A 42,580-nucleotide genomic window follows, 5' to 3' on the forward strand; every position below is an offset into this window, starting at 1 on the left:
TTTCCTAGTCTTGAAAACTATGACGCTTTTTCATGTCTCATTTGAAAACGCTATAGTCATCATTTTTGAGAGTAAACTTTCCCTGAATGTCCCGCTTCACGACTCTCGACTCCCATGTGATACATGGTCTAAGCTTAGCTCGGCTTACCACGTAATACATGGAAAAGCTATGCTGAGAATAGCTTCCATTCCTCTTCCCCCAAGTTTTGTCCCTGGAGGGCAGCTATGTCTCTACATCCGTGCCGCATCAAGCCAGTTCCCCTCACAACTAGCCAAGTTGCTCAAGCCGCTTTTCCCAAAGGCAACTTATATCTAACGATGCGGGACGAAATCGGGACACTCTACAGCGACTGGGACTTTGATACTCTGTTTGCTAAAGATGGTCAACCTGCCGTCTATCCTTGGCGATTGGCATTAATTTGTGTAATGCAATTTATAGAAGGCTTATCAGATCGACAAGCCTTTCCGTTGCGGTTCGCAGCCGTATCGACTGGAAATATGCTTTATCGTTAGAGTTGACTGACCCTGGCTTTGACTTCACTGTGCTGTGTGAATTTAGAAGCCGACTGATCAAAGGTGGGGTGGAACAACAACTTTTAGACCTTCTCCTAGAACTATTCAAAGAGCGTGGGTGGTTAAAGGCGAGAGGTAAGCAGCGAACTGATTCAACCCATGTAGAGGCTGCAATTCGTACTCTTAATCGACTCGAAGGCAATGGGGAAATGCTTCGGGCAGCGCTCAATGCCATTGCTACGGTTGCCCCAGAATGGTTACGCTCTTGGGTTCCCCCAGAGTGGTTTGAGCGATATAGTCGGGCTGTCGATGAGTATCGCTTGCCTAAAGGGATTCCTGCCCGAACCAAATATGCTGAAACCATCGGGGAGGATGGGATACAGTTACTGAAAGCTCTGTGGGAGACTCCTACTGTTAGCTACCTGCGCCAAATTCCAGCAGTGGAAATCCTACGACTGACCTGGATTCATCAATATTATGTCGAGAATGACCAGATACGCTTGCGGGCTGCTACAGATTTACCGCCCGCTGGCACGAGGATAGATTCTCCTTATGACGGAGATGCTCGCTACGGCAACAAGCGTTCTGTCACCTGGATTGGATACAAAGTCCATATTACTGAAACTTGTGATCAAGATGAAGTTCATCTGATTACGAATGTGGAGACTACTCAAGCACACATCAGCGATGTAGACCAGACTGAATCAATTCATAAGTCCCTAGCTTCCATTGCCTTGCTCCCGAACGAGCATATTGTTGATGCTGGCTATGTTGATGCCACTCTACTCGTGACCAGTCGTAAGCAGTATGGGGTGGCAGTGGTTGGTCCAGTACGCCCTAATGTCAGTTGGCAATCTCAGATTCCAGGAGGATATGACATTAGCCAGTTCAAGGTGAATTGGAACACTAAGCGAGTCACCTGTCCAATGGGCAAAAAAAGTACCAAAAAATGAACTCCTTATCAGGATAAGTGGGGCAATCAGGTAATTCGCGTGGGGTTTCCTAGACGGACGTGCCAGCTTTGTCCGAGCCGCTCTCTGTGTACTCGCTCGGATTCTGAACCCAGACGACTAACTCTACGCCCAAAAAAAGAGCATGAACTGCTTCAGTCTCTGAGAGTTCAACAAGAAACGGACGAGTGGAAAAAAATCTATGACACAAGGGCGGGAGTTGAGGGCACAATTTCCCAAGGTGTAAGGGCGTTTGGTTTACGGAAAGCTCGATATACTGGTCTAGCCAAAGTCCAGTTACAGCACATTCTCTCGGCAGCAGCTATTAATGTGGTAAGGATGGTCGCCTGGCTGCAAGGTATGCCTCATGCTAAAACACGAATATCAAGATTTGCTGCACTCGCAATCACCTGAATACTCCCTTGATTGTTAACTCGAATAACTTCTAAATCTCTACTTGTTCCTTCCGAGTAATACATGGATAACTCCCCTTTGCCGTGTATTACTTGGATAAGGATTTTTTGTGAGCGAAGTTAATGCTTGTTTCATTCCCTGCGCTGCTCACTGGAGGCAGTCAATTGTGAAGTTCGCCAACAGTATCAGTCACTACACAGACATCAGGTAGACGCGATGAATCCAACTCGGTTTGGACTCCCGCCTCTCTCAAAGCTACCCACGGATGGGCAAGAGCAGCCCTCTAGTGTCCCCATCAAATAAATAGGCAGAACCGGGACCAGCAACGGTTTTTCCAATATCAAAATCGGGAATGTGATCGGGCGCGCCAATGAGTATGTTGTTCCCGACCCCAGCCATCGACCAGCCAAATAACTCAGCCGCTTTGAGGATGGGGCTAGTGAAGGTAAAGAGCAGCGTTCCCGTGTCTCCATCGAATAAATAGGCAGAACCAGCATCTACTAACCCCCCTGGATCATCAAGAGGCGCTCCAACAAGTAGGTTCGCCCCTGCCTCAGCTACCGACCAGCCAAATCTATCAAATCCTTCAGGCTCAGGATTATTAAGGGTTAGGCGAAGTTCTCCAGTGTTCCCATCAAACAAATAGGCAGAACCAGCAGCCTCCGCCCCTGTACTGTCACCCTGCGCCCCAATTAGTACGTTCGCTCCCACAACAGCCACCGAAAAGCCGAATTCATCTAGTGGTTCGGGGGTAGGATTATCAAAGGTCAAGACCAATTCTCCAGTACTGCCATCAAACAAGTAGGCAGAACCAGCTCTTGCTAACCCCCCTGGATCATCAAGAAAGTCACCAATGAGCAAGTTCGTCCCGTAGGCAGCTAATGAGTAGCTAAATAGGTTATCTGTTGCTGGGGTGGGGCTGAGGAAAGTCGCTAGAGGATTTGTGGCATCTGTGATTGTGATATTTTTTGGGTCGAGCAACAATCTCCCCGGTTCACCTCTTGCCGCGCCTGCATCCACCAACCCCGTAAAAATCAGTAACTCCTTGCCAGAAACCTCAACCGTTCCGCCATCCCCTGACTTTGCCCCACCACGGGCACTGATGTTGCCATAGAAGCGACTCATCTCGTCAGCCCATACAATCACTTGACCACCATCACCATTTCTAAGGGCATCAGCCGCAATTACCGAGTCTTCGCTGATCAGGGTTTGGGAGGCATTGGGTACTGTTCCCTGTCCTTGGTAGCCGCCGCCAAGAAGGACTGCGCCACCACCCCTAGCACCAGAGGCATTAATATTGGCATTGAATATCCCAACCTTGTCACCCAAAACATTCACTGTGCCACCTCTATGTCCAGGGGCTGGATTTGAGGCATCAAGGGTGCCAGAAGCAATTGTGGTTCCCGTTGTAGTTAAGAGCGTAGTACCGGAATCGTTAAGCTGCACCGTTCCAGTTTGGGTAATACTCAGTCCTGTCTCTACACTGCCAACGGCTCCCGTTAATAAAGCTGGTAAATCAGGGGGGGTAATCTGGAGCCACTGCCCTGTTGCTGTGCGTGGGGGTTCAATCTCTAAACTCAGCAGGTGTCCGGTTTGACTAATCTTCACCAGATTCTCACCGGGTAATGCTGCAACTGTGATATTTCCTGATGGTGCAATCAGTTGTCCTGTATTGATTACACTGCCGCCAAGTAGATTTAAATTCTGCCCTTCTAGTACTGCCAGATTCCCGGCATTAATAACAGTTCCAGGTTGGAATAGGTCAAAAGCCAAGTGAGTTGGGGTGCCAATGAGCTTTTGGTAGTCATTTTTCCCAAAGGCGTTGAACCAATTATCGCCAGCAAAGCCAATGCTTGTTGCTGTGGTAGCTGTAAAGTCGGCTGGAACATTCAACCTTGCATTCTCACCAAAGATAATTCCAGCAGGGTTCATCAAGAATAAGTTAGAGTTCCCACCACTGACCTGAATTAGACCGTTAATCAGTGAAGGGTCATTACCTTTAACCCGCGCTAAGATATTTTGAATTTGTGGATTTGACAAAAAATCAGCAATCTGACCTTCGGAGAGTCCAAATTGCTGAAAGCTATGGAAGAGATTTGCTCCATCTCCAGAAAGGGTTCCCCCATCTATTTGGAAGTTGTTGCCATCTGCCGTGACAACCGTACCTGTACCATCAGCGGTAGAGGTAATCGGTTGCGCGATCGCAACAGAAGGAGAAAAAGCATCAAGCGTTAGGCTTAGCAAAGTCGCTCCGAAGGAGCTAGTGAGGCTAAGGGGAAGGATGAAAAATAACCACAATTGGTACACCCAAGCAGATTTCATTAGCAGATAACCCCTAGACCCTCAACTAGACAATCCCTCACCCAATGATTGTGTCTCTACCCATGCCAACCGAGTGATAAATTCTATGAACGTTCGCTCAGAATTGAAATAATAGAAAAGTTTGTTGTTATAGGCGATTGAGGGACTTCCCAAGAAAAGCCACTTTTAGGATTAGGACTTACGCACTACCAAGGATTCCCAATGAGCGTAAATGCTCCCCAGTAAAAGGGATGAGTAAGGCTTTGATCTCCGACTCTGGCTAACTCTGGTGGTAAAGACAACCTTCCCTCACTTGTGACTAACTCGCCAGCTTCAATCCGTACCTCACCCTTGAGCATCGCCAACTGCGCTTGACGTAAGGCTTCTGCTTTAACAGGTGCTGCTTTCAACTGCTGGTAAAACTCACTCATTAACCCCAACGTGCCCTCATCATTGACACCCCATAAACTGGCTAATACTGACTTCACCCCAGCTTGCACTGCTAATCCTGCAAAGCCTAACTCGACTTGTTCATCCCCTACTGCTGTGCGACAGGCAGACAGCACTAATAAATCGACAGGAGGTTTCGTCCACCCTAAAGAGGGCAATTGAATGGGCGGTAATTTCCGATCACTCAACTGAATGTAAGAATTCGTGGGTTTTCCTGGGAGAAATTCGGCATGGGTTGCCAGGTGGATAATGTTATATGAGGAAAGTGCCCGTTGCTGCTTGAGGTTGTCCAAGGTAAAGCCAGAATTGAGGAAGGACTTCCCTTGCCAGGTTTGGGTAATTGTTGCCAACTCCACAGGTACGGCAGGTAAGGGTCGATTATCGCTAAACTCACTCGCTCCCATCGCTAGTACTTGGGCATTACGAAGATCTGAGTAGCGGGGGTCGGTTAGAGATAAGCTAGGCATCAAACTGATACTATACCGCTCGATCGCAAACCCTTTGCCATCATGCAAGGCAGCTAAAGGAGTAGTGCGTAAGCCAGTATCGGTAATGTAAACCAGATTGTTAATGCCTAAGTTTTGTAACTCGGCTTCTAGGGGAGCTAAAAGCCAGTCATACATTTGCTTAGCTGGGGTAAGATAATCGCGAGAATCTCGCCGATTGGTTACGGTTAGGCGGAATTGCTTTGTCACGGCAATCACTTCAGCACGAGTAACGTCTAGAGATTTGCGAATCGGTTTACCTTGTGCTGTAATCAGCATCAGTTCTAGACGATCGCGATCGCTTCGAGTTTGGGAACGCCATACTGATGATTGTCCATTATCTGGCGCTGAGCCTTGAGCTGTTGCCGGGGTCGGTGTCAGGCTTTCGGAAACAAACACGGCGTAAACAACAGCCGACTTAATCCCTGTCTCACTTTCAACACGGCGCAGGAGATTTTGCGCTTCTGCCAAGGTAACGCTTTTGCTTTCACCCAGCCCAAAATAGTTTTCATAATCACGGCTTAATGACTTGTCAGTCTCCAGCGTCTCAGACTCCTCACTTTGAATGGGCAGGAAATTAGTATTTTCTTGAGGACTGGTCAAGTCAACAAAGTTGATCACAGGGTTATCAGGAGGGACTGGAGGGTTGGGATCATCAACACTAATAATCTGAATGTTGCCGTCCTCGCTGATTTCAGTAAAGCGAAACGACTGTAGAGGCGCGATCACAGATTCCCCTCTCGTGATTGCGCCTGCTGTGCCGTTCGTTGTTGCATCACCGACAGCAAAAGGAATTACACCCCCACCCCCATGCCGAATCGTGATATTTCCCCCACCGTTCCCGCCAATTGTGGAAATACTAGCGGTTGAGCCATTAGAAGTGATGAAGGTATCAGTTGCCCGGAAAAACTGATTGGTTGTGATATCCACATCACCCCCTACACCAAGATTCCCTCCTTGGGCGTTGATAGAACTCACTTGAATATCACCACTTGGGTCAAGTGTGACATCCCCCCCATCCCCAGAACTACCGCTAGAGTCAATCACACCTGTGGTAATTGATTCTTTTGCATTGAGGTTAATCTCACCGCCAGTGATTCCAGAACTGGTGATATTACCTGTAGAAATTATTCCGTCGCTACTGCTGAGGTTAATCTCACCGCCAGTAGTTCCAGAACTGGTGATATTACCTGTAGAAATTGCTCCGTCGCTACTGCTGAGGTTAATCTCACCGCCAGTAGTTCCAGAACTGGTGATATTACCTGTAGAAATTATTCCGTCACGACTGGTGAGGTTAATTGCTCCTCCTGCTTGCCCACTAAGCGAGGATGAATCGAGCAATGATGCCTCAATGTTACCAGTCGTCGTTAAGGTAATGCCGCCCCTAGCAGTAATGTCTTGTGCGGTAATGTTCCCAGTGGTAGCGCTGGCAGTGAGATTGCCTTCAATAGTCGTCGGTGTCAGTGTTAAACCTGTAGCGTTGATAATTGTGGCGTTACCTGTTGCCCCGACTGTAGCTACACCAATTGCTCCTGCTACATTCAACTGATCAAGGTTGATATCAGCATTGCTTTGAGTGGTACTAAAGTTACTGTTACCACCAACCGTAATAATACCGCTGTCGTTGAGGTCGCCTGTCGTTGTTTGAATCCCCAAGTCACCCGTGACAGTGGATGTACCCAAGTCAAGCGTTTGGTTATTGGTAAGGAAGAGGTTAGCAGCAACACTGGGTGCAGTGACTTGAGCAATAGCCGTACTCAAGGGGTTAGCAGTGGTTCCGACTGACCCAGTTGTATTGAATACAACTTTCCCACTCGTACCGCCAATGCTAATATCTATGCCACTAGGGGCACTTGCGATCGCACCCGTGTTGAAGGTTAAAGTCTTGTTGTCCGGTAGAGTAAAACCGTTACTGAAGGTAACGTCTCCTCCATATAGGATCAGGTTGAAGGTTTCGTTACTCAGGTCAATTGCCCCTAAAGAGCCGATGTTGACGCTACCTGTATCGCCTGGGTGCCCGATTATAACTGTGCCAGTCGTTTGAAAGGTTGCCAGTTCCTCAGTAGTTAGGCTCAGAATCCCATTAATATCATTGAGAGCAATTGTAATTGCGTCTGTTTTTAAGGTAATGTCGCTACTACCAGCATCAACTACGCTAGTGGGGTCAAGATTGAAGCTATCTGCGTTAAGTGCAATCGCACCTGTTGTGGTCTTGATGCTATTGCCTGCATTCGTTGTGATCTGATCAGCATTCAGCGTAATCGCACCACTGGTTGTTGTAATGGTGCTATCTCCTGCCGTGACAATAGCATCTGCCTGAAGCGTAATGGCACCATTGATCGATTCGATCTCGCCAGCCGTTCTCACATTTTGAGCTTTTATGGCAATCGGACTATTATCCGTAGCGATCGTACCCTGTGCTGTATTGGTGAAAGACTCAGTAGCCTCAAGAGTTACTGCACCACTACCTGAACTGATAGTACCGTTGTTGATCGCCGTCGAATCAGAACCAAGAAAGATCGAACCACTCGTTGAGCGAATAGTGGCATCTGCATCATTGATAATTTGTTCCAACACCTCGACACGAATTATGCCATTGGTTGATTCAATGTTGCCTTGATTGATGAAGTTATTCCCCTCAATCGAAATCTCTCCCGTACTAGAGCTAACGTTGCCTTCATTGATGAAGTTAATCCCATCAATCCTAATTGCTCCCGTACCGGAGGTAACGTTGCCTTCATTGCTGAAGTTCTCCCCCGTAACCGTAATTGCTCCCGTACTAGAGCTAACGTTGCCTTCATTGATGAAGTTGATGAAGTTATCGTTCTCCCCCGTAACCGTAATTGCTCCCGTACTAGAGCTAACGTTGCCTTCATTGCTGAAGTTCTCCCCCCCAATTGAAATCGCTCCCGTACCTGAAGTAATACTGCCCTCAGTGGAAATATTTGTGTCATGAGTAAAGAAAGAGACATTTCCACCACCTGTTTCAATTGAGGCATTGACATTTACTGCCCCCGTATCATTCAGATCAATGTCCGTGAAGAATTCTAGATTGAGTAAATCTCCCCCAGGAACGCTATCAAATATCGGTGCATTGATATTGATATCGTTATAAGCCTCAAGCCTTAGCGTATTGTCCCCCGTTCCTTCAAAGTCAAGCGGAGTGCTTAGAGTAATATCTCCAGCTTCAGTGCCCAGATCTCCCGTCGTGATTTCGACATTAGCACCACCTGTCAACGCTTGAAGAATTAAACCTACACCGAGGATTGCGCCATCGCCATTTGAAGAAAAAGGATTGGGGGTGTTCATATTGGAACTGCCAAAACCCTCAACAATCTCAATATTTTTGGGGTCGATTAGCCAAGTTCCCCCTAACCCTACAGCTGCCGTGACATCAGGTGTGGTAGCAATATCCAAAAATTGACGACTACTGGTTTCGACAAAACCACCATTACCTGAGTTCAAACCACCACGAGCAGTAATATTGCCATGAACACGAGTCGCTTCATCTGCCCAAACGATTACCCTCCCGCCTTCACCATTGCGCCGTGCATTGGCATTAATCCTGGAGTCACTACTTACATAGGTACTCGAAGCATTAGGTAGAGTGCCTTGTCCTTGGTAGTCACCACCCAGCAGTACCGTTCCCCCACCTCTAGCCCCAGATGCATTGATGTTTGCATCAAATAAACCCACTTGGTTACCCAAGACATTCACTGTCCCACCAACCTGTCTCGCTGCTGGATTAGATGCATCAAGAGTACCGGAAATAATCGCTGTCCCGGCTTGAGTCGGAAGGATTGTGCCATTAGTTTGGATTGTGCGATCGCTATTGACAGTTAATCCCGTCTCAACCTCGCTACCTGTTAACAATTCTGGTAGCATCAGCGGTGTAAATGGCAACGATTCTCCCTGTCCATCAGCAGGTAGGGCAAGATCTAAGCTCAAGATTTGCCCGTTCCCTTTGAGACGCACTAAGCCAGTTCCAGGCAACGCCATCACCGTTATGTTGCCACCTGGGCTTCGGAGAGTACCTGTATTAACTACTGTTCCTGCAACGAGGGAGAGATTTTCCCCTTGTTCGACTGTCAAGTCCCCAGCATTAACAATTGCTCCAGCTTGAGCAGAATCAAAGCGAAACGCATCTGGGTTTGCAGCTAAGGCACTATAGTCGTTCGTTCCATACGCCTTAAACCACTCGCCACCAAAGCCAATACCTGTAGCGGTTGTTGCAGTAAATGCGGCTGGAACATTTAAGCTAGCTCCAGAACCAAAAACTATCCCGGCTGGGTTCATCAAGAATAAGTTAGAGTTTCCTCCACTGACTTGAATCAAACCGTTAATCATAGATGGGTCACCACCAACCACCCGTCCTAAGATATTTTGAATCTCAGGATTGGTGAGAAAATTAGCCACCTGACCTTCAGAGAGTCCAAATTGCTCAAAACTGTGGAAGAGATTTGTCTTGTCTCCAGAAAGAGTACCACCGCCTATATCAATGCGATTTCCTTCCGGTGTGACAAGAGTTTGAGTACCGTCAGCCGCTGGTGTAATTGGCTGAGCGATCGCAGGGGAAACTGTAGAAAGCCAAGCTATCCCGTTCCCCATCAAGCAAGCCATGAAACATAACCACGACTTGCGTTGCTGGACAAATTTCATTAGTGCATATCTCCTAAGCCTATGACTTGAAGGCTGTCTCCACAGCTAAATTTATGCACCCTATTCAATATTGCCTTAAGTTCAGGGCGGTTCGGCAGGTACAACGGTTGCACGATAAGCTCTGGGTAAAAGCTAATCCATTGCCAGTCAAGGATGATAGAGATTTTAAGATCTACACATCCTTAACAGAAGTTCAGGTATTTCAGCCTCTTTAGATTTTTCTCTCATCCGATGCTGCAAGGTTATGGAATAGACCTCAGACTGTGCGATCGCTTCTATCGGCGAGAGATACCTGCCTCGACTTCAAACCAATATAAGGCGATCGCTACACCGATAACTTTGCCTGTGGCAGCTCTAAATCCCTCAGTTTTATTCAACTTCAGCTACGGAGAGGGGGGGATTCGAACCCCCGATGATTGTGACACCATAACAGATTTCGAGTCTGCCGCATTCAACCGCTCTGCCACCTCTCCCAACGGGCTTTCGCCTTTTTTAATTTTGCTGTGAGCTTGCCCTAGCATCCATTTCAAACATTCTTTGCCAGTTCACTGTCATATTTGTGGATGGACTAGGCACAGCCTTACAGACTTAGTTTATAGCATAAGAAGCTATTGGACTGCGTTATCTCATATCTAGCACCAGCATCTTATTGAGAAAATACAAGCTTTCTTTGCTTCTGCCTTCTGCCTTCTGCCTTAAGAATGGCTAGATAATGCTTCTTCAACAGTTTTGACACTCAAGGGGAAAATCGCAGTAAAGGTAGAGCCAATTCCTACCTCTGAAACTAACTGAATCTCGCCTTGCAGTAGTTTTACAAGTCTAGAGACAATTGCCAGCCCTAACCCAGTGCTATCGGGTAAGTAGCTGCTACTGTCACCTGCTCGAAAGAAGGGGTCAAAGATATGAGCTTGGTCTTCTGGAGCAATTCCAATCCCCGTATCGCGGACTGAGATAGACCATTGATTATCAGCTAATAGACAGCAGGTAACTGTGACTCCTCCAGACTGGGTGTAGCGAATCGCATTACTAATAAGATTCATCACAATCTGCTGTAAGCGTAACGAGTCTGTCAAAACTTGATCGGGAGCGAGTGAAACGCAACTGCTGGCGCTAGCTGAATCGCAATCAACCACTAACTGTAACTCTTTGGCACAAGCAGAAGGTTCCAGGACTTTTATCACTTCATTGATTAATGAGCGCACGTCTGTTGGCTCTAGACGTAGTTTCATCGTCCCATCCTCATACCGGGAGACTTCTAGTGCGTCGTTAATCAGACGAAGCAATTGTTGTCCATTCCGTAGCACTCGCTCAATGTGATCCAGATTGGCAGAGGAATCTTTTACTTCGTGGTTCTTTCGTTGTTGTTGGCGCAAAAACAAGTTTGAGTAGCCAATAATTGAATTTAGAGGATTTTTCAGTTCGTGAGCAAGATGAGAAAGATTGTCTTGATGAGCGCGAACCATGCGACTCAGTTCTTGATTCGTAAGTGTTAGCTGATTGGACAGATCATGGAGTTCGTGCAAGCGATGCAATGTATAGCTTTTGAAGCACCTAGCAATCATTTCATCGATCGCAAGATCAATCAGACGAACAGCTCGAAGCATTTCTTGCGGTGAACCCAGAAGCAAATCTGGCTCTAAACTCGAAAAGATCACCTGGCGCAATAAGCGGTACTCTCGCGCAATTTCTTCAGCATCATATCCTTGTTCAGCCCTAAGGTCGCCATGTTCTAAACTCTTCTCTACAAGCGTCCGCAGATCGCTTTCTTCAGATTGAGAGAGCATCGTTACGAGCGCCCGAAGGACGAAGGGAAGACCATCACGCACAGCCTTATACGTTAGGTGCTTGGTGCTTTCTATTTCTACATCCTGGCGAACAGCTTCCACCCAGTTTGTGACAATCGTATCAATTTTATTGTTTAGCGCTTGACTAAAATCCATCTGGACTGAGGCTTAACTAAGAAGTGGTCATCTTTTAGGTTAGATTGATCGACTATCTCACTATGCCAAGGCTTGTTCAACCCTCATAGGTAGAGTTCGAGTATCTACATGAAAATAGGTGTTAGGTGGTAGGTGGTAGGTGTTAGGGGAAAGGGATTTTCATCCTTTGAAGCGCCATCCGAGAAGAGCTAAAAATAACTCGTTTGTGCGATCGCATCCACCCCAAGCAACAAGAGAGCGACTGGGATGAGCGCTAAACTAGACAATGCTGCGAATCATCCTCTGTTTATGCAATCTTCCAGTCAAGCCTTTGTCTACCCCTCCAGCCGCCAAGTTGACCAAGTTGATGACTACCATGGCATCCAAGTACAAGACCCTTATCGTTGGTTGGAAGACCCAGATTCAGAGGAAACAAAAGCTTGGGTAGAGGCGCAAAATCAAGTCACGTTTGGGTATCTCAATGAAATACCCGTGCGAGAGCAAATCCGTGAACGATTGACGCAGTTGTGGAATTACGAGAGATATGGGATTCCTTTTAAGCAGGAAAATCGCTATTTCTACTTCAAAAATGACGGTCTTCAGAACCAAAGCGTTCTCTACACTTTAACTTCCCTAGATGATGAGCCAAAGGTGTTGCTTGACCCCAACACCCTCTCAGAGGACGGCACTGTTGCGCTGTCTGGTTTAGCCCTTAGCGAAGATGCCAAATTTATGGCATATGGTCTTTCTACATCAGGTTCAGACTGGAAAGAGTGGAAAGTTCTTGATGTCGAAACGGGTGAGAATCTTTCTGATCATCTTCAGTGGGTAAAATTTTCTGGTGCGTCTTGGACTCATGATGGTCAAGGCTTCTTCTACTGTCGCTACGATGAGCCGAATGAGGCGACTAAATTAGAAGACATTAACTATTACCAAAAGCTTTACTATCACAAGCTGGGTACATCACAGTCAGACGATATTCTCATTTATCATCGCCCTGACCAGAAAGAATGGATGTTCGGGGCTGGTGTTACAGAAGATGGTCGCTATCTGATTATTTCTGTTGACCAAGGAACTGACCCAAAGAACCTAGTTTTCTACAAAGACTTGGCAAATCCAGATTCTCCAGTAGTGGAACTGATTAGTGAGTTTGAGGCTAACTATAGCTTGATTGATAATGATGGTTCAGTCTTCTGGTTCCGCACAGATTTAGATGCTCCTCGTGGTCGAGTTATTGCTATTGATATCAACAATCCAGCACGGGAGAATTGGCAAGAAATCATTCCTCAAACGGCTGAAACTCTTGAAGGGGTTGGCGTACTTAATAATCAGTTTGTTGCTGACTACCTGCAAGACGCTCGTTCTTCGATTAAGATTTTTAACCTAGATGGTTCTTTTGTTCGAGAGGTAGAGTTACCAGGAATTGGTTCTGCTGGTGGTTTCGGTGGCAAGCGCTACGATACTGAAACGTTCTATACCTTCACTAGTTTCACAACACCACCAACCATTTATCGGTACGACATGGTGAGTGGTGAAAGTACAGTTTTTCGTGAGCCAACTGTAGACTTTAACCCGGATAATTACGAGACGAGACAGGTTTTCTACAGCAGTAAAGATGGTACACGAGTACCAATGTTTATCACTTACAAAAAGGGATTGCTGCTAAATGGAAATAACCCAACTCTTCTGTATGGCTACGGTGGTTTCAATGTCTCCCTAACACCTAGTTTCTCAGTCGGCAGAGTGGTGTGGATGGAGATGGGTGGTGTCTATGCAATCCCTAATCTGCGTGGTGGTGGCGAGTATGGCGAGGAATGGCATCAAGCTGGAACCAAGCTGAATAAGCAGAATGTTTTTGATGATTTCATTGCGGCGGCTGAGTGGTTAATTAAAAACGGGTACACTGCTCCTGAGAAACTTGCGATCGCAGGTGGGAGTAATGGCGGTTTGTTAGTGGGTGCTTGTATGACTCAGCGTCCAGATTTATTTGCTGCCGCTTTACCTTCTGTGGGTGTACTCGATATGCTGCGCTTCCACAAGTTTACAATCGGCTGGGCGTGGTGTTCAGATTACGGTTCCCCAGAAAATCCAGATGAGTTTGAGGCGTTATATGCTTATTCGCCGTTGCATAATCTCAAAAGCGGAACGGCTTACCCAGCAACGATGATTATTACGGCTGATCATGATGACCGTGTAGTTCCTGCTCATAGTTTCAAATTTGCGGCGGCTTTGCAAGCAGCTCATGCTGGGGAGAAGCCTGTGTTAATCAGAATTGAAACGAAGGCAGGACATGGTGCAGGCAAGCCAACGTCTAAGATTATTGAGGAAATTGCGGATGAGTGGGCTTTCTTGGTGCGATCGCTAAATATAGAAGTTAGCTAAACGCATTGATACACTTTAGGTAATATCTTCGCTTGAGGGTCAAGCCAATGGTTCTCGAAGTTCCAGCCATCAAAACAGAACCAACCGTCACTTGGGAAGCCCTGCCAGCCGACTTCTTTTTACCCGATGACCCCGTGGAAAATATTCAACAGCCCCCTCTTGCCGCCGCCCTCACTGATGCGCTGGGAGCAGACGGACGCATCCATCCAGAGAGGCTGATTGGCTCAAACTTTGGCCTAGTTGCAAACGTGAATAAAAAAATTGTGGTCAAAGCACCAGACTGGTTCTATGTGCCCCAAGTATATTCCGTAGCAGAGGGTACCATTCGCCGCAGCTACACCCCAAACTTAGAGGGGGCACCCGTTGCTGTTGTCATGGAGTTCCTCTCCCAAGAAGAAGGCGGTGAACTGTCGGTGCGATCGACTCCACCCTATGGCAAACTCTATTTCTACGAACGGATTCTACAAATACCCACTTATGTCACCTACGATCCCTACGAACCCAGCTTGGAAGTACGGTGTTTGCAAAATGGACGATATGCTTTACAAGCAGCCGATGCCCAAGGGCGAGTGTGGATTCCGGAGATAGAACTGTTTCTAGGGATATGGTTAGGGGAGCGTCTCCAGCAAACCATGAACTGGCTGCGTTGGTGGGATGGGGCAGGCAATTTATTACTGTGGAGTGCAGAACAGGCAGAACAGGAACGTCAACGGGCAGAACAAGAACGCCAACGGGCAGAACAAGAACGCCAACGGGCAGAGATATTAGCAGCGAAGTTGCGTGAGCTTGGAGTTGATCCAGATCAGCTCACCTAAAGCAAGCAACTTAAATGCTCCTGCCACTTGCTTTACACCATAAATTCAAGTCGGCGCTCTTTTGATTAAGTTCACTCTTATAGAATCCATGAGATGAGGCAGATGATGTTTTGTGGCAAACAAGGCTTGACCTCTATAGAAGAACTCGCTACATTCAAATTAACGTTAACGTCAAGGTTAAAACAAGCCAACAAAACGTGACTGACAAAATGCGGATCGGGGAGCTTGCTGAAAAAGCTGGTGTAACGCCTCGAACAATTCGTTACTACGAAAATTTGGGGCTGCTTGGTCCGAGTGAACGTGAAGGCAAAGGCTTTCGCTACTACACAGAGGTTGAACTCGCTCGACTCCGCAAGATTGATGCGCTCAAATCCCTTGGCCTCACCTTAGAGGAAATTGGTAGCATTCTTGACTTGTTCTTTGAGGAGCCAACAGTGTTGCAGGGTAAGCAGAAATTGATGGAAATGCTAGTTGCTCACCTCAAGGAGACTGATGTCAAGCTCGAAGCCCTAGCGCAGTTTCGTTCTGAATTACAGGCTAATATTGCCAAAATCCAGAACTGGATCGACGAGCAAACTAAAAGCCAGTAATTTTTTTAGACTTAATTTAACGTTAACGTCAACGTCTATACTCAATAAAAAGTATGAGTTGAGATTGGTACTGCGAGAATTACCGATTCAGAAGGATTTCGTTAATTGAGAAAACAAGGAGAAAAAACATGAAAAACCGCAAACTCGGAAACCAAGGCTTAACTGTTTCGGAACTGGGACTAGGATGTATGGGAATGTCTGAGTTTTATGGAACAGGTGATGAGGCGGAGTCGATTGCAACAATTCACCGTGCCCTCGAACTCGGATTGACGCTGCTGGATACCGCTGATATGTATGGAACTGGCGCGAATGAACAGCTTCTCGCTAAGGCAATTGCTGATCGGCGCGATCGCGTTGTACTCGCCACAAAGTTTGGTATCCTTCGTAGCGAAGACAAGGGATTTCGTGGTGTCAATGGTAGCCCTGAGTATGTGCATCAAGCCTGTGATGCTTCACTACAAAGGCTTGGAGTAGATTACATTGACCTCTACTACCAGCACCGAGTCGATCCGAATGTACCAATTGAGGAGACAGTTGGCGCAATGGCGGAGTTGGTACAGCAAGGCAAAGTACGCTACTTAGGTCTGTCTGAAGCCTCTGCTAACACTATTCGTAGGGCGCAAAGCGTCCACCCGATTAGCGCTTTGCAGTCAGAATACTCTCTGTGGAGTCGCGATCCAGAAGATGAAATTCTTGCCACTGTCCGTGAGCTAGGGATTGGCTTTGTCGCTTATAGCCCGCTTGGTCGAGGCTTTCTCTCAGGAAGCATCACTAGTCCGGATGATTTGGCGGCTGATGACTTCCGCCGGAATTCACCGAGGTTTCAAGGTGAGAATTTTTACAAAAATCTCCAACTAGTCGAGCGAGTCAAGGAAATCGCGGTTGAAAAGGATGTTACCCCCGGACAACTAGCACTTGCCTGGTTGCTTGCCCAAGGAGATGATATTGTGCCAATTCCCGGAACAAAACGCCGAGTTTATGTTGAGGAGAATATTGCCGCAACGGAGATTGAACTCACTCAAGAAGATCTTCAGCGTATTGACGAGGTTGCTCCTAAGCAGGCTGTGGCTGGCGATCGCTATTCTGACATGAGTAGTGTCAATCGTTGAGTTAACGATTCCCTCGTGGATCGAGAGCATCGCGTAAACCGTCACCGAGTAGGTTAAAGGCTAAGACAGTCAGCGTGATAAATAAACCAGGGAACAAGATAGTCCAGGGTGAAGAGAGAGAATAACCAGCTTTGAAAGCATCCGAGAGCATCGTCCCTAATTCAGGTGTGGGCGGTTGTGCGCCTAAGCCCAAAAAGCCTAATCCAGCCGCTTCTAGAGTTGCGGTACCTATTGAAAGCGTTGCCTGTACTACTAGTGGGGCAAGGCTTGCAGGTAAGATGTGGCGAAAAATGATGCGCCCGGATGTTGCCCCAAAGGCTTTTACTGTCTGGACAAATTCTTGTTCTCTGAGCGAGAGTACCATGCTGCGAGTGAGTCGGATGAAAATTGGGATTTGCACAACTCCCACAGCAATCATCACACTGGGTACACTGGGGCCTGTTACCGTAACAACTGCGATCGCTAAAAGAATTGAGGGAAATGATAAGAGGATATCAGTCAACCAGCCAATCAGCGTTTCCAGCCAACCCCGGAAGTATCCCGCCACCAGCCCTAACAGGACACCGATAATCAGTCCTAGCAATACAGAGACTAAACCAATAAACAGTGAAGTTCGTAACCCATACCAAACAAGGTCAAGGATATCTCGTCCTAAACCATCCGTACCGAACCAATGGGCAATAGTTGGCGCTTTCAGACGCGCTGCATAATCTCGGTCTGTTGCGGGGTCATATGGATTGATAATTGGAGCCAGTAGCGCCATCAACACGAGTACTGTGGTTAAGACAAGACCGATTTTCCCTGAAATTGATTTTGACAATCGTGCGATCGCATTCCAGGTATTTGCACTCCAAGCGTTTGCCGCAATAGTCATAAAAATTAGTTGTTCGTTATTGGTTGTTGGTTGTTAGTAGCAAATCATAGATATTCAGCCATCAGTTTTCCTTAGTTCCTGGACTCTTTCCAACAACTAACAACTAAAAACCAACAACTAAAAACCATTATTGATACTGAATTCTGGGGTCTAAGAAAGCGTAGGATAAATCAACAATGAGGTTGATTAGTACAAAAGCAACCGCGACAAAAACGACTCCACCTTGCACAACTGGATAGTCCCGGTTCAGAATTCCTTCGTAAATCCATGAACCAATTCCAGGCCAAGAAAAAATAGTTTCTGTAAGAATAGCTCCCCCTAAGAGTGTCCCAAATTGTAAGCCAATGATTGTTACCACTGGCAGTAAAGCATTCTTCAGTGCGTGCTTGAAAATTACCCAACGCTCAAGCAGCCCCTTTGCCCTTGCTGTGCGGATGTAGTCTTGCGAGAGTACTTCCAGCATTGCGCTGCGGGTGATTCGCGCCAAGATAGCTAAAGGAATTGTGCTTAAAGTAAGTGCTGGTAAAATTAGGTGTTTCAAGACATCTTGCAGTGCCTTAAAGTCGAACCGAAGTAAGGCATCTAGAACATAAAAACCTGTGATCGGTTTGAAGGCAAATCCGGCATCAATACTTAGTCGTCCACTTGGTGGTAGCCAGTTGAGGTTAATGGCAAAGAAGTAAATCAGAAGTAACCCTAACCAGTAAACGGGTAGAGAGACACCGAGTAGAGAACCACTCATCGTCAGGTTATCGACAAAGCTATTTTTGCGAACGGCTGCCAAAACACCAGCAGGAATCCCTAGAATACTGGCGACTAACATCGCGGCAACGGATAACTCGAAGGTTGCTGGCCAGCGAATTCTGATTTCTTCTGCAATTGGAACTCCAGTAATGATACTGGTGCCGAAATCTAGACGGATTAAATCCCACAGAAATTTGAAGTACTGTAGCGGCAGGGGTTGATTTAGACCCATGCGTTCTCTCAATGCTTCGACTTGCTGAGGCGTTGCGCGATCGCCCAACATTGTAATCGCTGGGTCACCAGGAATTAAGTGCAGGAAGGCAAAAACTAATAACGTAATTCCTAACACAACTGGCAGCAGGTTAAGCAGACGCTTAGCAATATATCGACCCATGGCAATTAGTTGTTGGTTGTTAGTTATTGGTTGTTGGTTGTTAGTCGTAAAGTAGTTAGGAGCCGGATTCCAATATTACTAACTACTAACAAATAACCAATAACTAACAACCAATAACCATTACGACTTGGTTACTTCTTCTAAAGGCTCAGAACCCAGGGGGCTGGGAGTCCAACCTGTGACATTCTTGCGTTTAGCGAGAAGGGGTTGTGAGTGAACGATTGGTAGGCGTACTGCCTCTTTGTTGAGGATTTCATCGACTTGTTTGTAGATTTTTGCTCGTTCTGCTTTATCGCCTTCGGCACGTCCTTCATCCAAAAGCTTGAAGACTTGCTCATTTTTCCAAGTTCCCAAGTCTTGGGTAGCACCTGGCCCGAAGTGAGCATAGTAGAAGTTGTCGGGGTCACCGTAGTCACCTGTCCAACCAAGCATGAAGGCTTGGAATCCAGGGGGTTTATTACGGTCTTCAAGGTATGCTGCCCAGTCCTTCGTTTGGAGGGTGACTCTAATCCCAATCTGACTCAGTTCCGCTGCGAAGGCTTCGGCAATCGGTTTCGGGTTGGGGAAATAGGGTCTACTGACTGGCATGTACCACAACTCAAGGTCAAAGCCATTGGGAAAACCGGCTTGAGCGATAAGCTGCTTTGCCTGTTGTGGATTGTATTGATAGTCTTGAACTTGGTCTGACTGGAACTCAGCTAGGGAGGGAGGGGTAAAGTGAGGGTCGTTTTCACCTAATTCGCCCCAGAAGGCTTTGACAATCTCTTTTTTGTTGATTGCTTGCGCGATCGCTTGACGCACTTCCGGTTTGGCAAGCGGTTCATAACTAGGATTCAAGGCAAGATAGCCAACGTTTAAAGAAGGACGCTTGACGGCTTCTAAATTTTGGTCGCTTTGAAGTTCTTTCAATTGGTCGGGAGTGAGATCGACTGTAAAATCAACTGTCCCTGCCCGTAATTGAGCCAACCTTGCTGCTGGGTCAGTGATGAAGCGCATTACCAATTGATTTGATTTCGGTAAACCTTGCTTCCAGTAGTTAGGATTCTTTTCGAGAACGATGCGATCGCCACTTTGCCATTCCTTAAACAGGAAAGGACCCGTTCCCACAGCCATTGCGGAAGGCGTACCGTAGGCAGCAGCGGCTTTTTTGATCGCATCAGGACTCGCTATACCAAAGTAGCCAGATGCGATCGCATTTGGGAAAGCCGCAAAGGGTTGCTTGAGAACAAACCGAACGGTATCAGTTCCCTCTGCTGTCACCGATTGCAGTAGGGAGTCAGGAGACGATTTAAAACCTCCAAACAAATCTGTCCAAATCTCGAAGGTTTTGCCAGCATCACGGTAGCCAAACTCGCTCTTGTCGTCCCACCACCGTTCGATGTTAAATCTTACTGCTTCAGCATTGAAGTCAGTGCCATCATGAAACTTGACTCCTTGTCTGAGCTTAAATGTCCATGTTTTGCCATCCTCTGAAGCCGTCCACTCTGTCGCTAAACCCGGTTCAATCTCGGTAGTACCTGGCTTAAACTCAATCAGGCGATTGTAGATTTGGTCTTGAACCATGACGGAGTTGCCGTCCGTGATATTGCCTGGATCCAAGCTTGTTGGTTGTCCGCCTGCACCGTAAACCAACGCTCCGGTTGGTGTGGCGGCTGGGCTAGTCGTTGGGGATGGGCTGTTGCTAGTTTGGCTGGATGGGCTATTACAATTTGAGAGAAAAATCGCTAAGCCAAAAGCCACAATCGCCAACAAAATTGACTGCGTTCGCTTCCAATACCTCATTGCATTAGCTCCTTTTTCGAGCAGATTTTTAGCGAGGCGCATGAGTCAAGGATACTACAAATATTACTAATCAAAATCATCTTGATCTGTCGTTAATACAAAGGTAAGTTTCTAGTGCTGGTTTACAAGAGTTGCTTAGATTCAGCTTGAGTAATATTGCTTTAAAACCCTAAATACAATATCAGCTTTATAGATTCAAGATTGTAAACTATAACACTGCTCTTCGACCTTTCTAGGTTGATTTAAGTTTAAACATCTTAATAAGAGGCTTGGAGCGGGTGGCTCTAGTGGCTGCTGTAAAATATATCTAAGAGTACAGCTATTTTTACTTTGATTATGGTAATTATACAGTTTTGGTTTTGGTTAATAGTTGTTGTAAACAAGTAGAGTATTATGAGTAACCCTATTCTTGAAATTCGTAATCTTTATGTTGAGTTTCCCTCTTCAGGTGAGATACTACGAGCAGTAAAAGATGTATCCTTTAACCTTGCACTCGGAGAAACAATTGGAATTGTTGGCGAGTCAGGTTCGGGTAAATCAGTAACGTCACTAGCTGTAATCGGACTGCTGCCGACAGCGGCTAAGGTAACAGGAGAAATCTTATTTCGGAATCCTCGCCTTGCTAGTGCCAATCCCGTCAATCTACTGACGCTTTCTGCTCAACAAAGACGGACTTATCGAGGTGCGTTAATCGCCATGGTATTTCAGGAGCCTTTAACCTCCTTGAATCCGGTTTACACCTGTGGGGAACAGGTTGTGGAAGCAATTTTACTCCATGAACAAGTTTCTCAAAAAGAAGCGTATAGAAAAGCGATCGCCCTTTTTGATGAAGTCAAGCTACCCAACCCCAGAGAGATGATGAAGCGCTACCCTCATCAACTCTCAGGTGGTCAACAACAACGGGTAATGATTGCCATGGCACTCAGCGGTAACCCTGCCATCCTGATTGCTGATGAACCAACTACAGCGTTAGATGTCACAATTCAGGCAACGATTTTACAACTGCTGCGAGAACTACGTGACCGTCGTGGGATGTCGATTCTCTTCATTACTCACGATATGGGAGTAGTTGCAGAAATCGCTGACCGTGTAGTTGTGATGTACCGAGGTCAGGCAGTAGAAACGGCTAAAGTGTATGACCTCTTTGCTAATCCTCAACATCCTTACACGCAAGGGTTACTGAACTGTCGCCCACGTCCAAACCAACGGCTGAAACGCCTGCCAACCGTGGCGGATTTTATGCGGGTAACAACCAATGCATCGGGAGAATTAGAAATCGTTTCTCAAATCCATAGCCAAGAAGAAAAAGACTTACTACTCGCAGAAGTATCCAGTAGTGCTGTAGTAGAACGTTCTCAACATCTGCAACAGCAGCAACCTTTACTATCTGTGCGTCACCTCACTAAAGAATTCCCTATGCGAAGTGGACTGTTTGGGAAGAAAATAGGATTCAAAGCGGTAGATGATGTCAGTTTTGAGGTCTATCCTGGCGAGACTTTGGGATTGGTGGGAGAATCAGGATGTGGCAAATCTACTTTAAGTCGTTGCCTTCTGCGTTTGATGGAACCAACGTCTGGGGAGATTATTTTTGATGGCGATTCAGTCTTGGAACTTGATGCTAAGCCACTGCGCCACCTCCGTCGCTATATGCAAATCATTTTCCAAAATCCTTATGGTTCTCTAAATGCTAGGCAAACCATCGGAGATGCGCTGATGGAACCGATGCAAATTCATAAGCTAGGTGGTTCTCCACAGCAACGCCGACAACGAGCAATTGACTTGCTGGAACGAGTTGGACTGGGGGAAAGTGCAATGAATCGAATGCCCCATGAGTTTTCTGGAGGGCAACGACAGCGGATTTGTATTGCTCGTACCTTGGCGTGTGAGCCACGGTTTATTATTTGTGATGAATCCGTCTCAGCACTCGATGTTTCAGTACAAGCGCAAGTTCTCAATCTCCTCAAAGACTTGCAGCAAGATTTTGGCTTGACTTACATCTTTATTTCCCATGATTTGAGTGTGGTGAAGTTTGTGAGCGATCGCATTATGGTCATGAATCATGGACGGATTGAAGAAATTGGTTCGGCTGAATCCATCTACAATTCCCCTCGGCAAGAGTACACTCGTCAGTTAATCAAAGCAATTCCTGATACGAAATTAGAGGACATCCAAGCAAGACAATTAAGTCGTGCTACGGTGGCAGCGAAAGAAGTAGAGGCGAGTTAGATGCACGGGGCGACAAAATTGATGTTCAGCGTTGCGTTGATGGTTGTTTTAGTAATAACGCTGTCAGCTTGTGGTGCAAGTACACCCTCTCTGGGGTTAGCACCAACTAAGCAACTCGTGGAAAAAGCGATCGCTTTTCAAGTCAATCAATCTCAACAGCAGCTAACTCAACAATTACAATCCTCAGCACAAAAATTTGAAATTACGCAGGTAAAGCTGAAGCAACTAGAACCCCTATTCGTTGAAGATTTACCCACATACCATATTTTGGGTACCTACACACTCAACGTTAAGCTACCGCAACGGCAACTCGTTCAGGAAAACAATCCTTTTAATATCTATCTACAGCGCCAGAGAGAAGGTAAAACCTGGCGTTTAGCCCTGCGCCAAGACACTGGCAAAAACACTCAACCGACTTGGCGCACCTACCTGATTCCGTGAAATTTTGCAGACAACTGTAATCTTTCCCAAATCTTTCCCAAGCTGTAGTAATCTCTTTTTTTCAAATACGCTTAAGTCTTTGTAAAGCCTGATTGTGGTAGGGCAACTTTAGTTGAAACTTGTCCTAGGATTACATTCAAGTAGCGAAAGCTGTGTATTCAGTCTCTAGTCAACTCTTGCAGTGAGACTTGGCTACATCAATCGTGAAAGTTTTGAGTGGGTGTGAGGATAAAAAATGATCAATCAAGTCTTGTGGCAACGTTGGCTACTTAGCCCAGCTATTTTAGGAGGAGCGATTGTTGCTTTATGGGGCGAGTTGCCCTTTACACCGCTTGGTGTCACCCCAGCCTTCGCAATTGAACCTGCTGTAGATACGGCTACTCAAATACCATCAGCAACAGTTACAACTCAGCCTCAAACCGTTGAAACCTCAGTTTCTGTCACTGTACCAACAACGGCATCGACCTCGGAGACTACACTAGAGAACCCTGCTTACTCAGCAACGCTAGAAACAGACACATCTATTGCACCAACAATTACAGCAACCTCAGAACGTGAAGAAAACTCAGCTAAGTCACCACTGCTAGAAACAGAGACATCTGTGGAGGTTTCTGAGGTACCTGTAGAGGTTAGGGATACGACTCTACTTGAACAAATTGATAACTACAGCAATGAAGCTGGCGTTAGTAGTGTTGAGCAAGTTACCAATGTCTCTCAGCTACGGGATGTTTCTCCCAATGACTGGGCGTTTGAAGCGTTGCGATCGCTTGTTGAACGTTATGCTTGTATCGCTGGCTATCCAGATGGTACGTTTCGCGGTAATCGGGCATTAACTCGCTATGAGTTTGCCGCTGGTTTAAACTCCTGTTTGCAACAGATTGAGCGTCTCATTGCTGCCAACACAAGTGAGTTTGTTAGCCGCGAAGACTTAGAAACACTACAACGACTGATTCAAGACTTTGAAGTAGAACTTGCCGCTTTAGGGACGCGAGTTGATACCTTGGAAGGGCGGGTTGCTTTCCTTGAGGATCATCAGTTTTCTACCACGACGAAACTTGAGGGAGAAGTGATTCTGGGGTTTGCAGATATCCTAACCGGAGACAATGTCCTTGGGGAAGATGTCGATGATATCGCGGTTTTTGGCAGTCGAACCCGTCTGAACTTTGAAACGAGCTTTACAGGTCGAGACCGATTAAGAACACGCTTGGAAGCCCGTGGATTAGAAACTTTCACGGAGCGAACTGTGACGTTCGAGGGAAATTTGGCGTTTGCAGACGCTGATGCGGATAATGATGTCGAACTTGAGGAGCTAACATATACCTTTCCTATTGGTGAAAATACAGAAATTTTCATTGCCGCTAATGGAGGAGACGCTGAGGACTTTGCCAGCACTGTCAACTTCTTAGATGGGGATGGTGGTTCTGGTGCGCTGACTCGCTTTGGTACTCGTAATCCTATCTACTATCTTGTTGAAGGGGCGGGTATTGGGCTTCGGCAACAACTGGGCGATTCACTAGAGCTGAGTTTGGGGTATTTAGCCGGAGATGCTAACAATCCTGATGACGGCGGTGGTTTGTTTAATGGGCCTTATGGTGCCCTCGCACAACTAGTTTACAAGCCAAGCGATCGCTTTCAGATTGGCTTTACTTACATTAACTCCTACAACCGTGAAACCCTTACAGGTAGTCCAGCTTCTAACCCTCGGACAACACTTCGCACCCTCGGAGATCAACCTGTAAATGTTAACTTTCAGCCCGCCCCTGTACCGACAACCCCAATTACTTTTCTGGCCAATCAACAAATCCCCCTTGGCACAGCACTGCCAACCGGAACAACACTTCCTGCCGGAACAACACTTGATGCACCAACAACGCTACCCATTGCCATCACGATTCCTCGACCGGGACCAATACCAGGAGTAATAACGGTTCCCGCCGGAACTACAATTCCTGCTGGAATCTCCCTTCCACAACCAATCACACTTCCCATAGACTTTGTACTTCCAGCACCGATAACGCCTTCAGCCGATATAGTTCTTCAACCACCAACAACACCTCCTCTTGACCCGATTGTTTTCAATGGCACCGTAGGTGATTTACTCGCTCAGCCCAGCTTTGCGGGAATCCCGTTGGGTTTTGACCTCGACATCCCAGTTGTCAGTAACTCCTATGGAATAGAGTTCTCCTGGCGGGCTAGTGAAAAATTTGTTCTGGGTGGCTGGGTCGGTTACACGACATCAATCAACTTATCGACAGGAAATGGTTTAATTACTCGCGGCAGTTTTAACAGCATCAATGGTGCGATTACCTTGGCATTCCCTGACTTAGGTAAAAGAGGTAACCTAGCAGGGATTATTGTAGGCGTAGAGCCAATAGTCCTTGACACAGATATTGATGTCAATCAAGGCTTACAAGATTTAGTCGATCCAGCCAATTTAAATCCCGCCTTAATCGCGGCTGGAGTTGCCTTGTTAAACTCGGCACCAGCAATTCTAGATGTATTAGACGATTTTGATGAGCCAGACCCCGATGTCTCACTACACGTTGAGGCGTTCTACCAGATGCAGTTGACAGATAATATCTCAATTACGCCTGGGATTATTTGGATCACAGCTCCTGGTTCTCTCGCTACCAACTCTGACTTGGTGATTGGCACTATCCGAACTACATTTAGGTTCTAGCGATTGTCTGTGGTCAGCTTTTAGTTTCGCTGTAGGGAAAGGGGAAGGCTTTTCCCTTTCACCCTTTCCCTAATCTCGGCAGCTTATGCACATCAATTTATGAGTAATTTGTATCAAAAAAGACCAGCTATAACGGTAGCTGGTCTGATAATAATTAAAAATTATGTTGTCGCTCTACGTAGAGAAAGCCCAAGCTGCGCGTTCCCAATTCGGCAGCAGTAAGATTTCTTTATATTTATCGTAACAGAAAATACAATTTTTCTGTAACCAAAATTTACATTTCTACAGGGTGTCATCCTCCAAAAGATAGTTGTTGCCTTTTTGAGGACGCCCCCAAAGGATTCGTTCTCGTTTATAAATCGCCATGCCGGGTTTAGCTCCCTTTGGCTTGTAGACGTGCTTGGGTTCTGTGTAGACAACCGGAACTTGGTCACTCTGACGCGCTTGGCTGTAGTGCGCGGCCAGATCTGCGGCAAACTGTAAATCCGCTTCATCAGGTACAGTTCCCGCTTGTAGACGCATGAGGACATGGCTACCCGCAATTTCTTGAGTGTGAAACCAGAGGTCATAATCACCAGCAGTGCGAAAGGTGAGTTGGTCATTTTGTCGATTGTTTCGACCAACCAACAATTCAAACCCACTGGGCGTTCGATACCGATGTGGCTCAGAGACATTGCTGACCTCGCGGCTACGTTGTTCTGGGGCATCGAGATAGCGTTGCCCAATCAGTTCTTCGCGAATTTCTTGCAGTGTCTGTAAATCTTCCGGAGTAGCGTAAGTATCGAGTTGGTTCAAGGATGCCTCTACCTGTTCTAAATACTGAATTTCTTCTTGCACATCCTTGAGCAGTGGTTCAACAGCATTACGAGCGCGTTTGAGCTTTTGGTGGCGCTTGTACAGTGCTTGGGCATTTTGAACGGCATTCTTTTCTGGATTTAAGGGAATCGTAACTGGCTTGCCAGTATCAAAGTCAGCTAGGGCAATGCTCTTCATCCCCGGTTCCCACTCATGAAGGTGCGCCATTAGTAGGTCGGCTTGTTGTCGTTGCTGGTCGGCTTGGTCAGATTGCTGCAACCGTTCTTCAAAGGTAGAGGCTTTCTGGCGCAATTTTCCTAAAATATTGCCGAGCTTCTGCGTGAGTTGGTGACGCAATTGGGCAAATTCTTGTTGGTTGAGTTCAGCCGTGTAGTAGGAATCCAGTAAGGATTGAACATTCGAGACTGGCTCAATCATGCCCCAGCCTAGAACGGTGTATCCCTGCGCTGTCCAGCCGGGTTGGAATTGGGAGGAGTGCGAAGATGTGTCTACTGCGGCAGATCGACTACCACCTAAATCTTCCCCATTTCCCATTACTTGCAACCATTCTTGCCAACGCTGAAATAGCCGTTGCCAGTCGGAGGTATCAAGGCTCTCGGTAGACTGGTCTGGGTTTAAATCGGCAGCTTGTGCCATCGAACGCACTAATCCTGGACTTAAACCTCGGTAACTTTTGAGCAGTTGACGCTGTAGGGCACCAGGTACGAGACTCACTCGTTCTTGCCACCGCTCTTGGGATTCGTTCAAGTTGGGGAGGGTGCCAGTAAGGGCGGGTGGTCGTTCGTAGGGCTGACCTGTTTGAATGGGGCGGATGCTGGATTGCTGGGAGCTGACTTGATGAGCAACAGTGATAATCAGATTATCGGCACCTGTGAGGATGACGTTACTGTATTTGCTTATAATTTCGACGTAGAGGTGGAAGCTGGCTGCTTCTCCGGGGCGTCGAGCAAATTGCAGGTCTAGTACACGCTCCCACGGTGCGATCGCTTCTATCCCAATTAGAGCAAGACCCGTTAACTGGTGCCGTAGTTGGTCACTAAAGGTAAAGGTATCGGGTGTTCGGGGGGGTGGGTCACTTAAGCAAATTCGAGCGGCTTGGGGGTGCCAGCAAATTGTTAGCCACCCCCGACTCTTGAGGGTACGCAAGCTAATCGCGATCGTATAGCGATCGCGTTGATATACCTGTTCAGTGCGTCCTGGCACCCACTCAGAACGCAGCTCACGACAAGCCGCCATCAGGGTAGTAAAGTCAACCGGTTGCATCTACAAGCCATCTTTTTAGTAGTTATGTGAAGCATCTATCTACTTCCATCCTCGCAGATCCATGACTTAGATTGAATGTCGCTGACTTAAGGAAGCTGGAGAAGGTAGGGAAGGTAGGGGCTATTACGCTTTATCGCAATAAGCGATCGCACCTAAAATCTTCAAGCTTCACTTTCTACTTTCTCCAGATACAAGATAACTGTTTGTCCAGTCAGGGCAAGGTGGAACATTGCCAGTGAAAATGTCCTCCTGCCACTCAGCATCAGATTTTCGGGATACTCCGGACATCTCAAATTCATAATGGCTCAAAACGGGACCCGCATAGACCATTTTGTCGGAGCCGTTGTCCACTGCAAGCATTAACAAGTCAACATTACCAACGCCCTCATGCAGCACGCTGCCTGGGTCTCCTACTTGTTGCACACTGTAATCTACGACAATATTAACTTGGTCTGGAGAAAGACTGAATTGGTCCCAAAACTTTGCCGTAGTTACGTCCCAATTAAGTTGAGGCAGATACTGAGCCTTGCTGCTATGTTGTTGTGCAAAGTCTTGGGGTGAAATCTGCCCAATTTGCTTGAGTTCCTCATCAAATGTAGCTGTATAGCCAAGGGTATCACTAGTGGTTGTAGCGACAACAGGATTTGTCAGATTTGAAGGGTTTGAAGTTTCATCCTTGAGTGCCGCTATCGGCAAAGCCGCCCAGTTAGTCGAATGAGTCAAGGCTATGATCAAGAATATTGCTGCCACTATTAGGCAAGAATTATCCATTGGCGATACACCTTGTTCATAACCTTAAATCCTCTTAATAACGCTCTTACCAAAGGCAACTTTTGCTATGCAGCTTTATTGACTTTTTGTATTTCTAGGATGCAACCTGTCAAAGCTCACTGCTACTGTAACTGAGCTATCTATTGAGCATTCTTGAAAATTCCGCAAGTATGGCTCGGACGTGGCACTTTTAAATTTGCTTTTAGTCAGTAAAGTAACAGCTTATGCACTCGGAGTATATGACATTTCTATATCCATATAGCTCTTAGCCATGCTTGCACTTCTTGTTGAAAGAGAAGATCAAGCTATCGCTAAGCTGCCGTCAGCGCACCCCTCTATCGCCAGACTACTCTAGCAAAAGACATAAATTGAGCAAGATAAACCTAAAAATCTGGCTTTTTTGTGGATTTTAGCCTTGTAAGCCTAAATTATTGTGGATACCATGGAGGTTAAATCTCTAAAATCGCTCGTATTGCGGCTGTCGCCGTTAGCTCTTCATGGACATTCAACTGATTAACATCGGTTTTGGTAATATCGTGTCGGCAAACCGAGTCGTTGCGATTGTCTCTCCAGAGTCTGCGCCGATCAAGCGCATCATCACGGATGCACGCGATCGCGGACAGTTAATTGATGCCACATACGGGCGTCGCACCAGAGCTGTCATTATTACCGATTCCAGTCACATCATTCTCTCAGCAATTCAACCGGAAACCGTTGCTCATCGCTTTGTTATTAGCAAAGATGGTCCCAGCAGCAATTAAACCTCCCATTTAAGCAAAATGCAAGTAGGTAAACTCATTGTCTTGACAGGTCCGAGTGGGGTTGGTAAAGGGACTCTACTGCGATCGCTTTTGCAACGTCACCCAGAACTGTATCTTTCCGTCTCAGCAACAACCCGCCAACCTCGTCCCGGCGAAATCGACGGACAACACTATTATTTTGTCAACCGTGACAAGTTTGAACAAATGGTGAGTGCAGGTGAGCTTTTGGAGTGGGCGGAGTATGCGGGTAATTACTATGGGACACCCCGTACCCCAGTAGAACGCCAAGTTCAACTCGGTCAGTCCGTAATTTTAGAAATTGAAGTGGTTGGGGCAAGGAAAATCCATTACACTTTCCCAACTGCCTTACGCCTGTTTATTTTGCCCCCGTCTTTAGCGGAACTAGAACAACGGATTCGGGGTCGGGGTCAGGATAGTGAAGATGCGATCGCTCGACGATTGTCCTGTGCAAAAGCTGAAATTGAGGCGGCTGATGAATTTAATGTTCAAATTGTCAACGACGACATGGAGCAGGCGTTGCTTCTCATCGAGGCTGCTATTTTTGGATGATGGTTTTCAGTAGGGAAAAGGGAATAGTTCACGGTGACGAGAAAATCTTCCTTTTTCCCTTGCTGCCCTTAAAATGATTCAGCAACATCAATAAAAAAGCCGCTTAAACTAGGTTCCAGTTACGCGGGTCTTTGAGCTGCTTTATGAAACCTCGTGCAATTAATAAACTAGAAGTCCGAGTTTTCAAGCCAGCTTTGATTAAGTAATATCCCGGCTTAGCTTGTATTCCTTCATACTCGGTTCCCACTCTCCAGGCTCTGCCGCAGTATGTTCTACCTCCTTTTATCGTTACTAAGAGATTTTTTCCTGCCTTTTGTTCAACAGGCAGCATAAAAATCGCATAAACATTATGCCGACCATTCCAAGGTTTAACAATAACTTGGTAAGGAGGACCATACGTTTTTCCTGCCTTAAAATTCGCTAATACAGGTTCTGGACAACTCGATTGGTCATTGAATTTTCTATAGAAAGCAAAACTAATACAGGCAACAAATAAAATTGCTATCAGAGCCAAATAAAATTTGTTAACTTTCATGCAATTATGCTATGTATTCCCTTAAATTTAATGACACCAGGTATTAGTAGCTACACTCTGCACATCAGCTTTTAAGGTTTCTGTCAAAGTTTATGCAAGGTGTATAAACTTTTGTTCACGAGTCCATTCAAACATAGCAAACTACTCAGGTGAGGTCACCTTAGGCAAATAGCCGAAAATCAAGTGGTTTGGCTGAATCTTGGCAGGATTGTTTATTTTTAACGATTTATGGTGCTGGTTTTAGATACCCAGCGTTTACAGATTCTTCAAGAACTTGTTCTACCAAAGTCCAAAGTTGAGGCGCACCCGTTTTAATCGGCTTCATGCGCTCGATAACCTTGTCAAGCGTAATCCCATGAATTCGCCAAGTACCACCTGCTGTTTGCTGATTATGCAATAGTGGCTGCAAGCGATCTAACGCTGTGGCAAATTGAGCTTCTGATGTCTGTTGGGCTTCAAACTCTTCCCAAAGCGATCGCAATTCTATGCCTTGTTCAACAGGAAGCTGTCCAAACAATCGTGCTGCTGCCTGTTTCTCCCGTTCCGCTTTGCCCAAGTTACCTTGAACATCGTAGCAAAATGTATCTCCAGCATCGATTTCTACTAAGTCATGAATCAATAACATTTTAATAACTTGTAGAACATTTACTGGTGCTGGTGCATACTCAATTAGAAGCATTGCCATCATTGCCAGGTGCCACGAGTGTTCAGCACTGTTTTCCCGCCGTGAACTATCGGTTAGAAGCGTTTGGCGTAAAACTCCTTTTAATTTGTCAATTTCGACAATAAATTGAATTTGTTGAGAGAGTCTGTTGTCCTGCATATCTTAGAGTCTATCAATAAAACGCTGCTTCTACAGCGTTAGGGATCAGAATATCACTTGTCATTTTTTTATGGTCAAATCTTGAAGTAATGGATAAATAATCTTCTGCACGAGCCCACACTATGCTCCCTACAAAAAGCTAAGACAGAATAGAGGAAATTGGTATTAAAGTTTCTTGTTAAAGATAATCATTTTCTCTAAATTACGAGTAATTGGTTGTTTAACCCAACATCAATTTGCTAGCATTAAAATATCTTCATCATCTCATTTTGCTGTTTTTAGCATAAAAAATTAAATAATCAAACTTAATAATAAATTCAAGGAAATGATTTGTATAGACTATTTCTACCAACTTTTGTCTCGACGAGAATACAGCGCTTATGAACTTACAAAAAAAGCGAAAGAAAAAGGATTTGAACAAAACGATATTATAGAGGCGCTTCAGGAACTTCAAAGTAAAGAGTATCAGTCTGACACACGTTTAGTTGAGAGCATGATTTCCTCCTATCAAGGTAAGTATGGCAAATCTGTGATTAAGCGTAAATGCCGTGAAAAGGGAATTAATGCTGATGTATTTGAGCAAATCTGGGAATCACAAGCAGAGAGTGAGGAGCCAGGAGAACTGGACGATTTAAAAGCGAAGGTGATGCGAAAGTACAAGATTGATGATTTTTTTTCCATCGAACCCAAGACGAAGCGTCAGTTATGGAATTACCTTCAGTATCGGGGGTTCAATCCTAGCGAACTTTTGATGCAGTGGCAGAGGGAACAAGAAGAAGCGGTTGAGTAACTTCAATAAATTATGTAAATTGTACATCAGTCGCAGGCTTAACTACTATATGTATGACTCACTTCGTTACTATATCCCCACAGGTAGTGGTAAGGTGTCATAATTACCGATATCCTAAAAGCAGATCGTCCGCGAACAGAGAAATTGATAGTAGCGCGAAGCGGTGAGGATGTGCGTCAGGCTTCTGATAGTTGTCGCTCTACTCTCTACCTGAGTTTCCCATACGCCTATCCTCTGGATTATTTCATCGCTAGAGAAGCATCTATGGAAAGACGACAATAACTACATAGAGTGCATTATGTTCGCCAAACGTCCCAACACTGAGCCAGACAACTTAGTAATTTTTCCCGCTCAACCTCCCAGAGTAGAGCCGACTTGGCCGGACTATGAGGAATTGTTCTCCCCAACCCAAGTAGAAGCAACAGAACCACTGTGGGAGTTGAGCCAGACCGTCATTAACCGCCGCTGCTACTACAATCAGTATTGGCCCAAGAACACGGTGTTCCGTATCAAAGATGTTGATCTTGACAATCACACCGTTTATTTGAACTTAGTTTATCGCTGGGTGAATGCAGGGCAAGTCCAGCTCATCAAAAATCCCATGCCTCAACAGCCCCCTAAAGGCTTAGAACTAAATTATCTAATTGATGACGATTGCTCTGATTTTTGATGGGTTAGCCGTCAGCTTCAGGGAAGTAGAAACGTTCCGTCGGAATGTCTTTAGGACTCGTGTCTCTAGCTAACGCTGATGGCTGAAACTGACCTTTTTGTGTGGAGCGAATTAAATCCACAAGAGCTTATTTTGCTTTACTGGCGGTAAGCAATAAAATTCCCGTAGTAGCAGCTAAAGCGCCAGAAAGTAATGAGAGGATGTACTATCTTACGAGTGACTCCCAAGAGCTTAGACTGAGACTTTTCAAGCTCAGGAGAACTCGCTTTCAAAAGGTGGTCATAAGTTGAAAGTTTCATGTTTTAAACCTCCTGTACTTTACAATTTAAGTTTTGAATTACTGGTAATAACGTTGCTCAACCCAAACACGCATTTCAGCTTCAGAATCCCGTGTTACAGAGCTATTAGTCACTGGGTCGTAAGCATACCAGTGAGTATTTCCAAAGCGGTCAGTGCTTTGCAAAATTTTCAGCCCTTGCCCTTGAATCAGAGATTCGACTAGATGCTGCCAAATCCTATTTAGCCGTGAAAATAGCCCTGATTTCTTGATTGGCTCTTGTTCAGTTTCCTTGAGAAGAAGTTCTAGGCTTTCTCTATCGGAATAATTGGTGGAGTTTGTCATAGAGGCGTACCTCAGAGGAGTTCTTCCTGTTTTTTTTCTTACAAATTAAGCTTAACTATTGTTTAATTGACCATCAAAGCATAATTTGCATAACGTGTATGAATAAAATCGATAGATAGATATAGCTGTCGAATTTAGATTGAAATACTTATTCATAATTCAAACAAGTTGCCATCATCCATATGAGTGAAATTAATCCATACAAGTTGAAAATCTCTCAGATGCGAGCTTTAGTTGCCGTAGCGGACTACGGTAATTTCAGTGAGGCAGCCTTGCAATTGGACTTATCGCAATCGGCAGTCAGTCATGCGATCGCCAGTTTGGAAGACGAGTTGGGGGTACTCTTGCTCATCAGGGGGCGTCAGGGAGCGCAGTTAACGCCAGTAGGGGAGCGAGTGATTACTCAGGCGCGTCAGGTGCTTTGTCTACTAGAAGGAATTGTGAAGGAAGCCAATTTAGAAAAAGGCTTAAACGGCGGTAGTGTACGCATTGCCACGTTTCGCAGTGTCGCCACACATATCTTGCCTGTTGTAATTGCCCGGTTTCGGCACAGTTTCCCCCAAATTGCTGTGACAATCATCGAACATCTCGATCATGCAGGAGTGGAGCAAGCGATGCACGACGGGCGGGCTGACATTGGCTTTACGCTTCTTCCTGCTAGTGAGGAATTTGAGACTTGGGAACTTCTGAAGGATGAGTATGTTGTCCTGCTGCCGCCGACTCCAAGACTCAGGAAAACTCAAGTGACTTGGGAACGATTAGAGAGCTACCCATTAATCTTGCCCAGTCCCACGGATGCCTTCTATATCCAGCTTCACAATCACTTGCACACTTGGGGATTTCCTCTAAAAGTCGCTTATGAGGTTAATGAAGACTCAACGATTGTCAGCATGGTTGTCCAAGGTTTGGGGGCAGCGATTCTCCCCCGACTGGCTGCCGAACCATTACCAGCAGGAGTGCAAGTGTACAGTTTACCCGTTCCCTTAGAGCGAGTCATTGGGGTAGCGATTCTTAGCAATGTGCTTCATACTCCTGCTGTCTTTGCCTTTCTAGATGCCCTAAGAAATGTGGGGCAATTTAGTGACAAAGCAGCAGTTTAAGGTGGGTAAAGGCAAATCTTGTGAATGAAATTCAGGAGAAACTTGATGAAGCTCTCTCAAATTCGTGCTTTCGTCGCCGTAGCTGATCATTGTAACTTTAGTGAAGCGGCACTGCACTTGGATTTGTCTCAGTCAGCCGTGAGTCATGCCATCGCCTCTCTAGAAGAAGAGTTAGGGGTGCAGTTACTGGCGCGAGGACGTCATGGGGCAAATTTAACGCCAGTTGGGAAACGAGTTATTGAGCAGGCGCGTCAGATGTTACAACTACAGGATGCGATCGCAAAAGAAGCAAACCTAGAAAAAGGCTTACAAGGGGGAACAGTACGGCTTGCAGCGTTTCGTAGTGTCGCGACTCATATCCTGCCAAGTGCAATTGCTCGATTTCGGCGCAAGTTCCCAAAGATTGCCGTAACAATTATTGAACACTTCGATCATGTTGGTGTGGAACAAGCGTTGCGCGAAGGGCGTGCTGATATTGGCTTTACTCATATTCCAGCTACTGATGAATTTGAGGTATGGGAAATTGTGCGAGATAACTATGTTGTCCTGCTACCACCGACACCTAAATTAAGGAATTCCCAGTTAACTTGGGAGCAATTAGTGAGCCATCCATTAATCTTTCCTTGCGCCAACGATACCTGTTATACCGGGATTCATAACCATTTCCTAGCTTCAGGGTTCCAACCGAATATTGCTTACGAAGTCAACGAAGATTCAACAATAGTCAGTATGGTAATGCAAGGCTTAGGAGCCGCAATTATGCCCCTACTTGCTGTTGAACCAGTACCAACAGGAATTCAGGTGTGTAAATTACCCGTTCCCTTAGAGCGAGTAATTGGCACAGCGGTTCTTTCTAATGCGCTTCATATTCCCGCTGTCTTCGCTTTTCTAGATGCCTTGAAGAATGTAGGTCAATTTAGTGAGAAAGCAGCAGTTTGAGGAGCTAATCACTTGAATACTGAATGGAGAAAAAATGCTCTTACCGCTGGAACAAATTATCGTCCCCCCTGGACATCAGTTGTTATTGAAAAATGTTAGTTGGCAGCAGTTTCAAGATATTTTAGAAAGCTTGGGTGAAAGTCGCAGTGCGAGACTTTCTTATAGTCAAGGAATACTGGAAATTATGACCCCACTGCCAGAACATGAAGATTACAAAGTAATTATAGGAGATTTTGTCAAGGCAATTCTCGAAGAAATAGACATTGAGTTTAGGAGCCTTGGTTCAACTACATTTGAGAATGAAGCCATGAAACAAGCCGTTGAACCTGATGACTGTTTCTATATTCAAAATGAAGCAAGAATTAGAGGAAAGAAGCGGCTTAACTTAGAAATCGATCCGCCGCCAGACTTAGCCATTGAAATAGATATTACGTCGAGAACTAAGTTTAATAATTATGAAGAATTAAGGGTAGCTGAACTTTGGCGCTATAACGGAAGGAAGCTAGAAATTAATATTCTCCAGTCTGGCAGATACGTCCAATCAGACACCAGCTTAGCTTTTCCCAATTTACTAATCGCGAATGCTCTACACGACTTTGTAGAACAAAGTAAAATCAGTGGAAGAAATGCGACGATGAAAGCATTTCGAGCTTGGGTGAGAGAGCAACTTTAGATTTTGTCGTGTATTATCCTCTTCTGTCACCCTCCGAGTATGAAAGTTACTGAACCTAGAAAGCATGAAGTCATTTCGATGAAGACGATTGGATTTCTCGGAGGCATGAGCAGCCAAGCTACTGCTGAATATTATCGCTTAATCAATCAAGGGGTGAAGGCAATTAGGGGTGGACATACAGTTGCAGAAATACTGATGTATAGCGTGAATTTTCAAAATATTGAAGCATTTGTACGGAACGAGCAATGGGAAGATGCGGCTAACTATTTGGTTGACAAAGCGCTGAGGATAGAACGGGGAGGAGCAGATTTTCTCATTATTGGAACAAACACAATGCATCGGGTTGCACCACAGATTGCTTCTGCCATTAAAATTCCCTTAGTCCACATCATTGATGTCACTGCCGAAGCAATTCTAAGACTCGGACTTAAGACTATCGGTATCCTAGGCACTAAACCAGTCATGGAGGCAGATTTTTACAGAAACAGATTCAAAGAAAAATTTGATATTGAACTGATTGCACCTTCAGACAGAGAGCGCGAACGAGTTGATACAATTATTTTTGATGAATTATGTCACGGTATCATTTCACAAAAGTCTAGAAATGAATACATTAGTGTGATGCAAAATCTTGCTGATAGAGGAGCCGAGGGAATTATATTAGGCTGTACTGAGATTGATTTATTAGTAACAGCAGAGAACTTTTCGGAGTTACCGCTATTTGACACCACAAAGTTACACGTACACAAAGCAGTCAATCTTTGCTTGGGAATCGAAGAAATCGTCTAACTTTGGCAGATAAGCATAGTTTATCAAAGCCTGGTATTTCTCTGGTGTTGTCAGCCACGTAAAAGGGAAAAACCTTTAACGTCAGTAGAATCAGACTATACTTCATGGTCAATTTCAGCGGTGCTTGGCTTTCTGATCGTTTTGCTGTCGTCTGTCTTCTTCTGTTTTCAAAATGTAATCGTTAGGGTTCTATTTAATGAATACCCAATTCTGGGACTCTTTCAAACTGGAGGTTTTGTTACACCTACCCCGCAAAACTCATTCCTCTTGATGTTCATGCGGATGCTGTTAGTCGTGCCGTTGATGGCATTCCTTGCCCCAAAGCTCTATTCTCCGACTTGGAAGGATGTTAGACAGTTAGGGAATCTAGAACAACGCACACTCCTACTACAATCAGTGGGATGTGGGATTCTCATGTTTCTCTATTTAGTCCTGCTCTACATTTCTATTGGACTGATTCCTGCGGGCATTGCTCTAACTCTCTTCTTTAGCTATCCCGTTTTCACTACTCTATTTTCTTGGCGGCTGTTTGGGAGTCGCCCGACTCTCTTTCGTTGGAGTGTGATGGGGTTGATATTACTGGGCAGTTCCCTAACACTACCCCATCCCCAGACGGCGAATGGATTTAGCTCGCTCGGTGTCGTCACTGGGATTACTTCTGGGATAACGTATGCTCTTTATACCGTCATTGCTCAAAAAAGCTTTGAAGCAATACATCCTGTTCCCTTTACCTGGATCAGTTTTACTACCACATTAGTCTTATCGGCAGCCAGTCTTCTGATTTGGAATGTGCATGAAGCTCAGCTTGCTTGGCTTCCCCTCTGGATTGGCGGACTTCTGTCTGCGATCGCAACTTTTGCTGGACACCTACTGAACAACTTTGGTATTCGCCGCATCGGTGCTGCGTCTGCCTCAATGATCAGCGCTAGCAATCCAGCACTCACAGTCATTTTGGCTTGGTTAACGATTCAGGAAACGCTAAATGGTTTGCAACTTGTTGGAGTCGTTATTGTGACATCGAGTGTTGCACTGCTGAGTCGAGAACACCGTTCGTCAAAGTAACGTCCTAGCAATTTGATGGTTTGGTTCATGGCTTAATTCCCCGTACCTCAGAGGACATAACAAGTGACCAATCTAGGAAAACCCTCGTTCGGGCTGCTTATCAGCAAGGCGTAAGCGTTATTGCACTCGCTTATCTAGCACAGACGCAATAGTTTGTAAGGATGTGAGGGGAGTTGTGCGATCTGGGTGAATAATAAAAACCGTATTCAACGTTGTGTCTCTGCGGAAGATGGCAACATCAGTGTTTCCAACATTCTGAATGCTTCCTCTAAACCCGATTGCTGAATTACCAACCCCAGTCAGCTCTAAAAATTGTAAGTCTGTTGGTTTTTCCTGACCAAGCACTTGTGTTAATGTGTCTGGACTACTCAACATGGCATCTAAGAAGGCTATACCAAGCGGAGAGCCAGGTTCGCTATTTACAAATACATTAGCAAGCGGTGCTGAAGATACACAAACGAGTTCAACAATCTCTGTATCCTTTTGAAGTGCAAAAGCATTTCCTTGGCTTTCGGAAGGAGTACAATTTCCGATCGCTACTCCTGAATATTCGGTGAACCCAGTTGGTAAATCATCAAGGGTTAGTAATTGTGCAGGTGGATTAGCTGCCAATGCAGATTCATTGAGAGTTGAGAAAGTAAACACACAACTCAACAAGATAGCGAGAGTAATTAGTAGCTTTTTCACCATACTGTGACTCTGTGATTGATATTCAGACGGATGGGAACAATCTTCCTCATTCAAGAGTGCAACTGCGTCTTGTGGCTGCGTCATCTAGCAAAGTTCCTATCTTGCTACTTTTCAATCTGCTTGAGCATCTGCCATCCCTTTGCAATGCTTTTACCTCAAATTTAAGGCTTCAGTAAAGTCTGTGCCAGAAACAGACAACACCAACCAAACAGCGATCGCTTCCTCTAATTGTCAGATGCAATCCTACAAAGTGCGATCATAAGCAGATAATGAGCTACTTTACCCAATTAATTTCTGCCAGTTACGCAGGATTCGTACTCGTTCGACGCGATTGAGCACACGCGCAACTAATTCTGGTTCCACAATCGGTTTATTCACGTAGTCATCTGCACCAACAGTAAATACTCGATGTAGTGTTTCTGCATCAGTACGAGCGGATAGAAATAGCACAGGTAAATCACTCCAGTTCGGGTCGTTGCGGACTACCTGACATAAATCAATACCACTTAATTCCGGCATATCTACATCCAGAATCAGCAAATCAGGTGCAGTTTGCTCCAGCGTCTGCCAAAACTGCTGGGGATCATTGAGTAAAGTAAGCTGGAATCCCCAAGGTTCTAGTAAAGTTCGCAAAAATTCTAGTAACTGAAGGTCATCGTCAACAATCAGTAGCTTGACTTCAGGAATGCTCGTTTTTTGCAGCACTTTTGCGATCGCATCTAAAACCTGAGTTGGGGAGACTGGTTTCTGTAAAAAGCTTCGTCCTCCTAAACGCGCCGCTTTGAGGCGCTCGGTAAAGTTCTCTTGCGCCGTAAAAACCACAACAGGAATAGATGGCTGATAGCTTGCCAATTCTACTAACAGACTGAAACCGTTCTCTGCGGAGTCAGGGAAGCACAGATCGAGTAATACCACATCGGGTTGAGATAAAGCGATCGCTTCTCTCGCTTGAGTAAGGTTAGTCGCTACCTCTGCTTGCATTCCCCTCGCTGTTGCTTCTGATTGCAACACCAGAGCAAGGGGTGCATCGTCATCCACGATTAACAACCGAGTTTGTGGCTTTCCATCCGTCGGTTGAGGTGCAGGAGCAGTGCTTCCCGTATCCTCTAACGTAACTGCTGGTTGCTCTAAGGCTTGCCGTAAGGCGACAACCAGCCCAGAAAGTTGCTCCAACTGAACCGGATTCAGTCCTTCCTCAGCTTGAAGACTCTGTTCAATCTCACGCGACAGACGAGACGCTTCGACAAAGCCAAAACTACCCAGTGAGCCTACTAATGTGTGAGCTTCCCTTACCGCCTGTTGTTGCAATGCTTCCGTGAACGTACCTTCCCGTGATCGCGTTACTGCTTGCTCTAAAATTGTGATGCGATCGTAGTACTTGCCCTTAAATCGCTCCCAAATTGTCGAGAGTTCCGGTATAACTGGCGGTTGAGTTTGATGAGCTGCTGTTGTTGAAGAGGGAGCAGGACGTGGGATTGGTGTCGTTTCTACTTCCCGACTTTTAGGTGCTGATTCTGTTGTTTTCAGACGATACCCAAGTCCGTAGACTGTCTCAATCAACTCCGGCGCACCTGCTTTCTTGAGTTTCTGACGTAAGCTCTTGATGTGCGCTCTAACAGTATTCTCTGAAGGGGGTTCTTCAAACGACCAAAGATGATCGAGAAGGGCACTCTGGCTGAATATTCGCTGAGTATTGCGTAAAAGAAGCTCTATGAGAGCATATTCCTTAGCCGTAAGACGCAACAGTTCTCCATCGTAAGTCACCTTACAACTACTGGGGTCAAGACGCAGGTTTTCCCACTCCAGCAAAGGAGTTCCGATAGAACTGTTACGGCGGAGCAACGCTCGAATTCGGGCTAGTAGCTCAGGTACATCAAAAGGCTTGGTGAGATAATCATCCGCTCCGGCATCTAATCCAATAACTTTATCAGTGCTGATATCGTGAGCAGTGAGTAAGAGAATCGGAGTGCGATCACCTTCTTTCCGGCGCTGCCGACAAAAGCTAATTCCATCTAGCTTTGGCAGCATCAAATCTAGCAAAATCAAATCGTACTCAAATGCTTCTGCTAGTTCCAATCCCTCCTGACCATCTGTCGCCAGCTCAACTAGATAATGCTGATGGGTCAGCGCTTCCTGAAGCAGTTGGGCAATGCTCTCATCGTCCTCTACTAGCAGAATTTTCACAACCGATGGTTACCTAATACCTGTATTTGACAGCAGCATAACAAACAAAGAAAAAGTTGCACATCGCGCAAGAAGTCTCTTTTTGAATGAGGATAAGGAAAGGAGCCGAGGTGGGGAGTAAGCCGTACAACTGTCTAAAGTCAGAATTCTATACTTGTAGATAGTAGGGAAATCTTTATTGAGATTAGCTATGGCTCCCGATCCCAAAATAATGAAAGCTGTCGAGCAACTGGGCTACCGCGTCACCGTTGGGGATGTGGCAACCCAGGCTGGATTAAATATCAATCTTGCCCAACAAGGTTTACTTGCCCTAGCCTCTAATGCGGGCGGACATTTACAGGTGGCAGAGTCGGGTGAGATTGCCTACCTATTTCCCAAAAACTTTCGTTCAGTTCTACGCAACAAGTTCTTACGGTTGCAGTTGCAGGAATGGTGGGAAAAAGTTTGGCGTGTCTTATTTTACCTGATCCGGATTTCTTTCGGAATTGTGCTGCTGCTTTCCATCGTCCTGATTATGGTGGCGATCGCAATTATCGTGATTGGCATTAGTGCAGCTAGCGATAACAATGATTCCGGTGGTGGTGATAGCAGTCATTCCGGGGGGGGCGGTTTCTCCATGCCTTTCTTCTGGTTTGGCCCTGATATCTTCTGGTTTTTCGACCCAGGTTATGATCGGCGCTACTCTCGCCAAGGGGCTGCCTCTCGTTCATCTGAAAAAAAACAGTTAAATTTCCTGGAAGCAATCTTCTCGTTTCTGTTTGGTGATGGCAATCCCAACGCTGATTTAGAAGAACGTCGTTGGCAAGAGATTGCTACTATAATTCGCAATTCACGAGGTGCTGTAGCCGCAGAACAAATTGCACCGTATCTGGACAATCTTGGGGAATCGTATCAACGCGAGTCCGAAGACTATATGCTGCCTGTGCTGGCTCGCTTCGATGGGTATCCAGAAGTTAGCCCAGACGGAGAGATTGTCTATCACTTCCCAACCCTTCAAACCACAGCACGACAGCAGTCTGTGCAAGCCGTGCAAGCTTATCTCCGGGAACGGCTTTGGCGCTTTAGTCAGGCAACTAGTGGTCAGGTTATGTTAGCGATCGGGCTAGGTGCCGTGAACTGTGTTGGTGCTTTAATGCTGGGTTCCCTCTTGAGTGGGGGGCAGATTGCCGCACAACTGGGGGGATTTGTTGCCTTTGTCCAGTCAATTTACTGGTTACTACTGGCTTACGGCATTGGTTTTTTAGCAATCCCACTGATTCGGTATTTCTGGATTCAGCTAAAAAATAAGAGTGTAGAAGCGCGAAATCAAAAACGGCAAGAACAAGCGATCGCACTGAGTCAGGCAGATCCAATTGTTCAGAAGAAAATTGCTTACGCTCAGCAATTCGCTGCTCAAAATGTCATCACTGAAGAAAATTTGGTCTACACCAGTGAAAACGATTTACTCGACCAAGAGATAGATCGAAAAGACCAAATTGATGCAGAGTGGCGACGGCGCTTAGAATCAGGTTCTTGAGCGAAGTAGGGGATGATGAGTGTACTGAGGCTTACCTTACTGCTTCGTTTCCTGTGGCAATACTCCGTTCAAAGGGCCATCAATATAGCAGTTTTCAGTTGAATGAAGTACAGCAGGAGGTGTGTGAAACAAGAGACAGAGCAAGGAAAACAAGAAAGCTGATAGCTGATAGCTGATAGCTGATAGCTGATAGCTGATAGCTGACGGCTTTGGAGCTATATCTATTAGACCTCTTGCAAAAGTCGTCGCTGAGGTACTATGGGGTCTAAACAAAGGCG

General features: G+C 45.8%; 32 protein-coding genes, 1 tRNA gene and 1 pseudogene. 18 read left to right on the plus strand and 16 right to left on the minus strand.

From position 1 onward, the window contains the following. Positions 1 to 225: 225 nt before the first annotated feature. Positions 226 to 1,877, plus strand: a pseudogene (locus AC5JL3_RS18200) (IS1182 family transposase). Between the two features lie 255 nt (positions 1,878 to 2,132). Here the strand turns inward: AC5JL3_RS18200 and AC5JL3_RS18205 are convergent. From AC5JL3_RS18205 to AC5JL3_RS18220, 4 genes are all read right to left on the minus strand, one after another. Beyond that, complete coding sequence (locus AC5JL3_RS18205) at positions 2,133 to 4,199, minus strand: two-partner secretion domain-containing protein (RefSeq protein ID WP_496075825.1); 2,067 nt, start codon at positions 4,197 to 4,199, stop codon at positions 2,133 to 2,135. A 185-nt stretch (positions 4,200 to 4,384) separates the two neighbouring features. Next, positions 4,385 to 9,772, minus strand: coding sequence for a CHAT domain-containing protein (locus tag AC5JL3_RS18210; protein ID WP_496075826.1), 5,388 nt, complete (start codon positions 9,770 to 9,772; stop codon positions 4,385 to 4,387). 386 nt (positions 9,773 to 10,158) lie between these two features. Beyond that, a tRNA-Ser gene (locus AC5JL3_RS18215) sits at positions 10,159 to 10,245 on the minus strand. 222 nt (positions 10,246 to 10,467) lie between these two features. Continuing rightward, positions 10,468 to 11,712 carry a sensor histidine kinase gene (locus tag AC5JL3_RS18220; RefSeq protein ID WP_496075827.1) on the minus strand — a complete coding sequence of 415 codons (1,245 nt, stop codon included), beginning with the start codon at positions 11,710 to 11,712 and terminating at the stop codon, positions 10,468 to 10,470. A gap of 288 nt (positions 11,713 to 12,000) precedes the next feature. On the opposite strand from AC5JL3_RS18220, the gene AC5JL3_RS18225 reads away from it, so the two are divergent. The 4 genes from AC5JL3_RS18225 (at position 12,001) to AC5JL3_RS18240 (ending at position 16,587) form a co-directional block, all read left to right on the plus strand. Next, a complete protein-coding gene (locus AC5JL3_RS18225) occupies positions 12,001 to 14,073 on the plus strand; it encodes a prolyl oligopeptidase family serine peptidase (RefSeq protein WP_496075853.1) in 2,073 nt (690 codons plus the stop codon). A 47-nt stretch (positions 14,074 to 14,120) separates the two neighbouring features. Beyond that, the gene (locus AC5JL3_RS18230; RefSeq protein ID WP_496075828.1) at positions 14,121 to 14,888 is read left to right on the plus strand and encodes a Uma2 family endonuclease; all 768 of its coding nucleotides are present in this window, start codon (positions 14,121 to 14,123) and stop codon (positions 14,886 to 14,888) included. A 209-nt stretch (positions 14,889 to 15,097) separates the two neighbouring features. Beyond that, positions 15,098 to 15,478, plus strand: a complete 381-nt coding sequence (locus AC5JL3_RS18235) for a MerR family transcriptional regulator (RefSeq protein ID WP_496075829.1) — start codon at positions 15,098 to 15,100, stop codon at positions 15,476 to 15,478. A 128-nt stretch (positions 15,479 to 15,606) separates the two neighbouring features. After that, positions 15,607 to 16,587, plus strand: coding sequence for an aldo/keto reductase (locus tag AC5JL3_RS18240; RefSeq protein ID WP_496075830.1), 981 nt, complete (start codon positions 15,607 to 15,609; stop codon positions 16,585 to 16,587). A 1-nt stretch (position 16,588) separates the two neighbouring features. Here the strand turns inward: AC5JL3_RS18240 and AC5JL3_RS18245 are convergent, their stop codons facing one another. From AC5JL3_RS18245 to AC5JL3_RS18255, 3 genes are all read right to left on the minus strand, one after another. Further along, a complete protein-coding gene (locus AC5JL3_RS18245; protein WP_496075831.1) occupies positions 16,589 to 17,461 on the minus strand; it encodes an ABC transporter permease in 873 nt (290 codons plus the stop codon). A 127-nt stretch (positions 17,462 to 17,588) separates the two neighbouring features. Then, positions 17,589 to 18,599, minus strand: a complete 1,011-nt coding sequence (locus tag AC5JL3_RS18250; RefSeq protein WP_496075832.1) for an ABC transporter permease — start codon at positions 18,597 to 18,599, stop codon at positions 17,589 to 17,591. A 120-nt stretch (positions 18,600 to 18,719) separates the two neighbouring features. Then, positions 18,720 to 20,381, minus strand: coding sequence for an ABC transporter substrate-binding protein (locus AC5JL3_RS18255; RefSeq protein ID WP_496075833.1), 1,662 nt, complete (start codon positions 20,379 to 20,381; stop codon positions 18,720 to 18,722). Positions 20,382 to 20,774: 393 nt separating this feature from the next. Between AC5JL3_RS18255 and AC5JL3_RS18260 the strand changes: the two genes are divergently transcribed. The 3 genes from AC5JL3_RS18260 to AC5JL3_RS18270 all read left to right on the plus strand — a co-directional run bounded on the left by AC5JL3_RS18260 (position 20,775) and on the right by AC5JL3_RS18270 (position 25,728). After that, positions 20,775 to 22,607, plus strand: a complete 1,833-nt coding sequence (locus AC5JL3_RS18260; RefSeq protein WP_496075834.1) for an ABC transporter ATP-binding protein — start codon at positions 20,775 to 20,777, stop codon at positions 22,605 to 22,607. Further along, a complete protein-coding gene (locus tag AC5JL3_RS18265) occupies positions 22,608 to 23,048 on the plus strand; it encodes a hypothetical protein (RefSeq protein WP_496075835.1) in 441 nt (146 codons plus the stop codon). Between the two features lie 655 nt (positions 23,049 to 23,703). Beyond that, on the plus strand, positions 23,704 to 25,728 hold the full coding sequence (locus AC5JL3_RS18270; protein WP_496075854.1) for an iron uptake porin: 2,025 nt from the start codon (positions 23,704 to 23,706) through the stop codon (positions 25,726 to 25,728). A 282-nt stretch (positions 25,729 to 26,010) separates the two neighbouring features. Here AC5JL3_RS18270 and AC5JL3_RS18275 read toward each other — a convergent pair whose 3' ends face one another. Next, positions 26,011 to 27,807, minus strand: coding sequence for an Rqc2 family fibronectin-binding protein (locus AC5JL3_RS18275; RefSeq protein WP_496075836.1), 1,797 nt, complete (start codon positions 27,805 to 27,807; stop codon positions 26,011 to 26,013). Between the two features lie 168 nt (positions 27,808 to 27,975). Then, positions 27,976 to 28,578 carry a DUF3160 domain-containing protein gene (locus tag AC5JL3_RS18280; RefSeq protein ID WP_496075837.1) on the minus strand — a complete coding sequence of 201 codons (603 nt, stop codon included), beginning with the start codon at positions 28,576 to 28,578 and terminating at the stop codon, positions 27,976 to 27,978. A gap of 497 nt (positions 28,579 to 29,075) precedes the next feature. Between AC5JL3_RS18280 and remA the strand changes: the two genes are divergently transcribed. Together remA and gmk are read left to right on the plus strand one after the other, a co-directional pair. Next, entirely contained in the window at positions 29,076 to 29,339 is a 264-nt protein-coding gene (gene remA, locus AC5JL3_RS18285; RefSeq protein ID WP_192219958.1) for an extracellular matrix/biofilm regulator RemA, read from the plus strand. 18 nt (positions 29,340 to 29,357) lie between these two features. Then, positions 29,358 to 29,909, plus strand: coding sequence for a guanylate kinase (gene gmk, locus AC5JL3_RS18290; RefSeq protein ID WP_496075838.1), 552 nt, complete (start codon positions 29,358 to 29,360; stop codon positions 29,907 to 29,909). 103 nt (positions 29,910 to 30,012) lie between these two features. Here the strand turns inward: gmk and AC5JL3_RS18295 are convergent, their stop codons facing one another. Together AC5JL3_RS18295 and AC5JL3_RS18300 are read right to left on the minus strand one after the other, a co-directional pair. Continuing rightward, positions 30,013 to 30,444 carry a hypothetical protein gene (locus AC5JL3_RS18295; protein ID WP_496075839.1) on the minus strand — a complete coding sequence of 144 codons (432 nt, stop codon included), beginning with the start codon at positions 30,442 to 30,444 and terminating at the stop codon, positions 30,013 to 30,015. 226 nt (positions 30,445 to 30,670) lie between these two features. Next, entirely contained in the window at positions 30,671 to 31,267 is a 597-nt protein-coding gene (locus AC5JL3_RS18300; RefSeq protein WP_496075840.1) for an HD domain-containing protein, read from the minus strand. A 325-nt stretch (positions 31,268 to 31,592) separates the two neighbouring features. On the opposite strand from AC5JL3_RS18300, the gene AC5JL3_RS18305 reads away from it, so the two are divergent. Both AC5JL3_RS18305 and AC5JL3_RS18310 read left to right on the plus strand, forming a co-directional pair. Next, a complete protein-coding gene (locus AC5JL3_RS18305) occupies positions 31,593 to 32,057 on the plus strand; it encodes a regulatory protein RecX (protein ID WP_496075841.1) in 465 nt (154 codons plus the stop codon). A 298-nt stretch (positions 32,058 to 32,355) separates the two neighbouring features. Continuing rightward, the gene (locus AC5JL3_RS18310) at positions 32,356 to 32,727 is read left to right on the plus strand and encodes a hypothetical protein (protein ID WP_496075842.1); all 372 of its coding nucleotides are present in this window, start codon (positions 32,356 to 32,358) and stop codon (positions 32,725 to 32,727) included. A gap of 137 nt (positions 32,728 to 32,864) precedes the next feature. Here AC5JL3_RS18310 and AC5JL3_RS18315 read toward each other — a convergent pair whose 3' ends face one another. Beyond that, positions 32,865 to 33,026 (minus strand): hypothetical protein, encoded by a 162-nt coding sequence (locus AC5JL3_RS18315; RefSeq protein WP_192219964.1) that lies wholly within the window; start codon positions 33,024 to 33,026, stop codon positions 32,865 to 32,867. Between the two features lie 38 nt (positions 33,027 to 33,064). Beyond that, positions 33,065 to 33,349, minus strand: coding sequence for a hypothetical protein (locus AC5JL3_RS18320; RefSeq protein WP_496075843.1), 285 nt, complete (start codon positions 33,347 to 33,349; stop codon positions 33,065 to 33,067). Positions 33,350 to 33,531: 182 nt separating this feature from the next. On the opposite strand from AC5JL3_RS18320, the gene AC5JL3_RS18325 reads away from it, so the two are divergent. The 5 genes from AC5JL3_RS18325 to AC5JL3_RS18345 all read left to right on the plus strand — a co-directional run bounded on the left by AC5JL3_RS18325 (position 33,532) and on the right by AC5JL3_RS18345 (position 37,912). After that, positions 33,532 to 34,449: a LysR family transcriptional regulator gene (locus tag AC5JL3_RS18325; protein WP_496075844.1), complete on the plus strand. Its 918-nt coding sequence runs from the start codon at positions 33,532 to 33,534 to the stop codon at positions 34,447 to 34,449. 45 nt (positions 34,450 to 34,494) lie between these two features. After that, positions 34,495 to 35,388, plus strand: a complete 894-nt coding sequence (locus AC5JL3_RS18330) for a LysR family transcriptional regulator (protein ID WP_496075845.1) — start codon at positions 34,495 to 34,497, stop codon at positions 35,386 to 35,388. 34 nt (positions 35,389 to 35,422) lie between these two features. Next, a complete protein-coding gene (locus tag AC5JL3_RS18335; protein ID WP_496075846.1) occupies positions 35,423 to 36,061 on the plus strand; it encodes a Uma2 family endonuclease in 639 nt (212 codons plus the stop codon). Between the two features lie 39 nt (positions 36,062 to 36,100). Next, on the plus strand, positions 36,101 to 36,850 hold the full coding sequence (locus AC5JL3_RS18340; RefSeq protein ID WP_496075847.1) for an aspartate/glutamate racemase family protein: 750 nt from the start codon (positions 36,101 to 36,103) through the stop codon (positions 36,848 to 36,850). Positions 36,851 to 36,970: 120 nt separating this feature from the next. Then, entirely contained in the window at positions 36,971 to 37,912 is a 942-nt protein-coding gene (locus AC5JL3_RS18345; RefSeq protein WP_496075848.1) for a DMT family transporter, read from the plus strand. 117 nt (positions 37,913 to 38,029) lie between these two features. On the opposite strand, the gene AC5JL3_RS18350 is transcribed toward AC5JL3_RS18345, so the two are convergent. Both AC5JL3_RS18350 and AC5JL3_RS18355 read right to left on the minus strand, forming a co-directional pair. After that, a complete protein-coding gene (locus AC5JL3_RS18350) occupies positions 38,030 to 38,686 on the minus strand; it encodes a hypothetical protein (protein WP_496075849.1) in 657 nt (218 codons plus the stop codon). A gap of 195 nt (positions 38,687 to 38,881) precedes the next feature. Then, entirely contained in the window at positions 38,882 to 40,786 is a 1,905-nt protein-coding gene (locus tag AC5JL3_RS18355; RefSeq protein ID WP_496075850.1) for a response regulator, read from the minus strand. 190 nt (positions 40,787 to 40,976) lie between these two features. On the opposite strand from AC5JL3_RS18355, the gene AC5JL3_RS18360 reads away from it, so the two are divergent. Then, on the plus strand, positions 40,977 to 42,302 hold the full coding sequence (locus AC5JL3_RS18360; protein ID WP_496075851.1) for a hypothetical protein: 1,326 nt from the start codon (positions 40,977 to 40,979) through the stop codon (positions 42,300 to 42,302). 36 nt (positions 42,303 to 42,338) lie between these two features. On the opposite strand, the gene AC5JL3_RS18365 is transcribed toward AC5JL3_RS18360, so the two are convergent. Further along, positions 42,339 to 42,580 (minus strand): hypothetical protein (locus tag AC5JL3_RS18365; RefSeq protein ID WP_496075852.1); only part of this gene is annotated, 242 nt, incomplete at its 5' end.

The organism is Symplocastrum torsivum (assembly GCF_059505465.1).

Coding starts and splice junctions, on each gene's coding strand:
- AC5JL3_RS18295 (WP_496075839.1), bottom strand. CDS start 30,444: ATGAAAGTTAACAAATTTTATTTGGCTCTGATAGCAATTTTATTTGTT.
- AC5JL3_RS18225 (WP_496075853.1), top strand. CDS start 12,001: ATGCAATCTTCCAGTCAAGCCTTTGTCTACCCCTCCAGCCGCCAAGTT.
- AC5JL3_RS18335 (WP_496075846.1), top strand. CDS start 35,423: ATGCTCTTACCGCTGGAACAAATTATCGTCCCCCCTGGACATCAGTTG.
- AC5JL3_RS18220 (WP_496075827.1), bottom strand. CDS start 11,712: ATGGATTTTAGTCAAGCGCTAAACAATAAAATTGATACGATTGTCACA.
- AC5JL3_RS18325 (WP_496075844.1), top strand. CDS start 33,532: ATGAGTGAAATTAATCCATACAAGTTGAAAATCTCTCAGATGCGAGCT.
- AC5JL3_RS18310 (WP_496075842.1), top strand. CDS start 32,356: ATGTTCGCCAAACGTCCCAACACTGAGCCAGACAACTTAGTAATTTTT.
- AC5JL3_RS18255 (WP_496075833.1), bottom strand. CDS start 20,381: ATGAGGTATTGGAAGCGAACGCAGTCAATTTTGTTGGCGATTGTGGCT.
- AC5JL3_RS18205 (WP_496075825.1), bottom strand. CDS start 4,199: ATGAAATCTGCTTGGGTGTACCAATTGTGGTTATTTTTCATCCTTCCC.
- AC5JL3_RS18360 (WP_496075851.1), top strand. CDS start 40,977: ATGGCTCCCGATCCCAAAATAATGAAAGCTGTCGAGCAACTGGGCTAC.
- AC5JL3_RS18235 (WP_496075829.1), top strand. CDS start 15,098: ATGCGGATCGGGGAGCTTGCTGAAAAAGCTGGTGTAACGCCTCGAACA.
- remA (WP_192219958.1), top strand. CDS start 29,076: ATGGACATTCAACTGATTAACATCGGTTTTGGTAATATCGTGTCGGCA.
- AC5JL3_RS18300 (WP_496075840.1), bottom strand. CDS start 31,267: ATGCAGGACAACAGACTCTCTCAACAAATTCAATTTATTGTCGAAATT.
- AC5JL3_RS18320 (WP_496075843.1), bottom strand. CDS start 33,349: ATGACAAACTCCACCAATTATTCCGATAGAGAAAGCCTAGAACTTCTT.
- AC5JL3_RS18275 (WP_496075836.1), bottom strand. CDS start 27,807: ATGCAACCGGTTGACTTTACTACCCTGATGGCGGCTTGTCGTGAGCTG.
- AC5JL3_RS18280 (WP_496075837.1), bottom strand. CDS start 28,578: ATGGATAATTCTTGCCTAATAGTGGCAGCAATATTCTTGATCATAGCC.
- AC5JL3_RS18230 (WP_496075828.1), top strand. CDS start 14,121: ATGGTTCTCGAAGTTCCAGCCATCAAAACAGAACCAACCGTCACTTGG.
- AC5JL3_RS18305 (WP_496075841.1), top strand. CDS start 31,593: ATGATTTGTATAGACTATTTCTACCAACTTTTGTCTCGACGAGAATAC.
- AC5JL3_RS18240 (WP_496075830.1), top strand. CDS start 15,607: ATGAAAAACCGCAAACTCGGAAACCAAGGCTTAACTGTTTCGGAACTG.
- AC5JL3_RS18250 (WP_496075832.1), bottom strand. CDS start 18,599: ATGGGTCGATATATTGCTAAGCGTCTGCTTAACCTGCTGCCAGTTGTG.
- AC5JL3_RS18265 (WP_496075835.1), top strand. CDS start 22,608: ATGCACGGGGCGACAAAATTGATGTTCAGCGTTGCGTTGATGGTTGTT.
- AC5JL3_RS18350 (WP_496075849.1), bottom strand. CDS start 38,686: ATGACGCAGCCACAAGACGCAGTTGCACTCTTGAATGAGGAAGATTGT.
- gmk (WP_496075838.1), top strand. CDS start 29,358: ATGCAAGTAGGTAAACTCATTGTCTTGACAGGTCCGAGTGGGGTTGGT.
- AC5JL3_RS18210 (WP_496075826.1), bottom strand. CDS start 9,772: ATGAAATTTGTCCAGCAACGCAAGTCGTGGTTATGTTTCATGGCTTGC.
- AC5JL3_RS18315 (WP_192219964.1), bottom strand. CDS start 33,026: ATGAAACTTTCAACTTATGACCACCTTTTGAAAGCGAGTTCTCCTGAG.
- AC5JL3_RS18260 (WP_496075834.1), top strand. CDS start 20,775: ATGAGTAACCCTATTCTTGAAATTCGTAATCTTTATGTTGAGTTTCCC.
- AC5JL3_RS18330 (WP_496075845.1), top strand. CDS start 34,495: ATGAAGCTCTCTCAAATTCGTGCTTTCGTCGCCGTAGCTGATCATTGT.
- AC5JL3_RS18245 (WP_496075831.1), bottom strand. CDS start 17,461: ATGACTATTGCGGCAAACGCTTGGAGTGCAAATACCTGGAATGCGATC.
- AC5JL3_RS18340 (WP_496075847.1), top strand. CDS start 36,101: ATGAAAGTTACTGAACCTAGAAAGCATGAAGTCATTTCGATGAAGACG.